The 54,458-nt window shown below is 75.2% G+C and carries 55 protein-coding genes, 1 pseudogene and 1 riboswitch (1 of these 57 running past the window's edge); of the genes and pseudogenes, 29 read left to right on the top strand and 27 right to left on the bottom strand.

Annotation, left to right across the window (positions count from 1 at the left end; all coding sequences use genetic code 11):
• Window positions 1-1,765, top strand: the 3' portion of a protein-coding gene (locus ACFQH9_RS13980) for an FdhF/YdeP family oxidoreductase (protein ID WP_379566480.1). 530 nt of this gene lie to the left of the window's left edge; only the last 1,765 of its 2,295 coding nucleotides appear in the window; the start codon falls outside the window, past its left edge; it ends in the stop codon at window positions 1,763-1,765.
• A 148-nt stretch (window positions 1,766-1,913) separates the two neighbouring features.
• On the opposite strand, the gene ACFQH9_RS13975 is transcribed toward ACFQH9_RS13980, so the two are convergent.
• Genes ACFQH9_RS13975 through ACFQH9_RS13965 form a run of 3 tightly spaced genes read right to left on the bottom strand, consistent with a single transcriptional unit; the run spans window position 1,914 to window position 5,737 of the window.
• Window positions 1,914-3,059, bottom strand: coding sequence for a pyridoxal phosphate-dependent aminotransferase (locus tag ACFQH9_RS13975; protein WP_379566479.1), 1,146 nt, complete (start codon window positions 3,057-3,059; stop codon window positions 1,914-1,916).
• Between the two features lie 2 nt (window positions 3,060-3,061).
• Entirely contained in the window at window positions 3,062-4,057 is a 996-nt protein-coding gene (locus ACFQH9_RS13970; protein WP_379566477.1) for an alanine racemase, read from the bottom strand.
• Between the two features lie 9 nt (window positions 4,058-4,066).
• Window positions 4,067-5,737, bottom strand: a complete 1,671-nt coding sequence (locus tag ACFQH9_RS13965; protein ID WP_379566475.1) for an SDR family oxidoreductase — start codon at window positions 5,735-5,737, stop codon at window positions 4,067-4,069.
• Window positions 5,738-5,912: 175 nt separating this feature from the next.
• Here ACFQH9_RS13965 and ACFQH9_RS13960 point away from each other — a divergent pair, with 175 nt between their 5' ends.
• Complete coding sequence (locus ACFQH9_RS13960) at window positions 5,913-7,217, top strand: multidrug effflux MFS transporter (RefSeq protein ID WP_379566474.1); 1,305 nt, start codon at window positions 5,913-5,915, stop codon at window positions 7,215-7,217.
• A gap of 62 nt (window positions 7,218-7,279) precedes the next feature.
• Here ACFQH9_RS13960 and ACFQH9_RS13955 read toward each other — a convergent pair whose 3' ends face one another.
• Window positions 7,280-7,813 (bottom strand): PadR family transcriptional regulator, encoded by a 534-nt coding sequence (locus ACFQH9_RS13955; RefSeq protein ID WP_379566473.1) that lies wholly within the window; start codon window positions 7,811-7,813, stop codon window positions 7,280-7,282.
• Window positions 7,814-7,885: 72 nt separating this feature from the next.
• On the opposite strand from ACFQH9_RS13955, the gene ACFQH9_RS13950 reads away from it, so the two are divergent.
• Window positions 7,886-9,265, top strand: coding sequence for a carotenoid oxygenase family protein (locus ACFQH9_RS13950; RefSeq protein ID WP_379566472.1), 1,380 nt, complete (start codon window positions 7,886-7,888; stop codon window positions 9,263-9,265).
• Between the two features lie 56 nt (window positions 9,266-9,321).
• Here ACFQH9_RS13950 and yczE read toward each other — a convergent pair whose 3' ends face one another.
• Window positions 9,322-9,984, bottom strand: a complete 663-nt coding sequence (yczE, locus tag ACFQH9_RS13945) for a membrane protein YczE (protein WP_379566471.1) — start codon at window positions 9,982-9,984, stop codon at window positions 9,322-9,324.
• 96 nt (window positions 9,985-10,080) lie between these two features.
• A riboswitch (ZMP/ZTP riboswitch) is annotated at window positions 10,081-10,169 on the top strand.
• A 14-nt stretch (window positions 10,170-10,183) separates the two neighbouring features.
• On the opposite strand from yczE, the gene ACFQH9_RS13940 reads away from it, so the two are divergent.
• Window positions 10,184-11,050, top strand: coding sequence for a bifunctional 5,10-methylenetetrahydrofolate dehydrogenase/5,10-methenyltetrahydrofolate cyclohydrolase (locus tag ACFQH9_RS13940; RefSeq protein ID WP_379566470.1), 867 nt, complete (start codon window positions 10,184-10,186; stop codon window positions 11,048-11,050).
• A gap of 58 nt (window positions 11,051-11,108) precedes the next feature.
• Window positions 11,109-12,986, top strand: a complete 1,878-nt coding sequence (locus ACFQH9_RS13935) for an ABC transporter ATP-binding protein (protein WP_379566469.1) — start codon at window positions 11,109-11,111, stop codon at window positions 12,984-12,986.
• A 161-nt stretch (window positions 12,987-13,147) separates the two neighbouring features.
• Here ACFQH9_RS13935 and ACFQH9_RS13930 read toward each other — a convergent pair whose 3' ends face one another.
• Entirely contained in the window at window positions 13,148-13,660 is a 513-nt protein-coding gene (locus tag ACFQH9_RS13930; RefSeq protein ID WP_379566467.1) for a bifunctional nuclease family protein, read from the bottom strand.
• A 96-nt stretch (window positions 13,661-13,756) separates the two neighbouring features.
• On the opposite strand from ACFQH9_RS13930, the gene ACFQH9_RS13925 reads away from it, so the two are divergent.
• The 4 genes from ACFQH9_RS13925 (at window position 13,757) to ACFQH9_RS13910 (ending at window position 17,423) form a co-directional block, all read left to right on the top strand.
• Window positions 13,757-14,881 carry a DUF2332 family protein gene (locus ACFQH9_RS13925; protein WP_379566466.1) on the top strand — a complete coding sequence of 375 codons (1,125 nt, stop codon included), beginning with the start codon at window positions 13,757-13,759 and terminating at the stop codon, window positions 14,879-14,881.
• Between the two features lie 89 nt (window positions 14,882-14,970).
• Entirely contained in the window at window positions 14,971-16,257 is a 1,287-nt protein-coding gene (locus ACFQH9_RS13920) for an MFS transporter (protein WP_379566464.1), read from the top strand.
• A gap of 313 nt (window positions 16,258-16,570) precedes the next feature.
• Window positions 16,571-16,846 carry a hypothetical protein gene (locus tag ACFQH9_RS13915; RefSeq protein WP_379566463.1) on the top strand — a complete coding sequence of 92 codons (276 nt, stop codon included), beginning with the start codon at window positions 16,571-16,573 and terminating at the stop codon, window positions 16,844-16,846.
• A gap of 76 nt (window positions 16,847-16,922) precedes the next feature.
• Window positions 16,923-17,423 carry an inorganic diphosphatase gene (locus ACFQH9_RS13910; protein WP_379566462.1) on the top strand — a complete coding sequence of 167 codons (501 nt, stop codon included), beginning with the start codon at window positions 16,923-16,925 and terminating at the stop codon, window positions 17,421-17,423.
• A 115-nt stretch (window positions 17,424-17,538) separates the two neighbouring features.
• Here ACFQH9_RS13910 and ACFQH9_RS13905 read toward each other — a convergent pair whose 3' ends face one another.
• Genes ACFQH9_RS13905 through ACFQH9_RS13895 form a run of 3 tightly spaced genes read right to left on the bottom strand, consistent with a single transcriptional unit; the run spans window position 17,539 to window position 20,513 of the window.
• Window positions 17,539-18,534: a Gfo/Idh/MocA family protein gene (locus ACFQH9_RS13905; RefSeq protein WP_379566461.1), complete on the bottom strand. Its 996-nt coding sequence runs from the start codon at window positions 18,532-18,534 to the stop codon at window positions 17,539-17,541.
• Complete coding sequence (locus tag ACFQH9_RS13900) at window positions 18,531-19,997, bottom strand: peptide MFS transporter (protein ID WP_379566460.1); 1,467 nt, start codon at window positions 19,995-19,997, stop codon at window positions 18,531-18,533. Before ACFQH9_RS13900 ends, ACFQH9_RS13905 begins: the two co-directional genes overlap by 4 nt.
• A 54-nt stretch (window positions 19,998-20,051) precedes the next feature.
• Complete coding sequence (locus ACFQH9_RS13895; RefSeq protein WP_379566459.1) at window positions 20,052-20,513, bottom strand: MarR family winged helix-turn-helix transcriptional regulator; 462 nt, start codon at window positions 20,511-20,513, stop codon at window positions 20,052-20,054.
• Window positions 20,514-20,594: 81 nt separating this feature from the next.
• On the opposite strand from ACFQH9_RS13895, the gene ACFQH9_RS13890 reads away from it, so the two are divergent.
• Window positions 20,595-21,278: a DUF4386 domain-containing protein gene (locus ACFQH9_RS13890; RefSeq protein ID WP_379566458.1), complete on the top strand. Its 684-nt coding sequence runs from the start codon at window positions 20,595-20,597 to the stop codon at window positions 21,276-21,278.
• Complete coding sequence (locus ACFQH9_RS13885; RefSeq protein WP_379566457.1) at window positions 21,275-22,093, top strand: LLM class flavin-dependent oxidoreductase; 819 nt, start codon at window positions 21,275-21,277, stop codon at window positions 22,091-22,093. The genes ACFQH9_RS13890 and ACFQH9_RS13885 overlap by 4 nt, the downstream gene beginning before the upstream one ends.
• Here the strand turns inward: ACFQH9_RS13885 and thpR are convergent.
• A complete protein-coding gene (gene thpR, locus ACFQH9_RS13880) occupies window positions 22,080-22,628 on the bottom strand; it encodes an RNA 2',3'-cyclic phosphodiesterase (protein WP_379566456.1) in 549 nt (182 codons plus the stop codon). The genes ACFQH9_RS13885 and thpR overlap by 14 nt on opposite strands.
• Before the next feature lie 140 nt (window positions 22,629-22,768).
• Between thpR and ACFQH9_RS13875 the strand changes: the two genes are divergently transcribed.
• Both ACFQH9_RS13875 and ACFQH9_RS13870 read left to right on the top strand, forming a co-directional pair.
• Complete coding sequence (locus ACFQH9_RS13875) at window positions 22,769-23,587, top strand: MOSC domain-containing protein (protein ID WP_379566455.1); 819 nt, start codon at window positions 22,769-22,771, stop codon at window positions 23,585-23,587.
• A gap of 100 nt (window positions 23,588-23,687) precedes the next feature.
• Window positions 23,688-25,355, top strand: a complete 1,668-nt coding sequence (locus ACFQH9_RS13870) for a sulfatase (protein WP_379566454.1) — start codon at window positions 23,688-23,690, stop codon at window positions 25,353-25,355.
• On the opposite strand, the gene ACFQH9_RS13865 is transcribed toward ACFQH9_RS13870, so the two are convergent.
• The gene (locus ACFQH9_RS13865) at window positions 25,348-26,136 is read right to left on the bottom strand and encodes a class I SAM-dependent methyltransferase (RefSeq protein ID WP_379566453.1); all 789 of its coding nucleotides are present in this window, start codon (window positions 26,134-26,136) and stop codon (window positions 25,348-25,350) included. The genes ACFQH9_RS13870 and ACFQH9_RS13865 overlap by 8 nt on opposite strands.
• A 68-nt stretch (window positions 26,137-26,204) precedes the next feature.
• Between ACFQH9_RS13865 and ACFQH9_RS13860 the strand changes: the two genes are divergently transcribed.
• Window positions 26,205-26,942: a CDP-alcohol phosphatidyltransferase family protein gene (locus ACFQH9_RS13860; protein ID WP_379566452.1), complete on the top strand. Its 738-nt coding sequence runs from the start codon at window positions 26,205-26,207 to the stop codon at window positions 26,940-26,942.
• Here the strand turns inward: ACFQH9_RS13860 and ACFQH9_RS13855 are convergent.
• Window positions 26,939-27,949, bottom strand: a complete 1,011-nt coding sequence (locus tag ACFQH9_RS13855; RefSeq protein WP_379566451.1) for a phosphotransferase family protein — start codon at window positions 27,947-27,949, stop codon at window positions 26,939-26,941. The genes ACFQH9_RS13860 and ACFQH9_RS13855 overlap by 4 nt on opposite strands.
• A gap of 117 nt (window positions 27,950-28,066) precedes the next feature.
• Here ACFQH9_RS13855 and ACFQH9_RS13850 point away from each other — a divergent pair, with 117 nt between their 5' ends.
• Together ACFQH9_RS13850 and ACFQH9_RS13845 are read left to right on the top strand one after the other, a co-directional pair.
• A complete protein-coding gene (locus ACFQH9_RS13850; protein ID WP_379566450.1) occupies window positions 28,067-28,633 on the top strand; it encodes a TetR/AcrR family transcriptional regulator in 567 nt (188 codons plus the stop codon).
• A gap of 329 nt (window positions 28,634-28,962) precedes the next feature.
• The gene (locus ACFQH9_RS13845) at window positions 28,963-29,667 is read left to right on the top strand and encodes a type 1 glutamine amidotransferase (protein WP_379566449.1); all 705 of its coding nucleotides are present in this window, start codon (window positions 28,963-28,965) and stop codon (window positions 29,665-29,667) included.
• 150 nt (window positions 29,668-29,817) lie between these two features.
• Here ACFQH9_RS13845 and ACFQH9_RS13840 read toward each other — a convergent pair whose 3' ends face one another.
• The 6 genes from ACFQH9_RS13840 to ACFQH9_RS13815 form a co-directional block, all read right to left on the bottom strand.
• Entirely contained in the window at window positions 29,818-31,089 is a 1,272-nt protein-coding gene (locus tag ACFQH9_RS13840) for a cytochrome P450 (RefSeq protein ID WP_379566589.1), read from the bottom strand.
• Window positions 31,090-31,391: 302 nt separating this feature from the next.
• Entirely contained in the window at window positions 31,392-32,186 is a 795-nt protein-coding gene (locus ACFQH9_RS13835; RefSeq protein ID WP_379566448.1) for a putative hydro-lyase, read from the bottom strand.
• Window positions 32,187-32,229: 43 nt separating this feature from the next.
• Window positions 32,230-33,078: a 5-oxoprolinase subunit C family protein gene (locus ACFQH9_RS13830; protein WP_379566447.1), complete on the bottom strand. Its 849-nt coding sequence runs from the start codon at window positions 33,076-33,078 to the stop codon at window positions 32,230-32,232.
• Window positions 33,075-33,689 (bottom strand): 5-oxoprolinase subunit B family protein, encoded by a 615-nt coding sequence (locus ACFQH9_RS13825; RefSeq protein WP_379566446.1) that lies wholly within the window; start codon window positions 33,687-33,689, stop codon window positions 33,075-33,077. Before ACFQH9_RS13825 ends, ACFQH9_RS13830 begins: the two co-directional genes overlap by 4 nt.
• Complete coding sequence (locus tag ACFQH9_RS13820; protein WP_379566445.1) at window positions 33,686-34,444, bottom strand: LamB/YcsF family protein; 759 nt, start codon at window positions 34,442-34,444, stop codon at window positions 33,686-33,688. Before ACFQH9_RS13820 ends, ACFQH9_RS13825 begins: the two co-directional genes overlap by 4 nt.
• Before the next feature lie 25 nt (window positions 34,445-34,469).
• Window positions 34,470-35,633 carry an NRAMP family divalent metal transporter gene (locus ACFQH9_RS13815; protein ID WP_379566588.1) on the bottom strand — a complete coding sequence of 388 codons (1,164 nt, stop codon included), beginning with the start codon at window positions 35,631-35,633 and terminating at the stop codon, window positions 34,470-34,472.
• Between the two features lie 302 nt (window positions 35,634-35,935).
• Here ACFQH9_RS13815 and ACFQH9_RS13810 point away from each other — a divergent pair, with 302 nt between their 5' ends.
• The 3 genes from ACFQH9_RS13810 (at window position 35,936) to ACFQH9_RS13800 (ending at window position 37,970) form a co-directional block, all read left to right on the top strand.
• Window positions 35,936-36,640: a GntR family transcriptional regulator gene (locus ACFQH9_RS13810; RefSeq protein ID WP_379566444.1), complete on the top strand. Its 705-nt coding sequence runs from the start codon at window positions 35,936-35,938 to the stop codon at window positions 36,638-36,640.
• Between the two features lie 153 nt (window positions 36,641-36,793).
• Window positions 36,794-37,567: a sulfite exporter TauE/SafE family protein gene (locus tag ACFQH9_RS13805; RefSeq protein ID WP_379566443.1), complete on the top strand. Its 774-nt coding sequence runs from the start codon at window positions 36,794-36,796 to the stop codon at window positions 37,565-37,567.
• Window positions 37,568-37,604: 37 nt separating this feature from the next.
• Window positions 37,605-37,970 carry a VOC family protein gene (locus ACFQH9_RS13800; protein WP_379566442.1) on the top strand — a complete coding sequence of 122 codons (366 nt, stop codon included), beginning with the start codon at window positions 37,605-37,607 and terminating at the stop codon, window positions 37,968-37,970.
• Window positions 37,971-38,018: 48 nt separating this feature from the next.
• Here ACFQH9_RS13800 and ACFQH9_RS13795 read toward each other — a convergent pair whose 3' ends face one another.
• Both ACFQH9_RS13795 and ACFQH9_RS13790 read right to left on the bottom strand, forming a co-directional pair.
• Window positions 38,019-38,882, bottom strand: coding sequence for an EamA family transporter (locus tag ACFQH9_RS13795; protein WP_379566441.1), 864 nt, complete (start codon window positions 38,880-38,882; stop codon window positions 38,019-38,021).
• A gap of 3 nt (window positions 38,883-38,885) precedes the next feature.
• On the bottom strand, window positions 38,886-39,404 hold the full coding sequence (locus ACFQH9_RS13790) for a MarR family winged helix-turn-helix transcriptional regulator (protein WP_379566440.1): 519 nt from the start codon (window positions 39,402-39,404) through the stop codon (window positions 38,886-38,888).
• An 84-nt stretch (window positions 39,405-39,488) separates the two neighbouring features.
• Between ACFQH9_RS13790 and ACFQH9_RS13785 the strand changes: the two genes are divergently transcribed.
• Together ACFQH9_RS13785 and ACFQH9_RS13780 are read left to right on the top strand one after the other, a co-directional pair.
• Window positions 39,489-40,268, top strand: a complete 780-nt coding sequence (locus ACFQH9_RS13785; protein WP_379566439.1) for an SDR family NAD(P)-dependent oxidoreductase — start codon at window positions 39,489-39,491, stop codon at window positions 40,266-40,268.
• Between the two features lie 263 nt (window positions 40,269-40,531).
• Entirely contained in the window at window positions 40,532-41,101 is a 570-nt protein-coding gene (locus ACFQH9_RS13780) for a hypothetical protein (protein ID WP_379566438.1), read from the top strand.
• Here ACFQH9_RS13780 and ACFQH9_RS13775 read toward each other — a convergent pair.
• On the bottom strand, window positions 41,091-42,152 hold the full coding sequence (locus ACFQH9_RS13775; RefSeq protein ID WP_379566437.1) for an NYN domain-containing protein: 1,062 nt from the start codon (window positions 42,150-42,152) through the stop codon (window positions 41,091-41,093). The two genes, ACFQH9_RS13780 and ACFQH9_RS13775, sit on opposite strands and share 11 nt — an antisense overlap.
• A 140-nt stretch (window positions 42,153-42,292) precedes the next feature.
• On the opposite strand from ACFQH9_RS13775, the gene ACFQH9_RS13770 reads away from it, so the two are divergent.
• Entirely contained in the window at window positions 42,293-42,877 is a 585-nt protein-coding gene (locus ACFQH9_RS13770) for a dihydrofolate reductase family protein (RefSeq protein ID WP_379566436.1), read from the top strand.
• Window positions 42,878-42,923: 46 nt separating this feature from the next.
• On the opposite strand, the gene ACFQH9_RS13765 is transcribed toward ACFQH9_RS13770, so the two are convergent.
• Window positions 42,924-43,241 (bottom strand): hypothetical protein, encoded by a 318-nt coding sequence (locus ACFQH9_RS13765; RefSeq protein WP_379566435.1) that lies wholly within the window; start codon window positions 43,239-43,241, stop codon window positions 42,924-42,926.
• A 207-nt stretch (window positions 43,242-43,448) separates the two neighbouring features.
• Window positions 43,449-45,044: an FAD-dependent monooxygenase gene (locus ACFQH9_RS13760; RefSeq protein ID WP_379566434.1), complete on the bottom strand. Its 1,596-nt coding sequence runs from the start codon at window positions 45,042-45,044 to the stop codon at window positions 43,449-43,451.
• Window positions 45,045-45,212: 168 nt separating this feature from the next.
• On the opposite strand from ACFQH9_RS13760, the gene ACFQH9_RS13755 reads away from it, so the two are divergent.
• Genes ACFQH9_RS13755 through ACFQH9_RS13745 form a run of 3 tightly spaced genes read left to right on the top strand, consistent with a single transcriptional unit; the run spans window position 45,213 to window position 48,759 of the window.
• The gene (locus tag ACFQH9_RS13755; protein WP_379566433.1) at window positions 45,213-45,881 is read left to right on the top strand and encodes an ABC transporter ATP-binding protein; all 669 of its coding nucleotides are present in this window, start codon (window positions 45,213-45,215) and stop codon (window positions 45,879-45,881) included.
• Window positions 45,878-47,098 (top strand): ABC transporter permease, encoded by a 1,221-nt coding sequence (locus tag ACFQH9_RS13750; RefSeq protein WP_379566432.1) that lies wholly within the window; start codon window positions 45,878-45,880, stop codon window positions 47,096-47,098. Before ACFQH9_RS13755 ends, ACFQH9_RS13750 begins: the two co-directional genes overlap by 4 nt.
• 29 nt (window positions 47,099-47,127) lie before the next feature.
• The gene (locus ACFQH9_RS13745; protein WP_379566431.1) at window positions 47,128-48,759 is read left to right on the top strand and encodes an HlyD family efflux transporter periplasmic adaptor subunit; all 1,632 of its coding nucleotides are present in this window, start codon (window positions 47,128-47,130) and stop codon (window positions 48,757-48,759) included.
• Window positions 48,760-48,808: 49 nt separating this feature from the next.
• On the opposite strand, the pseudogene gvpJ reads toward ACFQH9_RS13745, so the two are convergent.
• A pseudogene (gene gvpJ / locus ACFQH9_RS13740) lies at window positions 48,809-49,093 on the bottom strand (gas vesicle protein GvpJ); the annotation flags it as partial.
• A 163-nt stretch (window positions 49,094-49,256) separates the two neighbouring features.
• Here gvpJ and ACFQH9_RS13735 point away from each other — a divergent pair.
• Both ACFQH9_RS13735 and ACFQH9_RS13730 read left to right on the top strand, forming a co-directional pair.
• A complete protein-coding gene (locus ACFQH9_RS13735; protein WP_379566430.1) occupies window positions 49,257-50,063 on the top strand; it encodes an SDR family oxidoreductase in 807 nt (268 codons plus the stop codon).
• A 17-nt stretch (window positions 50,064-50,080) separates the two neighbouring features.
• Window positions 50,081-50,728, top strand: coding sequence for an alpha/beta fold hydrolase (locus tag ACFQH9_RS13730; protein ID WP_379566429.1), 648 nt, complete (start codon window positions 50,081-50,083; stop codon window positions 50,726-50,728).
• A 49-nt stretch (window positions 50,729-50,777) separates the two neighbouring features.
• Here ACFQH9_RS13730 and ACFQH9_RS13725 read toward each other — a convergent pair whose 3' ends face one another.
• Window positions 50,778-51,227: a DUF2795 domain-containing protein gene (locus tag ACFQH9_RS13725; protein WP_379566428.1), complete on the bottom strand. Its 450-nt coding sequence runs from the start codon at window positions 51,225-51,227 to the stop codon at window positions 50,778-50,780.
• Window positions 51,228-51,345: 118 nt separating this feature from the next.
• On the opposite strand from ACFQH9_RS13725, the gene ACFQH9_RS13720 reads away from it, so the two are divergent.
• Window positions 51,346-52,008, top strand: coding sequence for a mycothiol-dependent nitroreductase Rv2466c family protein (locus ACFQH9_RS13720; RefSeq protein WP_465269522.1), 663 nt, complete (start codon window positions 51,346-51,348; stop codon window positions 52,006-52,008).
• Window positions 52,009-52,011: 3 nt separating this feature from the next.
• On the opposite strand, the gene ACFQH9_RS13715 is transcribed toward ACFQH9_RS13720, so the two are convergent.
• Entirely contained in the window at window positions 52,012-52,497 is a 486-nt protein-coding gene (locus tag ACFQH9_RS13715) for a hypothetical protein (RefSeq protein ID WP_379566426.1), read from the bottom strand.
• A 146-nt stretch (window positions 52,498-52,643) separates the two neighbouring features.
• On the opposite strand from ACFQH9_RS13715, the gene ACFQH9_RS13710 reads away from it, so the two are divergent.
• Complete coding sequence (locus tag ACFQH9_RS13710) at window positions 52,644-53,483, top strand: methyltransferase domain-containing protein (RefSeq protein ID WP_379566425.1); 840 nt, start codon at window positions 52,644-52,646, stop codon at window positions 53,481-53,483.
• Window positions 53,484-53,497: 14 nt separating this feature from the next.
• Here ACFQH9_RS13710 and ACFQH9_RS13705 read toward each other — a convergent pair whose 3' ends face one another.
• The gene (locus ACFQH9_RS13705) at window positions 53,498-54,343 is read right to left on the bottom strand and encodes an SMP-30/gluconolactonase/LRE family protein (RefSeq protein WP_379566424.1); all 846 of its coding nucleotides are present in this window, start codon (window positions 54,341-54,343) and stop codon (window positions 53,498-53,500) included.
• Between the last annotated feature and the right edge of the window lie 115 nt (window positions 54,344-54,458).

The following is a 54,458-nucleotide window of genomic DNA, read 5'->3' as shown; positions in this document are numbered from 1 at the left end:
CGAGGCCGCGTTCGTCTACCAGCTCTTCGCCCGCGCCTTCGGCACCAACAACCTGCCGGACTGCTCGAACATGTGCCACGAGTCCACCTCGGTCGCCCTGGCCCGCACCATCGGCATCGGCAAGGGCTCGGTCTCGCTGCAGGACATCCACGAGGCCGACCTGATCGTGATCTCCGGGCAGAACCCGGGCACCAACCACCCGCGCATGCTCTCCGCGTTGGAGATCGCCAAGCAGCACGGCGCGAAGATCCTCGCGATCAACCCGCTGCGCGAGGCCGGCCTGCTGCGCTTCGACAACCCGCAGAAGCCCACGGGCCTGGCCGGGCGCGGCACCGGGCTGGCCGACCGCTACCTGCAGATCCGCTCGAACGGTGATCTCGCCCTCTGGCAGGCCATCGGGCACCTGCTGCTGGAGCGCGGCGCCGTCGACCGCGACTTCGTCGCCCGGCACACGGTCGGGTTCGACGCCTGGGCCGCGCACATCCGCGACCTCGACCGCGCCGCCGTGGTGGCCGCCACCGGCCTGGACTGGGCCGAGATCGAGGCCGCCGCGGAGCTGTTCGCGACCTCGCAGCGGATCGTGAACTGCTGGGCCATGGGCATCACCCAGCACCGCAACGCCGTCGCCACCATCGGCGAGTTCGTCAACGTCGCCCTGCTCCAGGGCATGATCGGCAAGCCCGGCGCCGGGTTGTGCCCGGTCCGCGGGCACTCCAACGTCCAGGGCGACCGCACCATGGGCATCTGGGAGAAGGTCCCGGACGCCTTCCTCGACGCCCTCGGCGCCGAGTTCGGTTTCGCACCCCCGCGCGAGCACGGCCACGACGCCGCCGCGGCGGTCCGCGCCCTGCGCGACGGGAAGGCCCGGGTCTTCATCGGGCTCGGCGGCAACTTCGCCGCCGCCATGTCCGACACCCACGTGACCGAGGCCGCCCTGCGCTCGGCCGCGCTGACCGTGCAGATCTCCACCAAGCTCAACCGCAGCCATCTCACCGCCGGCCACGACGCGCTCATCCTGCCCACCCTCGGGCGCACCGAGCAGGACCGCACCGGCGGGCGGGTGCAGCGGGTCACCGTCGAGGACTCCATGTCCGCGGTGCACGCCTCCCGCGGCCGCTCCGAGCCCGCCGGCCCACACCTGCGCTCCGAGGTCGACATTCTCTGCGGCATCGGGTCGGCCACCCTCGGCGACCGGTACGGCATCCCGTGGGCCGACTTCGCTGCCGACTACTCCCGAATCCGGCAGTCGATCGGCCGGGTCGTGCCCGGCTGCGAGGCCTACGACGAGAAGATCAGCCGCCGCGGCGGGTTCACCCTGCCCCACCCGCCCCGCGACACGCGCACCTTCCCCACCCCCGAGGGCAAGGCCGTGTTCACGGTCAGCCCGCTCGAGGTCGCCACGGTCCCCGAGGGGCGGCTGGTGCTGCAGACCATCCGCAGCCACGACCAGTTCAACACCACCGTCTACGGCCTCGACGACCGCTACCGCGGCATCCGGTCCGGCCGCCGCGTCGTGTTCATCAGCCCCGCGGACCTGGCCGAGCTCGGGTACCGCGACGGCGACCACGTCCACCTCGTGTCCGAATGGGACGACGGGATCGAGCGCCGCGCGGAGAACTTCCGGCTCGTCTCCTACGACACCCCGAAGGGTTGCGTCGCCGCCTACTACCCCGAGACCAACCCTCTCGTGCCCCTCGACTCCCAGGCCCTCGACTCCGGCACCCCCACCTCGAAATGGGTCGTCGTCCGCCTCGAACGGGTGTGAACGGCGCACCCGGCGGCGCGCCGACGAGGTCGCGGTCTCGACGCCGGAACGGGCAGCGGCACGGCCCGACGGCAGTGTGATCACACTGCGCTCGAGGCCGTGGTCCAGGCGCGTTGTGGAGCCATGCTGCACACTCGCTCGGCGTGCGTCATGGCGTCGTCGTGCGATGCAGGCGGGTGACCGCCTCGCGGAGCACCTCGTCGCGCTTGCAGAAGGCGAAGCGGAGCAGGGTCGGGGCGAGGTCCGGGTCGTCGCAGAACACGCTCACCGGGACCGCGGCCACACCGAGCCGCTCGGGCATGGCCCGGGCGTAGGCCGCGGCGTCGGTGACGCCGAGCGGGGCGAGGTCGGCGACTACGAAGTACGTGCCGCGCGGCTCGAACACCCGCATCCCGGCCTCGCGCAGGCCCTCCGTCAGCAGGTCCCGCTTCGGCCGCAGGTCGGCGGAGATCGCGGCGAACACCTCGTCGGGCAGGGCCAGGGCGTTCGCGACGGCGGGCTGGAAGGGAGCGCCGCCGGCGAAGGTCAGGAACTGCTTGACCGCCCGCACGGCCGCGACGAGCCCGGCCGGCCCGTGCACCCACCCGATCTTCCAGCCCGTCACCGAGAAGGTCTTGCCCGCGCTGGAGATCGTGAGGGTGCGCTCGGGCATGCCCGGCAGGGTGGCCATCGGGACGTGCTCGGCGTCGAAGGTCATGTGCTCGTAGACCTCGTCGGTGATCACGACGGCGTCGTGCTCGATCGCGAGGTCCCCGATCGCCCGGAGGGTGTCCGGGTCGAACACCGCGCCGGTCGGGTTGTGCGGGGTGTTGACCAGCACCGCCCTCGTCCGCGGCCCGAACGCCGCGCGCAGCTCGGCCGGGTCGGGCCGGAAGTCCGGGGCGCGCAGCGGGACGGTCCGGCGGGTCGCCCCGGCCATCGCGATCACGGCCGGGTACGAGTCGTAGTACGGCTCGAAGACCACCACCTCGTCGCCCGGCTCGCACAACGCGATCACGGCCGACGCGAGGGCCTCGGTGGCGCCCATGGTGACGAGCACGTCCCCGGCGTCCAGCGAGTAGAAGCGCTTCTGGTGCGCGGCGACGGCCTCGCGCAGCGCGGGCAACCCCGGCGCCGGCGGGTACTGGTTGACCCCGCCCTCGGTGATCGCGGCGGCGGCGTCGGCCAGCAGGGAGGCGGGCCCGTCCGTGTCGGGGAAGCCCTGGCCGAGGTTGATCGCCCCCGTGCGCACGGCGAGCTGGGTGATCTCGGCGAAGATCGTGGAGGTGAAGGGGCGCAGCCGCGGGACCAGCACGGCTACCACCCTCGCATGTCGACGGCCCAGCGTTCGGCGACCTGGTCGCCGTCGACCAGCCACATCGCCTCGTGCAGCGCGACGGTCGGGTCGACGTGCGCCGGCACCACGCGGATCCGGTCGCCCACCCGCAGCCGCAGGTCGCCGGGCGCGAAGGTGGTGTGCTCGTCGGAACAGAACCAGACCTGGGCGCCCGGGATGGTCGGGTTGCCGTGGTCCATGCCCAGCGCCTTGAGCCCGACGTCGACGACCGCCCACTCAGCCGACACCGAGACCACCGTGCCCAGCACGAACACGGCCTGCTCGAACGGGTGCCCGAGCTGCGTGTAGGCGCTGTCCATCAGCGCGTACGACCCGGCCTGGATCTCCGTGGCCCACTCGTTGACGTCGTAGGTGCCGGTGCCGCCGGCGCTGACGATCTCGCCGCCGACCTCCCGCGCCGCCGTCGCGAGCTTCTCCATCGCCTCGCGCACGAGCCGGCGCCGCTCCTCGGCGGGCTGGACCATCATCAGGTGGCCCTCGTAGCCCATCACGCCGCGGACCTCCAGGCCGTTGCGCCGGGCGAGATCGGCCAGGTCACCGGCCTTCTCGGGCGGGCAGCCGCAGCGGGGCAGGCCGACGTTGACGTCGATCACCACCTCGAGGACGTTGCCGCGCAACGCCGCCGCGATCGTCTCCCGGGAGTCCACGGCGAGCGTGATCCGGGCGCCGTCGCGGACGAGCGTGCCCAGCCGGGAGGCGTCGACGACCTCGTTGGCCAGCAGCAGGTCCCCGCCGAGGCCGTGCTCGGCCATGACCTCGCACTCGCGGATCGTGGCGCAGGTGAAGCCGGGATGGCCGTTGTCCCGCTGCCAGCGCGCGAGCGACGTGCACTTGTGCGCCTTGACGTGCGGGCGCAGCCGGGCCCCGGGGAGCGCCGCGCTCATGGTGTCGAGGTTGCGCCGGAGGGCGCCCCGCTCGACGAGCAGCGCAGGGGTGGTGAGGTCGTCGACGCGCACGAGCGGACGCTACAGGCCGGGGGCGGACAGGCGGGCCAGGCGGCGGAGGGCGCCGGGGGCCACCTTGGACAGCGCGTAGGCGGTGCGGCTCTCCACCGTGAGCAGCCGGATCGGCCGGTTCGCCTCCACGGCGGCGACCACGGCGTCGGCGACCTTGTCCAGCGGGTACCGGCGGCGCTTGAGCAGCCGGTCGGTGGAGCGGCGCCGCTCGGCCGCCGTCGCGTCGTCGACCCCGACGAACCGGGCCGAGCCGCCGATGTCCGTGGGCAGGAAACCGGGGCACAGCGCCGTGACGCCGATGTCGTCGTGCGCGAGCTCGGCGCGCAGGCACTCCGACAGCATCAGCACCGCCGACTTCGTGGCGCAGTAGGCCGGCAGGAAGGTCGTCGGGGTGAAGGCGGCCGCGGAGGCCACGTTGACCAGGTGCCCGCCCTCGCCGCGCTCCCGCATCCGGGCCGCGAACAGCCGGCAGCCGTGCACCACGCCCATCAGGTTGACGTCGACGATCGCCCGCCAGTCCGCGGGCCCGTGGTCGAGGAAGGGGCCGGAGACCGCGATGCCGGCGTTGTTGACCACGACGTCCGGCACGCCGACCTCCGCGCACACCCGGTCGGCGAGCGCGGCCATCGCGTCCGGGTCGGCGACGTCGACCTGGTACGCGTGCCCGCCGGTCTCGAAGGCCGTCTGCCGGGCGGTCGAGACCTCCTTGTCGGCCGCGACGACCACGGCGCCGCGCCGGGCGAAGCCGCGGGCCACCGCGCGGCCGATCCCGCTGCCCGCCCCGGTCACGAGGACGACGCGGTCGGTCCACCGGCCGGGGGTCGGCCGCGTCCGGCGTGGGGCCGCCTCCGGCCGGGCCACGGCCTCGACCAGCTCCCGCACGCAGCGGGCGACCACGTCGGGACGGCTGCGGGGCAGCCAGTGCCCGCCGGCGACCCGCCGGAAGCGGAAGTCCGCCGCGAACCGCTCGGCGCTCGCCTGCAGGGCGGGGGTGACGTACCGATCCCCGGTGGGGGCCAGGACCTGCACCGGGACCTCCGTGCGGCGCTCCCCGCCGCCCCGGCCGAGGTTCGCGCGGTAGAGCTCGAGCCCGCGCACGGCGTCCCGCGCCGCCGGCCGCGGGACGCGCTCGCGCCGGGCGACGAGCCCGCCCGCCAGCCCCGAACGCCAGAGCAGTTCGGGCAGCACCGGCAGCTGGAAGAAGCCGACGTACCAGGAGCGGCCCAGCTGCCGGAGCCGGTCGCGCAGCCGCGCGCTGCGCCCGAACGCGCCGATGTGCGCCAGGCACGGCCCGGAGATCGAGGTGAAGGAGGCGAACCGCGCCCGCAGCGCCGGGTCGGTGACCGCGTGCCAGCCCTGGATCGACCCCCAGTCGTGCGCCAGCAGGTGCACCGGTTCCGCAGGCGCGACGGCGTCGAGCACGGCGACGAGGTCGGCCGCGAGCCGCTCGATCCGGTAGCCCGCGCGCTCGGCCGGCGCCTGCGAGGCGCCCGCGCCGCGCACGTCGTAGGTCACCACCCGGAACGTGTCCGCCAACAGGGGGACCACGGCGTCCCACACGGTGTGGTCGTCCGGGTAGCCGTGCACCGCGACGACGACCGGGGCGCCCTCCGGCCCGGCGAGGTGGACGGCCAGGTCCAGGCCGTCCGGGGTGCGGACCGTGCGTGCCTCGCTGCGCATGGGCCGGAGCGTAGCTACTCGCCGGTACGTGACCCACGGCACACTCCTCCGGGGAACCGGAACAGGGCGCCGGTCATCCGACCTTGAAGCACTCGGAACACCACCGGCGGGTACGAACACGACCGAGCGACGTCGCCGGGCGATCCGGACCCGTGAGCACCAGGAAGGCCCCGCCGTGCCCACACCACTCGCGACGCCCGCGCCCACCCCGGGCCGGGCCCGCATCGCCCTGCTGCTGGGCGCGCTCATCGCGCTCGGTCCGCTCACCATCGACATGTACCTGCCCGCGCTGCCGGGCATCGTGACCGAGTTCGCGACGACCTCGTCGACCGTCCAGCTCACGCTGACCGGCACGCTGGTCGGCCTCGCACTGGGCCAGCTGTTCATCGGCCCGCTGGCCGACGCCGTGGGCCGCCGCAAGCCCCTGCTGATCGGGACCGCGCTGCACGTCGTGGCGTCGCTGCTGATCGTGGTGGCCCCGACCATCGCCGTGCTCGGCGCGCTCCGGGTCCTGCAGGGCGTCGGCTCCGCCGCGGGCGCCGTCGTCGCGATGGCCGTGGTCCGCGACCTGTTCACCGGCCGCGCCGCGGCGACCCTGCTGTCCCGGCTGATGCTCGTCATGGGCGCGGCCCCGGTGCTCGCGCCGACCGTCGGCGGCGAGCTGCTGCGGGTGGCGGACTGGCGCGGCGTGTTCGTCGCCCTGGCCGTGTACGGGCTGGTCATCCTGGGCGTGCTGTTCGTCGCCCTCCGCGAGACGCTGCCGCCGGAGCGTCGGCGCAGCGCCGCCGTGGGCCCGACACTGCGGGCCTACGGGACCCTCTTCCGGGACCGCGTCTACGTCGGCCTGATCCTGGTCGCCGGGTTCGCCATGGCCGGCATGTTCGGCTACGTCTCCGGCTCGAGCTTCGTGTTCCAGGAGGGGTTCGGGCTCGACGCCCAGGAGTTCGGCCTGCTCTTCGGCGCCGGAGCGGTCTTCCTGATCGGCGCCACGCAGGCCAACGCCGCGCTGCTGCGCCGCTTCGAGCCGCGGCAGCTGCTGCTCACCGCCAGCGTGTCCGGGACCGTCGCGGCGGCCGTGCTGGCCGTGCTCGCCGGCACGGGGACCGGCGGGCTCGTCGGGGTGCTCGTGCCGCTGTGGGCGGTGCTGGCCTCGGTCGGCCTCGCCCTGCCCAACGCCCCCGCGCTCGCCCTGTCCCGGCACGGCGAGCGGGCCGGGACCGCGGCCGCGCTGCTCGGCGCCGTCCAGTTCGGCGTCGGCGCCCTGACCTCGCCGGTCGTCGGCCTGCTCGGCAACGACGCGCTGGCCATGGGGCTGACCATCGCCGGATCGCAGGTGCTCGCGCTGGGTGTGCTGCTCGCCGTCGTCAGGCCGTGGACGCTGGGGGACATCGACGGGGAGGTCGACGAGGCCCCCGCGGTCGGGATCGCCGCGGCGGAGCGGGCCCGCGAGCTCGAGGACGAGCGCCCCGCCGTCGCCTGAACCGTCCGACTCCTCGACGGCCCCGGCCCTCCGCCGGGGCCGTCGGTGTTCTCGGGGTGCTCTCAAGCCCCCTGCTCGCGCTCCAGGCGCTCGATCGCCCAGACCGCCCAGTCCCGGACCGCCTCGTACTGGCGCAGCCCGAACTCCGCCGCGAGCTGGCCGAACCCCTCCGCGCCGGTCATCGGGGCCGCGGCGTGTTCCTCGCGGACCTTCCGCAGCTCGGTGACGCCCTGGTCGGTCGACTCGGCGATCCGGCGCAGCACGACGAGTGCGTCGGCCGGCTCGAGCGCCGACAGCAGGAACATGCGCAGCACCTGCTCGTTGCGGACCTTGGCCTGCTTCGGCGGGGTCAGCAGCCAGGTGCGCAGCTCCTCGCGGCCCGCCGGGGTGACCGCGTAGGTCCGCGCCCCGCGGGCGCCCTCGTGCGCGACCTCGACCAGGCCAGCCTCGGCCAGCCGGTTCAGCTCCGGGTAGATGCTCGTGTGGCCCGCCTGCCACGCGTACCGGCCCAGGTCCCGCTCGAAGGCCTTGGTCAGCTCGTACCCGCTCCGGGGGTGGACCGAGAGCAGACCCAGCAGTGCGTGCGGCAGCGACATGCGCCCAGCCTACCTGTCGATATCGACATGTCACTATTGACAGGTAGGCCGTGGAGGGTGCACCGTTCTTCCATGACGACGGAGACGCCGCTCTACCTGCAGGGCCACCTCGCCCCGGTGCCGGACGAGATCGAGGCCGTCGACCTGCCCGTCACGGGAACGCTCCCACCGGAGCTCACCGGCCGGTACCTCCGGAACGGGCCGAATCCGCTGCCGGGGCAGGATCCCGGGCACTGGTTCGCGGGCCAGGGGATGCTGCACGGCGTGCGGCTCCGCGAGGGCCGCGCCGAGTGGTACCGCAACCGCTGGGTGCGCACCGGGACGATGGAGGGGCGCGCCTTCCTCCGGCCGGACGGGACCTTCGACCGCACCGCCGTCGTCGCCAACACGCACGTGATCGAGCACGGCGGCCGGATCCTGGCGCTGGTCGAGAACGGCTTCCCCTACGTCGTGACGCCGGAGCTGGACACGGTCGGGCCGGACGACTTCCGCGGCCGCCTCACCACCGCGATGACCGCGCACCCGAAGAGCGACCCGGTGACCGGCGACCTGCACTTCTTCGGCTACGGCGCGCTGCCGCCGTACCTCACCTACCACCGGCTCTCCGCGGCCGGCGAGCTCGTGCGGAGCGCCGAGGTGCCGGTCGCGGGGCCGACCATGATGCACGACTTCGCGATCACGGACCGGCACGCCGTGTTCCTCGACCTGCCGATGACCTTCCGGCTGCAGAAGGGCATGCCCTACGGCTGGGACGACACCTACGGCGCCCGGCTGGGCGTGATGCCGCTCGACCGGCCCGGTGAGGCGCGGTGGTTCGAGATCGAGCCCTGCTACGTCTTCCACGTCGGCAACGCGTACGAGGACGCGGCGGGCCGGATCGTGCTCGACGCCGCCCACTACACCCGGGACGCGATCAAGGCCGCCTGGGAGACCATCGGCCCGAGTCCGTCCGGGCACACCTCGGCCGCCGCGGCCGCCGGGGTCGCCACGCTGTACCGCTGGACGATCGACCCGGCCGCCGGCACCGTCACCCAGGCGCAGCTCTCCGAGGAGGGCCTGGAGTTCCCGACCGTGGACGACGCGCGGGTCGGCCGGGCGAACCGCTACCTCTACGCCGTGTCCGACACCGAGGGGATCCTGCAGCACGACGCCGAGCGCGGGAGCGTCGCGGCGCACGGCCTCGGGCCGGACGTCGTCGCCGGGGAGGCCGTGTTCGTCCCGTCCGGGGCGCCGGACCGGGGCGAGGCGGACGGCTGGCTGCTCTCGATCACCACGACCCGGGACGGGAAGGCCTCCGAGCTGCTCGTCCTCGACGCCACGGACGTCGCCGGCGCGCCCGTCGCCCGGGTGACGCTGCCGCGCGGGGTGCCCGCCGGCTTCCACGGCTCGTGGATCCCCGACAGCGACCTTCCCGCCGAGCGCAGCGAGAATCAGGACGAGGACGATCGATGACCACGGGGCCGAGGCCTACGCGAGGGAGGCGCTGTGGATCGTGACCTTCGTCGGCCTCATGGGGTGGAACGGCTGGTACGTGCGGCGGGCGCAGAAGCGGCGGGCGCCCGGTCACCCCGCACCCGGAACAGCGGGAGGAAGGCCTGCGTGAGCGGGCCGATCGCCAGCGCGTAGAGCACCGTGCCGATCCCGACGGTGCCGCCGAGCAGCCAGCCCGACGCGAGCACCACGACCTCGATCGCCGTCCGCACCAGCCGGATCGACCGGCCGATGCGGGCGGCGATGCCCGTCATCAGGCCGTCCCGCGGGCCCGGCCCGAGCCGCGCGCCGATGTACGCGGCCGACGCCACGCCGTTGAGCACGATCCCGCCGGCCATCAGGGCCACGCGCGCGGGCCACGCGTGGGCCTCGGGGATCAGGGCCAGGGCGGCGTCGACGGACAGGGCGATCACCACCACGTTGGCCACCGTGCCGACCCCGGGCCGCTGGCGCAGCGGGATCCACAGCAGCAGGACCACGGCGCCGGTGATCGCGGTGATCAGCCCGAAGCTGAGCGGCAGCCGGGTCTCCAGGCCCTGGTGCAGCACGTCCCACGGGTTGAGCCCGAGCGCCCCGCGGACCTGCATCGCCATCGAGGTGCCGTAGAGCGCGAGTCCGGCGAGCAGCTGCGGGAGCCGGCGGAGCGGGGCGTGGGTGACGGGGAGCGGGCGGAGATCCACCCTCCCATCGTCCGTCGAGGTGGCCTGGTACGAAAGGGCCAATCCGCGCGCGGTGGTTACGAGTGGAAGGCGGTCGGAGCGCGCGTGGAAGAATCGTGCCCAACGCGCGACTGGCGGCATACCGAGGATGGCAACGACCATCGGGGAGCTGACGTCCGCGGGGGTCGACCGCCTGGGCCCCCGCGTCACGAGGGAACCCATGACCGCACGACTGCTACCCGGCAAGCCCGTCGCCGAGCGGGTCCTGGCCGACGTGACCGCCCGGGCCGACGCCCTGCGCGCCCGCGGCGTCACCCCCAGCCTGGCCACGATCCTGGTCGGCGACGACGACGCCTCCGCCGGCTACATCCGGATCAAGCAGAAGCAGGCCGCCGAGCTGGGCATCGACTCGCCGCACACGCACCTGCCGCAGGACACCACGCAGGAGCAGCTGGTCCACACGATCCGCGGCTACAACGACGACCCCGCGGTGCACGGCCTGCTCATCCAGTACCCGGTGCCCGGTCACCTCGACTACGACGCCGCGCTGGCCGAGATGGACCCGGACAAGGACGTCGACGGCATGCACCCGATGAACATGGGGCGCCTCGCCGTCGGCCTGCCCGGCCCGCTGCCCTGTACGCCCGCGGGGATCGAGGAGCTGCTGGCCTTCCACGAGATCCCGGTCGCCGGCCGCGAGGTCGTGATCCTCGGCCGCGGCGCCACGCTCGGCCGCCCGCTGGCGATGCTGCTCGCGCAGAAGCGGCCGACCGCCAACGCCGCGGTCACCGTGGTGCACACCGGCGTGCCGGACTGGGACCGGTACACCAGGCGCGCGGAGATCCTGATCGCCGCCGCCGGGGTGCCGGGGATCATCCGGCCCGAGCACGTGAAGCCCGGTGCGACGGTGATCGGCGGCGGGGTGCGGTACTCCGGGAAGAAGCTGCTCCCGGACGTCGACGAGTCCTGCGCCGAGGTCGCCGGCGCGATCACCCCGCGGGTCGGCGGGGTCGGCCCCACCACGGTCGCGATGCTCTTCCGCAACGTCGTCGCCGCCGCCGAGAAGGCGACGGCGGAGAAGGGCTGAGCGACCGGGACCCATGAGCGCTTGACCTCGAGTTCGCTTCAGGTTCTACCGTCGCCGCATGGACGTGAACACCTGGAGCGCTCTGCGCACCGCCTCCCGGGAGCGGGAGGAGACGCGGGCGCCGGTGCCCGTCACGCTGCGCCGGATCGCGGGGTTCGCCCGCCCCCACGAGCGGCGGATCACCGCGTTCGTGCTGCTCAGCGTGGCCGGGGCGGTGCTGACCGTCGTCACGCCGCTGCTGGCCGGCCGGGTCGTCGACGCGATCGACGCCCGGGCGGGGCTCGGGGTCGTCGGCGGGCTGGCCGGGCTCATCGCCGCGGTCGCGGTCGCCGAGGCCGCGCTGGGCCTGCTCACCCGCTGGTTCTCCGCGACCATCGGCGAGGGGCTGATCCTGCAGCTGCGCACCGCGGTGTTCGACCACGTGCAGCGCATGCCGGTCGCCTTCTTCACCCGCACTCGCACCGGCGCGCTGGTCAGCCGGCTGAACAACGACGTAATGGGCGCGCAGCGGGCCTTCAGCGACACCCTGTCCGGGGTGGTCGGCAATGTCGTGACGCTGGTGCTCACGCTCGTCGTGATGTTGACCATCTCGTGGCAGGTCACGCTGCTCGCGCTCGTCCTGCTGCCGGTGTTCGTGGTGCCGGCGCGGCGCATGGGGTCGCGGCTGGCGCGGCTGCAGCGCGAGGCCGCCGACCACAACGCCGCCATGAGCACCCAGATGACCGAGCGGTTCTCCGCGCCCGGCGCGACGCTCGTCAAACTGTTCGGCCGACCCGCGGAGGAGTCGGCGGAGTTCGCCGCGCGGGCCGGGCGGGTCCGCGACATCGGGGTGCGCTCGGCGATGGTGCAGTGGGTCTTCGTGACGGCGTTGACGCTGGTCTCCGCCCTGGCGCTCGCGCTGGTCTACGGCGTCGGCGGCGGCCTGGCGCTGGGCGGGATGCTCGCACCGGGTGCCGTCGTGTCCCTCGCGATGCTGCTGACCAGGCTGTACGCGCCGCTGACCGCGCTGGCCGGGGCCCGGGTGGAGGCGATGGGCGCGGTCGTCAGCTTCGAGCGGGTGTTCGAGGTGCTGGACCTGGAGCCGGCGATCCAGGACCCGGCGGAGCCGCGGGCACTGCCGGCGGGGCCGCTCGACGTGCGGTTCTCCCACGTCGACTTCGCCTACCCGGCCGCCGCGCGGGTGTCGCTGGCCTCGCTCGAGGAGGTCGCGACGCTGGACGCCCGCGGCGGCGACACCGTGCTGCACGACGTCTCGTTCACGGTCCCGGCCGGGACGCTGACCGCGCTGGTCGGCAGCTCCGGCGCCGGCAAGTCGACGATCGCGCAGCTGCTCGCCCGGCTCTACGACGTCGACGCCGGCGCGGTCTTGGTCGGCGGCGTCGACGTCCGGGACCTGCGGGCCGCGGACCTGCACGGTGACGTCGGGTTCGTGACCCAGGACGGTCACCTCTTCCACGACACGATCCGCGCGAACCTGCTGCTCGCGGCGCCCGGGGCGAGCGAGCAGGAGCTGTGGGCGGCGCTGCGCCGGGCCCGGCTCGGCGCGCTGGTCGCGGCACTGCCCGACGGGCTGGACACCGTCGTCGGCGAGCGGGGCTACCGCCTCTCCGGCGGGGAACGGCAGCGGCTCACGATCGCGCGGCTGCTGCTGGCGAAGCCGCGGATCGTGGTGCTCGACGAGGCGACCGCCAGCCTCGACTCCACCTCCGAGGCGGCGGTGCAGGCCGCGCTGGCCGAGGCGCTCGACGGGCGGACGGCGCTGGTGATCGCGCACCGGCTCTCCACGGTGCGCGACGCCGACCAGATCCTCGTCGTGGAGCAGGGCCGGATCGTGGAGCGCGGCACGCACGAGCAGCTCCTGGCCCGGTCGGGCCGCTACGCGGAGCTCTACCGCACCCAGTTCGACGAGCCCGAGCCCGCCGAGACCGCCGCCTGATCCCCTCGCGGTCCGGAAGGTCGACGCGCCGGAAGGTGCTGCTTCCCCCGCATCATGGATCCGTCACGCGCGCCGCCCGCCACTCCCCGGCGCGTCGTGGTTCCGTACTGCGCGGGGGACGGACCACGACGTGCGTCGCCCACCGTCGGTGGACGCTGCACTCAGCGCCGGAAGTCGTCCGGCGTGACGTCGTCGAGGAACTCGCGGAACTCGCGCAGCTGCTCGGCGGGCGGGGCGTCCGTGCCGTCCGGGAACACCTCCGAGGTGTCCTGCCCGACCTCGTCCAGGATGGCGTCGGCGACCCCGATCGCCAGCCCCTCGCGCACGGCGACGGCCAGCGCGTCGCTCGGCCGGACCTTCACCCGCACCTCGGCCGCGGCCTCGTCGCGCAGCACGAGATCCGCCGAGTAGACGCCCTCGACCAGGTCGGTGATCTCGGCGCCGGTGAGCCGGGCGCCGAGCGCTCCGACGAGCGGGACCAGGACGTCCTGCACGAGGGCGGTCTCGGCGGCGGCCGGGTCGCCGCCGAGACGCGGACCCACCGCGATCACCTCGGCCTGCTGCGGGCGCAGGAAGATCGGCAGGCAGCGCTTCCCGTCGATCTCACCGAGCACCAGCACCGGCTGCCGGCTCCGCGCGTGGACGACCAACCGCAGCACCTGCATCGGACGCATCCCGTCAGTGTGCTGGACCACACCCACACCTCCCGTCTCAGATCGAGACTGCGGCGCCCCGCTAACGGTGGGCCCGCGCCCGGCGAGCCCGGACGCGTGACGGATCGCGCCGCCCAGGTCGCCGCCCAGGCCAGAGCGGTCGCCGACGCCTGGTCCGCGCCCGGCGCCCCGCCGAGCTGGTGGCTCACCGCCGCCCTGCTCCGCGGGATCGCCGACGACGAGGTGCTGCGCGGGATCGCCGCCGACCTGCCGCCCGACCGCCAGCCCGCCCTGCTGCTGTCCGCCGCCGTCCGCCGCCTCGCGGCCGAGCGGGACGGCGCGCTCGCCCGCTACTTCCCGGTGCCCGGGGGCGGGCAGCCCGCCCAGGACGCCGGCTTCGCGCCCGCGCTCGCCGCCTTCGCCCGCGCCGAGCGGGCGGAGCTCGCCCGGCTGTGCGCGGGGCACCGCTACCAGATGACCGAGGTCGCGCGGTGCCTCGACGTGCTGCCGGTCCTGGCCGCGGTCGCCGCGGACGATCCCCGCCCGCTCGCGCTGGTCGACCTCGGCACCGGCGCGGGGCTGGGTCTGCGCCCCGACCGCTACGCCTACCGCTACCGGCTGCCCGACGGCCGGGAGGTGCGCTGCGGGGACGGTCCCCTCGAGCTGTCCTGCGAGGTCCGCGGGGCCACGCCGCCGGTCCCGCCGGACCCGCCGGCGATCGCCGCGCGCGTCGGCGTGGACGCCGAGCCGCACGACCTCGCCGATCCGGCCACCCGGGCCTGGCTCGCCGCCTGCGTGCCCCCCGAGGCCGGCGCGGTGGAGCGGTTCGCCGCAGCGACCGGGCTCGCGCTCGCCGAGCCGGCGCCGATCGTGCGCGGCGACGTCGTCGACGCGCTGGCCGGGGCCGTCGCGGGCCTGCCGCCGGACGCCCTCGTCTGCCTCGTGGACACCTACGTGCACGTCTTCCTCGGGCCGGAGCGGCTGGCCGCGTTCGACGCCGCGCTGGTCGCGCTCGGCCGGGACGTCGAGTGGATCTCGGTCGACCCGCTGGTCCCGCTGGGCCCCGAGGCGCACACGACCGTCCAGGGCCTCGACGTGCCGGGGCACTGGATCGCGGAGAACCGCGAGGGCGGGGTGTTCGGCGTGATCGGGCGGGTCTCGGTGCGCGACGGCGAGCGGCGCGGGACGGTGCTCGGCCGGGCCCACCCGAGCGCGGCCTGGCTGGAGTGGCTCCCGGACTGACGCCCGACCGCCGCCCCGGCCGGAACGGCTCCCGGGCCGGCCCCCGGCCGGGTTACGGTGCCGGGGTGCGGGGACGAGGGCGTCGCGCGGTGCCAGGGTGGGCCGCCCTGTGGATCGTGGTCTTCGCCGTCGCCTACGGCACCAACGTCCCCACCCCGCTGCTGCTGCACTACCGCGCGACGCTCGGGTTCTCCCCGACCGCGCTGACCGCCGCGTTCGGGGTGTACGCCGCCGGTCTCGTGCCGGCCCTGCTGCTCGCCGGGCCGCTGTCGGACGCGACCGGCCGGCGCCGGGTCGTCGTCCCCTTCGTGGCCCTCGCGCTGGTCACCACCCTGGCCTTCCTCGCCGTGCCCGCCGTGCCGTGGGTGCTGTTCGCGGGGCGCTTCCTGCAGGGCGCGGTGTCCGGCGTGGTGTTCAGCGTGGGCACCGCCTGGCTCGGTGAGCTGATGGCCACCGCCGGCGACGGCGGGGCACGGGCCGCCCGGCTGACCGCCGTGGCCCTCGGCGGCGGTTGGGCGCTCGGCCCGCTGGTGTCCGGGCTGCTCGGGCAGTGGGCGCACGCGCCCGCGGTGCTGCCCTACCTCGTGCACGCCGGCCTGATGCTGCCCGCGCTCGCACTGCTCCCGCGGGTCCCGGAGACGCTCCCCCCGGAGCGCCGACGGAGCGGCGGCCCGCTGGTGAACCTCGGCGTGCCGCGTGGGTCCGGCCGGGCGTTCGGGCTGGTGGTGACGCCCATCGCGATCGGAGTGTTCGCCTTTGCCGCGACCGCGGTCAACGTGCTGCCCCTGGAGCTGGAGCCGGTGATGCCCGGGATCGGCGTGGCCGTCACCGGGCTGGTGGCGGGGCTGACCATGGGCACCGGCGTGGTCGTCCAACCGCTCGTCCGGCACCTGGGCACGACCTGGGCCGGCGCGATCGCGCTCACGCTCGGCGCCGCCGGCACCGCACTCGGGCTGCTGGCCGACGTCAGCGGGGCGTGGCCGCTCGTCCTGCCCGTCTCGGTGCTGCTCGGCCTGGCCTACGGGATCTGTTTGGCGACCGGCCTCACGCTGGTCGCGCTGCTGGCCGACCCGGTCGCCCGCGGCGCCCTCACCGGCACCTTCTACGCCTGCTCCTACCTGGGCTTCTTCGTGCCGCTGCTGCTCGCGGCGGTGGGCGGCGGGCGGAGCTTCGTGCCGGGTCTCGCCGGGCTGGCGGTGGTGTCCGCTCCGGCCGCCGCCTGGCTCGCGAGCCCGGCCGCGCGGGCGCTCGTGAGGCCGAAGCCGGAACCGGGGCTCACCCCGTCGCCGCCCACTGCGCCGGGTCCTCCCGCGCCGCAAGGGCCCGCCGCGCCGCGCTCGGCGGCTCCTCCGCCACCCGGGCGAACGCCCGGCTGAACGCCGCCTCGGACCGGTAGCGGGTGGCGGCGTGGCCCCCTCCGTCCTCGTCGGTTTGACGACGATCGGGACCGCGCTGCCCGCTGACCGCCGCGCTCGACCGGTCCGCGGCGGACGGCGGCGCCCGGAAGCGCTGCGAGCGGCCGTGGAACCCGCGCACACCGTGCGGACGCTGCTCACGGTGGCGGCGGCCGTACTGCTCGTGGTGTGACCGAGCGGGGGATGGCCCGGGGCGGGCGGAGGGGGCAGAGTGGGTTCCCGGTCCGCTTCCCCCGGGCCCCGTCCTTGTTCGGCACGACCCTCGGGGGAACCGGTGCATCCGTACGAGCGCCGCCGCCACGCCGCCCTGCGCGCGGACCAGGAGATCATCGGCCGCGCCGCGGCCTGGCTGCGGCACGACGCCGTCCACGCCCAGTACGCCGGGCTCACGCATCCGGAGTACGCCTTCGGCCTCGCCTCGCTGCTCGACGAGATCGCCCTCCGGGCCGGCGACGACGAGCACCTGCGCACCCACGCGGTCCGGGTCTGCCGGACCATGCTCGGCGACCGGATGGACATGCCCACCACCCGCCGCACCCGCCGCCGGTGACCGCCCGGCGCAGGAGCGGCGACGAGCGCCCGTCGTGCCCGCGGGTCGCGGCGCCGGACGCGGGTACGCCGGTGCCATGACTGATCGGGTCGACGTCGTCGTCGAGATCCCGCGGGGCTCCCGCAACAAGTACGAGTTCGACGAGACCACAGGGGCCATGCGGTTCGACCGGCGCCTCCCCGGCTCGTTCGCGTTCCCCGCGGACTACGGGTTCGTGCCCGGGGCGCTGGGCTCGGACGACGAGCCGCTCGATGCGCTGGTGCTCATGGTGGAGCCGACGTTCCCCGGCGTGCGGGTGAGCTGCCGGCTCATCGGGGTGTTCTGGCTGCGGATCGGGGAGCGCCGGGAAGCGAAGCTGGTGTGCGTACCGGAGGGCGAACCGGCCTACGACGGCGTCGACGACGTGGACGAGCTGAGCCGCCACCAGCGTGAGGAGCTGGGCAACTTCTTCGACATCTACCGCAGCCTGGACCCCGACAGCGAGGCGACGAGCGAGGGCTCGGAGGGCGCCAGGACCGCAACACGAGTGCTGGCCGAGGCCCGGGAGCGCGCGGCCGGACAGCCCGCGCAGGGGTGAGGCCCACCCCTAGGCTTCCCCGCAGGCCCGATCCGCAGGTGCCATCGGGGGCGGGCGCGGGGCTCTGCACGGGCGACCGAGTTGTCCACAGGTCCGTCCACACCTGTGGATCGAACTACTGTTCGAGGTCGGCGGGTCCCTCGGCGACGGCCATCCCGAGCTGGTCGGCGACCTGGCCCATGACGTCCTGCACCGCCACCGTGTCGGTCAGCGGCATCACGGCGCTCTCCGCCCGGCCCGCCGCGACGCACTCGGTGACCTCGGCGATCTCGTGCGAGTAGCCGCCACCGGTCGGCGGGAGGTCGAGCTCCTCCGGCTCGTGGCCGTTGCGGAACACGAGCAGGCGGGAGGGGTGGTGGAAGCGCGGCGGCACCTCGATCCAGCCGCCCGTGCCGACCACCCGCGCCATGCCCGGGGACTGGCAGCGCAGCGAGGCGAACAGCGTCGCGCTGCGGCCCTCGGGGTAGCCGAGCAGGATCGCCTCCTCGACGTCGACGCCCTCCTCCACCATGTGGCCGTGCACGGTGACCGACTCGGGGTTGCCGAGCACCATCTGTGCGAACGAGATCGGGTAGACGGACAGGTCGAACAGGGCGCCACCGCCGAGTGCGGGGTTGTAGAAGCGGTCCTCGGGACTGTTGGGCTGCAGGGCGCCGAGGTCGGCCTGGACCGCCATGACGTCGCCGATCGCGCCCTCGGCGATCAGCTCCCGCATCCGCACGATCGCGGGCTGGAAGCGCGTCCACATCGCCTCCATCACGAACGCGCCCCGCTCCGCCGCGAGCGCCGCGATCTCCCGGGTGGCCTCCGGCGTCACGGTGAACGCCTTCTCGACCATGAGCGCCTTGCCCGCCCGGAGGCCGGCGAGGGCCACCGCGCGGTGCAACGGGTGCGGGGTCGCGATGTAGAGGACGTCCACCTCGGGGTCCTCGACGATGCCGCGGTAGGAGTCGTGCACCGTGCCCGCGCCGACGTCGGCGGCGAACGCCTCCGCCCGCTCCTTCGACCGCGACGCGACCGCGACGACCTCGGCGTCGGGCACGTGGACGAAGTCCGCCGCCACCTTCCGCGCGATGCGTCCCGGCCCGACGATTCCCCAGCGGACGGTCACCTGACCCCCTCCATGAGCCGCTTCAGCAGCGGCGTCGACAGCGCGACGAGCAGCCCGATCACGATCGCGACGGCCCCGAGCACCCCGAAGTACACCCGTTCGGAGTCCTCGCTGTAGAAGCCTGCCAGGGCCCCCGACAGCGCCGAGCCCAGCGCCACCGACAGGAAGAACAGCCCCACCATCTGAGCCCGGAACGCCTCCGGCGCGAGCTTCGTCGACACCGACAGCCCGACCGGCGAGATCAGCAGCTCGGCGATCGTGAACACGAACAGGATGCCGATCAGGCCGAGCAGCGGCGCGCTGTTCGGGCCGCCGCCCGCCATCGGCAGGAACAGCAGGAAGGCCACGCCCATGATCGCCGCACCCAGCCCGAACTTCACCGGGGTCGAGGGCTGGCGCGGGCCGAGCTTCGTCCACAGGGCGGCGAACGCGCCCGAGAGCACGATGATGAAGATCGGGTTGATCGACTGGACCCAGGCGACCGGGAAGTCCCAGCCGAACAGGTTCCGGTCCAGCCGCTGGTCGGAGTAGATCGTGACCACGGTGAACTGCTGCTGGTAGAGCGACCAGAAGGCCGCGCTGGCGATCCACAGCGGGATGAACGCGAGCACCCGGTGCCGCTCGACGGGGGTCACCCGCCGGCTGCCGAGCATGAGGGCGAAGTAACCGACGGCCGCCGCGGACGTCACCACGATCACGGCGAGGTCGAGCCGGTCGGCGCTCAGCACGCCGGTGAGAGCCAGCACGAGGACCACGACGGCGGCCAGGGCCGCGACCACGATCGCGCGGCGCCGCTCCCCGCCGCCCAGCGGCGACGGGACCTCGTGCGCCTTCGGCGGCAGGTTCTTGCGCCGGATCGCGTACTGGATCAGCCCCGCGGCCATGCCGACGGCGGCGAGGCCGAAGCCGAAGTGGAAGCCCGCGGTGGACTGCAGCAGCCCGGTGAGCAGCGGCCCGACCAGCGCACCGAGGTTGATGCCCAGGTAGAACAGCGAGAACCCGGCGTCGCGCCGCTCGTCGTCGGGGGCGTAGAGGGTGCCGACGAGGCTGGTGGCGTTGCCCTTCACCCCGCCGCTGCCGAGCGCGACCAGCACCAGGCCGACGCCCACGCCGGCCAGGCCCGGGATCACCGCGAGCGCGACGTGCCCGGCCATGACCACGATCGCGGCGTAGAAGAGGGTCCGCTCCGCGCCCAGCACCCGGTCGGCGAGCCAGGTGCCGACGATCGTCGACAGGTAGACCAGCCCGCCGTACGCCCCGACGATGCCGGCGGCCGTCGCCTCCGGCATCCCCAGGCCGCCCTGCTCGGCGGTGTAGTACAGGTAGATCAGCAGGATGCCCTGCATGCCGTAGAAGGAGAACCTCTCCCACATCTCCACCCCGAACAGGGCGGACAGCAGGGACGGCTGACCGAAGAAGCCGCGATCGGCGCGCTCCCGGGTCAGCTGGGGTGCATCGCTCATGCCGGACACCCTTTCACCGCAGGTCGTGGGACGTCGCGCCGGAGCGGGAACAGGTCAGAGCCTCCGGTAACCCGGGTGGACGCCGGGGGTGAGGCCGTGCGCCTCGGCCAGGCGGGCGAGCAGGGCGCGGAGCCGGGCCCGGTCGGCGTCCGGGAGCGGGCCGCAGATCGCGTCGTCGTGCGCCCGGCCGACCTCGGCGATCCGCCCCAGCAGGGCCTCCCCGGCCTCGGTGAGGTGCAGGGCGTGCAGGCGCCGGTCGTCCGGGTTGCGCCGCCGCTCCACCAGGCCGCGCTCGTCGAGCCCGTCGACCAGTGCGACGAGCCGGCTGGGCGGCGTGCCGAGCAGGCGGGCGAGGGCCTGCTGCGACCGGCCCGGCTCGGCGGCGATCGCCCGGAGCAGCCCGGTCTGCGGCGGGGTGAGCTCCAGCTCGGCGATCCGCTCGGCGAACCGCCCCGCGGCATAGGCACCCAGCTGGGCCAGCAGGAACGCGGAACCGGGGCCGCTCGGGTCGATCACGGGAGGACCGTATCCCTTGACAAACCGTATACACAAGTGAACGATTCTCTCCCGTAACGGATCACAGGGGGAACGATGACCATGACCGCCACCCGGACCGCACGCACCCGCCCCGACCGTCAGGGCGGGCCTCCACTCCTCGTGCCCGCGCTCGCCTTCGCCGGGCTCATCGTGGCCGGGGCCGTGCTCGGCTCGTCGGGCCCGCGGCCCGGCACCGGCGCGGAGGCGACGCTCGCCTGGACCGCCGCCCACGGCACCCTGCTGTCGGTCGGCGCCGCCCTGCTGCTCGGGTCGGCGTTCCCGCTGGTCGTCTACGCCGCCACGGCCGTGCGGCGGCTGCAGCGGCTCGGCGTCTCCGCGCCCGGCCCGCTCATGGGCTTCGCCGGCGCCGTGCTGGCCGCGGGCTCGCTCGGCGTCAGCGCGCTGGTCGGGTGGGTCGCCGCGCAGACCGCCGGCCTGGGGGACGCCGCGCTGGCCCGCGCCCTGGTCCGGCTCTGGTTCGCGACGGGCGGGATCGGCTTCGCGGCGCCGCTCGGCCTGCTGCTGCTCGGCCTGGGGGTGCCGGCGCTGATCCGCCGGCTCGTGCCGCGCTGGCTCGCGTGGGCCGCCCTGGTGATCGGCGGCCTCGCCGTGCTCAGCACGTTCGCGCTGGTCACGGATGCCCTCTACCCGCTCATCCCGGTCGGCCGATTCGGCGGCGTCCTCGTGCTCCTCGCGTTCGCCGTGGCCCTGCCGGCGACCCGGAACGCGGAGCCGGCCCGATGAACCGGCCGTTCCGCTTCGGGGTCGTCGCGGCGCCGCAGGGGCCGGGCGACGCGTGGACCGCCCGCGCCCGCCGGGTCGCCGACCTCGGCTACTCGACCCTGCTCGCCCCGGACAACCTGCACCTGCACGCGCCGCTGCCCGCGCTGGCCGCCGCCGCCACGGCCGTGCCCGGCCTGCGGGTCTGCCCGTTCGTGCTGGCCGGGCCGCTGCGCCCGGCCCGCGCCACGGCGTGGGAGGCGCACACCATGACCGCGCTGACCGGCGGCCGGTTCGACCTGGGCCTCGGCACCGGCCGCCCGGCCGCGCGCGCCGAGGCCGAGGCGCTCGGCATGCCCTGGGGCACCGCGGCCGAGCGGCTCGAGCAGGTCCGGGCCGCGATCGCCGCGCTGCGCGAGCTCGACGGGGACCCGCACACCCCGGTGCTGATGGCGGCGTCCGGCCCGAGGGCGCTCGGGCTGGCGGCCGAGGTGGCCGACATCGTCACGCTGGCGGCGCAGCCCACCACCCCGCGCGCCGAGGTCCGGCGCATGGCCGCGGACCTGCGGGCGCGCCCCGGCGGCCGCGAGCTCGAGATCGCGATGAACGTCTTCGTGGTGGGCGACGAGATCCCGGACTGGGCGGTCCGGTGGGCCGGCCCCGGCGCGGCGGAGGCGCTGCGCGACCCGGACACCCTGGTCGTGCTGCGCGGCACGCCGGACGAGATGGCCACCGAGCTCGAACGCCGCCGGAAGGAGCTGGGCGTGAGCTACCTCGCCGTGAGCGAGCCGTTCGCGGAGGCCCTGGCGCCGGTGGTGGAGCGGCTCACCGGCCGCTGAGGTCGCCGGCGAGCGGCCAGGTCGCCAGGTCGTCGTACTGCGGCCCCGGGCGGCTGCGGACCAGGTGCAGCGTGTCCGCCCGCCACGGCCGGCCGGTGAACCCGGCGAGCGCCCGTACCGCCTGGGCGAGCCCGCTCACGCCGCCCCGCCCGCGGGCCAGCGTGAGGTGCGCCCGGAAGGCGCGGTCCTCGAGGGCGACGCCGGCGTCGCGCACGGCCGCGGCGACCTCGCCCGCGAGCGCGCCGAGCCCGCGGGTGTCGCCCGCGAGCCCGGTCCACAGCACCCGTTCGCCGAACCGGCCGGCGCCGGAGAGCGCGAGCCCGAGGGGTGCGGCCCGCGCGGCGACGGCGGACAGGCCCGCCCGCACCCCGTCGAGGGTCGCCTCGTCGACCTCGCCGAGGAAGGCGAGGGTCAGGTGCCACTGCTCCGGACGGGTCCACCGCGCGCCCCGGTGGTCCCGGCGCACGGCCGCCACCGCGGCGGCCAGCTCCTCGACGGCCTCCGGCGGCGGGACGACGGCCACGAACGCACGCACGGCAGCGATCCTGCCCGGTGCCGGTCCCCGGCGTCGTCCGCACGGCGGGCGGTCTCGGGCGACGGGTTCCGTCCGAACGGCGCTCTCGTGCACTGCCGAGTGCCGTTCGTGGAGTGTGGCGGCCGATTAGGCTCGACCGGGTGACGCTCGTCGTGAGCCGGCTGGCCCGGTACCCCGTGAAGTCCTGCCGCGGCGCCACGGTCACCGAGGCGCGCGTGGAGCCCTGGGGGCTCGCGGGCGACCGCCGGTGGATGGTCACCGAACCCGACGGCACGTTCGTCACCGCCCGGGCGCTGCCCCGGCTCCTGCTGGTCCGCCCCGAGCCCGACGCGGACGGCCTGGTCCTGCACGGCCCGGGGGTCGCGCCGCTGCCCGTACCGGTGCCCGAGGGCGGCCCGCTGGTCGACGTCGTCGTGTGGCGGGACCGGGTGAAGGCCACCTACGCCGGCGACGCGGCGGCCGCGTGGCTCACCGAGCTCCTCGGCCGGCCGCTGCAGCTCGTGCACCTCGACGACCCGCGCCGCCGGCCCGTCGACCCGGACTTCGGCGCCGCGGGCGACACCGTGTCCTTCGCCGACGGCTTCCCGCTGCTGCTCACCACGGACGGCTCGCTCGCGGCGCTGAACGAGCTGATCGCGGCCGGGCCGAACGCGGGCGAGGCCCCGGTGCCGATGATCCGGTTCCGGCCCGGCGTCGTCGTCGCCGGATCGGCACCGTGGGCGGAGGACGGCTGGACCGCGCTGCGGATCGGCGGGGCCCGGTTCCGCGCGGTGAAGCCCAGCGGCCGCTGCGTGGTCACCACCCTCGACCCGGACACCGCCGAGAAGGGCCGCGAGCCGCTGGCCACGCTGGCCCGGCACCGGCGGATCGGCGGGAAGGCCGTGTTCGGGACGAACCTCGTGCCGGACACCCCCGGCGTCGTGATCCGCGTGGGGGACGAGGTCGAGCCGCTCGGGTGACCGGCGCCGCAGCCGGTGAACCGCGGCGGGCCCGGCGCCGTGTCTCCTCGTGCCGGTGCCCGCACGGGCACCGGTGCACCACGCCGAGGAGTTCCGCCCCATGACCACGACCACCCCGTCGGGGACCGCGCCGACGACCGCGTCCGGCGATCGCCGGCGCCGAGCCCGGCGGATCGGGTCGGTGCTGCTCACGGCGCTCGCGGCGGTGCTGGTGCTGGGCGCGCTCACCGCGCCGGCGGAGGTGGTGCAGCTCGAGCCGCTCGCCTTCCTCCGGTTGCCGGTCGAGGGCCTGGCCGGTGCCGCGCTGCTGCTCCTGCTGCGCGGGCGGGCCCGCCGGGTCGTGGCGCTCGCCGCTGGGGCGCTGCTGGGTGTGCTGCTCCTGCTGCGGATCACCGACCTGGGCTTCCGCTCCGTGCTGGTGCGGCCCTTCGATCCCGTGCTCGACGGCGCACTGCTCGGCAACGCCGTCGACTTCCTGGACGAGTCGTTCGGCCGGGCGGGCGGGATCGCGGCCCTGGTCGGCGCCGGGCTGCTCGTCGTCGCGGTGCCGGTGCTCACCGCGCTGGCGGTACGCCGGCTGGCCGGGCTCCTCGGCGAGCGCCGACGGGCGAGCGCCCGCGTCGTCGGGGTGCTCACCGCGGCCTGGGTGGTGTGCGCGGTGCTCGGGGCCACGCTCGTGCCACCCGTCCCGTTCGCCTCGCGCAGCGCCGCCTCCCTGGCCTGGGCCACGGCGAAGCAGGTCCCGGTCAGCCTCGCCGACGAGCGCGAGTTCGACCGGCAGGCCGCCGTCGACGCCTTCCGCGACACCCCGCCCGACCAGCTGCTCACCGCGCTGAAGGGCAAGGACGTCGTCGTCGCCTACGTGGAGAGCTACGGGCGCAGCACCGTCGAGGACCCGCAGTACGCGGCCGGGGTGGGGGCGACCCTGGCGCAGGGCGACCGGGACCTCGCGGCCGCCGGCTTCGGCTCGCGCAGCGGCTGGCTCACCTCGCCGATCGCGGGCGGCGGCAGCTGGCTCGCGCACGCGACCTTCCTGTCCGGGCTGTGGATCGACAACCAGCAGCGCTACCGCAGCCTCACCTCCAGCGACCGGCTCACCCTGACGAAGGCCTTCCAGCGCGCGGACTGGCGCACGGCCGACGTCATGCCCGGGACCAGCGCGGCCTGGCCGGAGGGTGCCTTCTACGGCGTCGACCAGCACTACGACGTCCACGCCCTGGGCTACCGCGGGCTGAACTACAGCTGGTCACCGATGCCGGACCAGTTCGCGCTCTCGAAGTTCCAGCAGCTCGAGTACGGCGTGCCCGGCCGCGGACCGCTGATGAGCGAGGTCACGCTGACCTCCAGTCACGTGCCGTGGACGCCGGTGCCGACGATGCGGGACTGGAACTCGCTGGGCGACGGCGGCGTGTACGACGAGGAGGTCCGCGCCGCCGACCCGCCGGACGTCGTGTGGAGCGACCCGGCCCGGGTGCGCGACAGCTACCGGCGCACGATCCAGTACTCGCTCGAGGCCCTGACCTCGTGGGTGACGCACTACGCCGACGACAACCTCGTGCTGATCGTGCTCGGCGACCACCAGGCCGCCCCGATCATCACCGGCGGCAGCCCGAACCACGACGTCCCGATCTCGGTGGTCACCAAGGACCGGGCCGTGCTCGACGAGGTCGCCGGCTGGCAGTGGCAGCCGGGGCTGAAGCCCGCGCCGGACGCCCCGGTCTGGCGGATGGACGCCTTCCGCGACCGGTTCCTCGACACGTTCAGGTAGCGGGGAGCGCCAGGAGGTCGACGTGCCCGACCTCCGCCCGCAGCGCGCCCGCCGCGAGCGCGGCGAGCCGGCGCCGCAGGTAGGGGCCCGCGTCCGCGGCGAGCCCGGGCTCCTGCTCGCACGCGGCGGCGATCCAGCCGCGCAACCACTCCTCGGTCAGCTCCGGATGCCCGGGACCCAGCCGCCACGGGCTCGGCCCGGTCGTCACCTCGGCCCCGAGCACACGGAACGCCTCGGCCGCCACCGCCCCGGCGTCGGGTCCGAGCAACCGGCGGCCCGCGACGACCCGGCGCTGGTGGGCGTCGAACGCGGCGGCGAGGTCGCCGTCGAGGGGCTCGGCCGGGTCGAGGCGGGCCCCGCCCGTCACGGACAGGGTGAACAGGGCCGCGGCGCCGGCGTCGACGCAGAGCCGGGCGAGCTGCGCCACCTCCTCCGCGGTGAGCAGGTCGAGCAGCGCCGAGCAGGTCACGAGCGAGGTGCCCGCGAGGTCGGTGAGCTCGCTCAGCTCCCCCTCGACCGGCTCGCCGGGTACGGACGCGGCGGCGAGGGCCAGCAGCCGGGGGTCGCGGTCGTGCAGGTACCAGCGTTGCGGGCGGGGCAGCCGCGGGGCGAGCCAGCGGCCCATCGAGCCGCTGCCGCACCCGAGGTCCCGGACCACGAGCGGCGGCTCCAGGCGGGCCGCGACCAGGGCGGCGAGGTCGGCGGCCCGGGCCTCGGCGTCGGCCGGCTCGCGCAACGCGAGCCAATCCGGTTCACACACCGGCGATCCCGGGGTACTCATCCTCGCGTCCCACTCCATCCGCGCCCTCCCCGGTTGAACCGCCGGCCTCACCCGTCCGTGTAGGAAGTGTGTACCTGCAGAGCCCCCTGACGACCTCCCCCGGCACGACGCTCCCGCTCGAGCGGCAGCAGGCCGCGGCGGCCGGCGCCCAGCTCGTGCTGCTCACCGCGCTCACGGTCGCGACCGGCCTGGGCCTCGCCGGGTGGCTGGCCGGCGCCGCCTACGCGTTCGGGCTGCACGGGCTGCTGGGCGGGGCGGCCCGTCGCGCCCGGGCGGAGACCCTGGGCCCCGCGGACCTGGTCACGCTCGGTCGCGCCGTGCTCATCGGCGGGGTCACGGCCCTGGTCGTGCACGGGTTCGCGGCGGGGGTGACGCCGGTGGTCCCGCTCGTCGGGCTGGCCGCGGTCGCCCTGTCCCTCGACTTCGTCGACGGGCGGGTGGCCCGGCGCACCGGCACCGCGAGCGCGCTGGGGGCACGCTTCGACATGGAGACGGACGCCTTCCTGCTCCTTGTGCTCAGCGTGCAGGTCGCCGCCGTCACCGGACCGTGGGTGCTGGCCATCGGCGGGATGCGGTACGCGTTCGTCGCCGCGGGGAAGCTGCTGCCGTGGCTGACCGGCAGCCTCCCGGCCCGGTTCTCCGCGAAGGTCGTGGCCGCGGCACAGGGGATCGTGCTCGTGGTGGCCGCGGCGGGGATCCTGCCGGTGGCCGCCGCCGTCGTGCTCGTGGCGGCGGCCCTGGCGGCGCTGCTGTGGTCCTTCGGCCGCGACACCCTGCTGCTGTACCGGCGGCGGGCCGCGCGCTAGCTGCCCAGGGCCCGCAGGCCGGCCGCGGCCAGGGGCTCGACCGCGCCGCCGACCGTCTCGAAGCCCTCGCCGAGGGTCTTGCCCGCCACGAACCGGGCGTGGATGCCCTCGGCGATCACCGCGGCCTTGAAGTAGCCGAGGGCCAGGTAGAACGGCCAGTCGCCGACGTCGCGGCCCGAGGTCTTCGCGTAGCGGCCCACCAGTTCCTCGGCCCGGGGCATCCGGGTCGAGGTGGCCGCCGCGCCGCCCGCGAGCACCGGGTCGAAGGCCGGGTCGGAGTAGGCGATGTGCAGGCCGAGGTCCGAGAGCGGGTCGCCGAGCGTGGACATCTCCCAGTCGACGAGGGCGCGCACCTCGGTGACGTCCATGGGTCCGAGGATCGCGTTGTCGATGCGGAAGTCGCCGTGCACGATCGACGCGCCGGACTCCTCCGGGGTGATCGCCGCGAGCCGCTCGTGCAGGGTCTCGACGTCGGGCAACGGGCGGGTCTGCACCCGCGTCCACTGGTCGTACCAGCGCCGGACCTGCCGGCCGAGGTAGCCCTGCGGCTTCCCGAACCGCTCCAGCCCGACCGACGCCGGGTCCACCGCGTGCAGCGCGGCCAGGGCGTCGATGAGCGCGAAGGCGCAGTCGTGCACCTCGCCGTCCGTGAGCGCGGCGAGCTCGTCGCCGGTGCGGATGACCCGCCCGTCCACGAACTCCACGACCGCGAACGGCGCCCCGATCACCGAGTCGTCCTCGCACTGCACGATCGGCCGCGCGACCGGCACGCCGTGCCCGTACAGCGCCGCGACCACGGTGTACTCGCGCTTCATGTCGTGCGCCGACGGCGTGAGCCCGCCCAGCGGCGGCCGGCGCAGCACCCAGGTCTGCGTGCCGTCGGTGAGCCGGTAGGTGAGGTTCGAGCGGCCGCCGTGCAGCAGCTCGGCGGTCAGCGGGCCGGTACCCGGGACGTGCTCGTCGACGTACGCCTGCAGCTTCGGCAGGTCGAGTCCCTGCACGGCCACGGTGCCTCCCTCGGTCGTCGGCTGCCTCGTCGGCTAACGAGTGCTAGCCCCATCGCAGCACATCACAGGGGTACTGTCACGGTCACGGCTATCACTCGTTAGCCGGGAGGGGGTGGCATGGGCACGGCGAGTGCCATCCGCGTGGCCGCGCTCGAGCTGTTCGCCGCCCGCGGCTACGAGGGCACCACGATGGCCGACATCGGCGCGGCGGTGGGCATCCGCGGGCCGAGCCTCTACAAGCACGTCGCGTCGAAGCAGGATCTGCTGGTCGAGCTGATGACCGCCACGATGGACGGGCTGCTGGAGCTGCACCGGGCCGCCGTGGCCGGGACGGACGACCCGGTCGAGCGGCTGCGCCGGGCCGTCGACGCGCACGTCCGCTTCCACGCACGGCACCGGCTCGAGGCGTTCGTCGGCGCGAGCGAGATGCGCAGCCTGGCCGAGCCGCACCGCGGGACGGTGCTCGGCAAGCGGGCCGAGTACGAGCGCTCCTTCCGCCGCCTGGTGGAGGAGGGGGTCGCGGCCGGCCGGTTCCGCGTGCCCTCCGTCCGGCTCGCCTCCTACGCGATCCTCGACCTCGGCATGGGCCTCGCCACCTGGTACCGCGAGGAGGGCGAGCTCAGCGAGAACGAGGTCGTGTGGCAACAGACGGAGTTCGCGTTGCGGTTGGTGGGGGCGGAGTAGGCCGGGCCGCGCACCCGAGCGTGCACGGGCACACCCGGCGGGGCCTGGTCCACCCGTTCCCGCGCGGACACCCCCCGGCCGGGCCTGGCGCACCCGCTCCGGTGGCGCGGCACACCGATCAGCTCGCCCCACACCCGGTCGACGGCCTGCGGGACGACTGATCGGGTGTGCGGCCGTCAGGAACGAGGGCGGTACCGGTGAAGGGCCGAGCGGGAGGCGTCGGCGGTACCCGTGAGGGGTCCGCCGGCCCTCGGAACATGCCCCGATCCACTCGATTCCCAGAACCCCGGGGTGGACGGGCACCGTGGAGGACGGGTAGCCACGGAGGCATGCCGAGAGCACTCGTCGTCGTCCACGAGACCGATCCCGGCCGGCAGCGCCGGATCCCGGGGACCGTGCTGCCGGCCCTGGCCGAGCACGGCGTCGAGACCGAGATCGCGACCTTCCTCGGCGGCGGGCAGGTCCCGGACCCGGCCGACCGCGACCTGGTCGTGGTGATGGGCTCGGCCCACGCCGCGTACGACGACTCCCTGCCCTGGCTCGCACTCGAGCTCGCCTTCCTGCGCCGGGCCGTGGAGGTCGGTACGCCGGTGCTCGGCATCTGCTTCGGCGGACAGGCACTCGCGCGGACCCTGGGCGGGACCGTGGGCCGGGCTCCCGAGCCGGAGCGCGGCTTCGTCGACCTGGACACCCTCCGCCCGGACGTGCTCCCGGCGGCGCGGTGGATGGAGTTCCACTACGACGCGTTCACCCTGCCGCCCGGGGCGGAGGAGCTGTCGCGCAACGCCGTGGCCCTGCAGGCCTTCGCCGTCGGGCCCCACCTGGGCCTGCAGTTCCACCCCGAGATCACCCCGGACGTCTTCGCCGCCTGGTTCGAGGCGCGGCCCCCCGACGTCCGCGCCGCCGTCGCCGCCGAGGTGGACCTCGACGCGGTGCGCGCCGAGCTCACCTCACGGGCGGACGAGCTGGCCGACGCCTGCCGCGCCCTCATCGCCGGCTTCCTCGCCCGGGCGGACCTCGCCGCCGCCGCGTGAGGCGGGTCGCGCGGCGGCGAGGGAGACGGCGTGCGTGACGCCGGAGAGCCCGGCCGCAGGAGGAGTGGTGCGGTGCGGCCGTCGTCGACCTCCGTCCTCGGGGCTCCCGGGGATCGCTGGCACGGCCCACCCCCGTGAGGCATCCGCGGATCAGCGCACGTGCACCGGCAGCTTCTCCAGGCCGTAGACGATCGAGGCGTCCCGGAACTCCAGCTCCTCGACGGGGACCGCGAGGCGCAGGTCGGGGAAGCGGCGGAACAGGGCCGGGTAGGCGGCGCGCAGCTCCATCCGGGCCAGCTCGGCGCCGATGCAGCGGTGGATGCCGTGCCCGAAGGCGTAGTGCGAGGTCGGGGCGCGGTGCGGGTCGAAGCTCTCCAGCAGCTCGCCGTCGCGGTCCGCGGAGAGCAGCGAGCAGATCACCGCGTCGCCCTCCTTGACCGCGACCCCGCCGATCTCGACGTCCCGCGTGGCGAACCGGGGGAAGGCCACCTGCACCACCGTCAGGTAGCGCAGCAGCTCCTCGACGATCGGGCCGGCCGCGGCGTCGTCCTCGCGCACCAGCCGGGCGGCCTCGCGGTCCTCGACCAGGGCGAGGGTGCCGAGCGCGAGCATGCTGGCCGTGGTCTCGAACCCGCCGGTCAGCACGCCGTCGGCCAGGCCGGCGAGCTCCTCGTCGTCGACCCGGTCGCCGTGCTCCCGCACGATCATGCCGAGCAGGCCGTCCGTGGGGGCGTCGCGCTGCTTCTTGACCTGCTCGCGCAGGAAGACCAGCGAGTCCGAGATCGCACCGAGCGAGGCGCTGGCCCCGCCGAGCAGGTCGAACCGCGCGGTCGCGACCTCCTGGAAGGCCTCGCGCTCGGCGTACGGCACCCCGAGCAGCTCGCAGATCACGAGCGACGGGATCGGGAGCGCGAACTCCTCGACCAGGTCGACGGGGCCCGGGGCGGCCGCCATCCGGTCGAGGCACTCCCCCACGATCTCCTCGATCCGCGGGGTGAGGCGGGCGAGCCGGCGCATCGTGAACTCCGGCGTGAGCAGCTTGCGCAGCCGGGTGTGCACGGGCGGGTCGGAGAAGCCGAGGCCGCCGGGGTTCTCGCTCTCGACCATCCCGACCTGCGCCGCGAGGTGGTTGAAGTCGCTGGAGTAGGTGTCGACGGAGCCCAGGACGGACCGGACCTCGTCCCGCCCCGTGACCAGCCAGACGTCGATCTTCAGCGGCAGGTCCAGCCGGCTGACGGGCGACAGGGCGCGGGTCTCGGCCAGGGCGGGCAGCGGGTCCAGTCCGGACCGCCGCAGCGGCATCAGCGCGTGGTCGGGCAGCAGGGACCCCAGGTCGAGGCCCTTCTTGTTCATGCGGGCCAGCTGACGGCGGACGAACCAGGTGGCCAGGCGTGCTCGGAGGTTGGGCACGAGGGCGACCATAGCGGGCACTGATGAACATCCGATGCAAGTGCCGCTACGACGCTGAGACACCCCTGAGACGGCATTCGGGGGAGCGTGGTCCCGGTCACGGGTACCGGGACCACGCCCTGCCGCCCAGCGCCCGTGCCGACCCCCCGGCGGTCGCCCGCCGGCACGGAGCGGTGCTGGTACGGCTGTACCAGAACCTACCTGGCACACCGTGGTGGACAAAGCCCTGCCGCGCCCGGGTGGTGCCCCTGCCGGGCGAGGCGGCGGACCGTGCGGGGGTGGAGCGTGACCTCCTACCTGGACCAGATCTGCCGTCAGCCCGCCCCGACGAGCGGCTCGGGGCCGACCAGGTAGTCCGCGTCCCGGGCGTCCGTGATCAGCATGTGGCCCGGGGCGTGCGCGATCGCCAGCGACGGCCGGGACTCGACGACCGCGGCCTGCGGGGTGACCCCGCAGCCCCAGAACACCGGGACCTCGCCCTCCCGGACGGTCACGGCGTCGCCGTAGTCCGGCGCGGCCAGGTCGGCGATGCCCAGCTCGGCCGGGTCGCCGACGTGCACGGGCGCGCCGTGCACGGACGGGTAGCGCGCGGTCACCGCGACGGCGGTCTCCACCAGGTGCTCGGGGACCGGGCGCATCGAGACGACCATCGGGCCGCCGAGCGCGCCGGCGCCGCGGCACCGCCGGGTCGTCCGGTACATCGGGACGTTGCGGCCCTCCTCGACGTGCCGGACCGGGACCCCGGCGGCCAGCAGTGCCCGCTCGAAGGTGAAGCTGCAGCCCACGAGGAAGGCGACGAGGTCGTCCCGCCAGAACTCGCGGGCGTCGGGCGTCTCGGCGATCTGCACGCCGTCCCGGTAGATGCGGTACAGCGGGATGTCCGTGCGGACGTCGCCGTCGAGGATCGGGCCGCCGAACTCACCGGGCTCCAGGACGTCGAGCACCGGGCAGGGCTGGGGGTTCCGCTGGGCGAACAGCAGGAAGTCCCAGGCCAGCTCCCGCGGGAGGGCGATGAGGTTGGCCTGCGTGTAGCCCGGGCACCAGCCGGCGGTGGGGGTGACGAGGCCGGCGCGGAACCGGGCGCGGGCCTCGGCGGGCGAGTCGATCATGCGTTCTCCCTGCTCGGACCTGGTGGGTGGCGAGGTCGCGCACTCACAGGCGGATGCGGACGGGTTGGCCGGGGCGGACCTGGGCGGCGCGGTCGACGTCGGCGTCGCGCAACACCGCGATCACCGGGTAGCCCCCGGTCACGGGATGGTCGGCGAGGAAGACGACGGGTTCCCCGCCCGGCGGCAGCTGGATCGCGCCGCGGGTCAGGCCCTCGCTGGGCAGCGAGCCGGCGCCCCCGGCGACCTCGAGCGTCGCGCCCTCCAGCCGCATCCCCACCCGGTCGGTGCGGCCGGAGGCGACCCAGCGCGCGGTGGCCAGCGCGTCGGGGTCGACCGCGTGCTCGGCGTGCGGGCCGCGGACCGCGCGCAGCGTGACGCGTCCCGCGGGCGGGGGTGCGACGGGCGCGACGTCGATCTCCGGCCAGGCCGCCGGTTCCGGGCCGACCGGCAGCTCGGCGCCCTTCTCCAGCGGCTCGGGCCCGATGCCGGAGAGGACGTCCGTGCTGCGCGAGCCGAGCACGGGCGGCACGGCGATGCCGCCGCGCACGCACAGGTAGGTCCGCAACCCGGCGGACGGCGGGCCGAGCCGCAGCTCCTGTCCCCGCCGGAGCCGGACGACGGCGTTGTGGCCCACCGGCCGCCCGTCGACCGTCGCGGGGGCGGGTGCGCCGGTCAGTGCGACGAGCAGGTCCCGCCCGGCCCGGGCGGCGAACCCGCCGAGCAGGATCTCGATCCCGGCGGCGCCCTCGTCGTCGTTGGCGAGGAGGCGGTTGCCGAGGCAGAGCGAGGCGCGATCGGCCGCCCCGGACCGGCCGACGCCCATCGCGGCCAGCCCCGGCCGGCCCAGGTCCTCGACCAGGGCCTGCGGGCCGACCTGCAGGACCTCGATCACGACACCTCCACGAACCGGACCTCCGCGCCCGGCTGCAGCAGCGCGGGCGGGTCGCGGTCGAGGTCCCACAGCGGCGCGTCCGTGCGGCCGATCAGCTGCCACCCGCCGGGCGACGACCGCGGGTAGACCCCGCTGAACTCTCCGGCCAGCCCGACGGACCCGGCCGGGACCTTGGTGCGGGCCTCCTCCCGGCGCGACACCTGCAGCCGCGGATCGCCGCCGGACAGGTACGCGAAGCCGGGCGCGAAGCCGCCGAACGCCACCCGCCACGGGGTCCCGGTGTGCGCCGCGACGATCCCGGCCCGGTCCAGGCCCGTCAGCCGGGCGACGTCGTCGAGGTCCGGGCCGTCGTAGACCACCGGGATCTCGACGGTCCCGGCCGGTGGGCCCGCTTCGGCAGGCCGGACCTCGAGCGCGTCCACGGCCGCGCGCAGCCGGCCGAGGTCGGCGCGCGGCTCGGCGACCAGCAGCACGGTCCGCGCCGCGGGCACGACGTCGAGCACCCCGGGCAGCCCGGCCGCGCGGCAGGCGTCGGCCAGCGCCACGACCTCGGCGATCTCCCCCTCCGGATCCAGGAGCAGCGCGGCGTCGCCGTAGGGCAGGACCCTCACACGAACCCCTTCAGCTCCACGCCGGCCTTCTCCAGCCCCGCGCGCACCGCGGTGGCCATGGCCACCGCGCCCGGGGAGTCGCCGTGCACGCAGGCGGACTCCGCGGTCACCGGCACGTCCGAGCCGTCGACCGCGCGGACCACGCCCTCGTCGAGCATCCGCAGCAGGCGCGCGGTGACCTCGTCGGGATCGTGCAGGACGGCGCCCTCCTCGCGGCGGGAGACGAGCGCGCCCTCGGGCGTGTACCCGCGGTCGACGAAGAACTCCGGCACCCCGCGCAGCCCCGCCTCGTCCGCGGCGCGCAACAGCTCGGAGCCGGGCAGGCCGAGGATCGGCAGCGCCGCGTCGTACTCGGCGACCGCGGCCACCACGGCCCGCGCCTGCTCCCGGTGGTGCACGGTGGCGTTGTAGAGCGCCCCGTGCGGTTTGACGTACCGGACGGTGGTCCCGGCCACCCGGCACATCGCCTCCAGCCCGCCGATCTGGAAGAGCACGTCCGCGGTGAGGTCCGCGGGCGGCACGTCGATGAACCGCCGGCCGAAGCCCGCGAGGTCCCGGTAGGCCACCTGCGCCCCGACGACCACCCCGTTCGCCGCGGCGCCCGCCACGGTCCGGCGCAACGTCGACGGGTCACCGGCGTGGAAGCCGCACGCCACGTTCGCGCTGGTCACCAGCCCGAGCATGGCCTCGTCGTCGCCGAGCTCCCAGCGGCCGAAGGACTCGCCGAGATCGGAGTTGAGGTCGAACACCGTCATGACGGCACCTCCGCGGGGAGAAGGGTCACGCGAACAGGCTGCCCACCGCGGCCAGCGAGGACCAGCCGAGGTAGAGCGCGATCAGCCAGGCGAGGACGCCGACGCCGAGCAGCCAGCGCGGGTAGCGGTAGCCGCCGAGCAGGTCGCGGCGCCGCCACGCCACCCACAGGACCACCGTGAAGCCGATCGGCAGGATCAGGCCGTTGAAGGCGCCGGCGAACACCAGCAGCGTGACGGGCGCGGTGCCGATCAGCAGGTAGACCACCGCGCTCAGCGCGATGAAGGCGATGGTCAGGAGGGTGCGGGTGCGCGGCGAGGTCCGGTCGGTGGTGAGGAAGGAGACGGACGTGTAGGCCGCGCCGATCACCGAGGTGATGGCGGCCGCCCAGAGGATCACGCCGAACAGCCGCAGCCCGACCTGGCCGGCCGCGGCCTGGAACGCGCTCGCCGCCGGGTTGTCCTTCGCCAGCGCGACCCCGCCCGCGACCACGCCGAGCACCGCCAGGAACAGCACCACCCGCATCACGCCGGTGACCACGATGCCGAGCACCGAACTGCGGGTGATCGGCTTGACGTTCTCCGGCCCGGTCACGCCGGACTCCAGCATCCGGTGCGCGCCCGCGTAGGTGATGTAGCCGCCGACGGTGCCGCCGATCAACGTGGTGATCGACAGGAAGTCGACGGTGTCCGGGAGCACGAAGCTGCGCAGCGCCTCGCCGAGCGGGGGCTGGGACACGATCGCGACGTACGCCGTCATGCCGATCATCAGGACGCCGAGCAGCACGACGATCCGGTCCAGCGCGACCCCGGCCCGCTTGCTCAGGAAGATCGCGATCGCGATCACGGCCGAGATCGCGCCGCCGATCTTCGCGTCCAGCCCCAGCATCGCGTTCAGGCCCAGCCCGGTGCCGCCGACGTTGCCGATGTTGAAGACGAACCCGCCGATCAGCACCAGCGCGGCCAGCACCCACCCGACGCCGGGGGCGACCCGGTTGCCCAGGTCCTGGGCCCGGCGGCCGGAGACCCCGACGACCCGCCAGACGTTCAGCTGGACGGCGACGTCGATGAGGATCGACACGAGGATCGCGAAGGCGAAGGCCGCGCCGAGCTGGACGGTGAAGGTCGTGGTCTGCGTGATGAAACCGGGACCGATGGCACTGGTGGCCATCAGGAACATCGCGCCGAGCAGCGCGCCCCGGCCGCCCTTCGCGAGGGCGGTGGCGGGACCCGAGGCCGACGCGGGGCGCCCGCCCTCGGGTCGGCCGGCCCCCGGCCCGCCGACCGGTCGGTCCGGATCGACGTCTCTCGCCGCCGGGTCGGCGCTGCGTGCCCTGCCCTGTCCCTTGCCGCCGTTCGCGCTCACGTGCCCTCCTGCCGGGCCATGACCGGGCGGACACCCGGTCGCGTCGAATGGTGAGCGTATGGATTGCTCAACAATCCAGCAAGAGGAAGCCGGGACACGGAAACACGATGGTCACGTAGGCTCCGTCCGTGACGATCGCGGATCCGGCCGGCGCGGCCCTCGCCTCGCTCGCCGGGGCGCGGGCCCTCGTCGCCCGCACGTCGACGGCCGAACGGGTGGCCGACGCCGTGCGGAACGAGGTGGTCGAGGGCCGGTTGCGCCCTGGTGGCCGGTTACCCGAGCAGGCGCTCTCCCATGCGCTCGGCGTCTCGCGGAACACGGTGCGCGAGGCGCTGTCCCAGCTGGTCGCCGAGCGGGTGCTGGTCCGCGAGCCGAACCGCGGCGTGTTCGTCGCCGTGCCCGACGCGGACGCGGTCCGGGACGTCTACCGCGCCCGGCTGCTCATCGAGCCGGCCGCCGTCCGGGAGGGCGAGCGCGCGGAGGACCCGGAGGCCGTCGGGCGGCTGCGCGCGGCCGTGCAGGAGGGCCGCGCGGCCGCTGCGCGCGACGACTGGCCCGGGGTCGCGGGCGCCAACCAGCACTTCCACCGCGCCCTCGTCGGCCTCGCCGGCAGCGAGCGCCTGGACCAGCAGATGGCGCTGCTGCTCGCGGAGATGCGGCTGGTGTTCCACCGGATGACCGGGGTGCGCGAGTTCCACGAGCCCTACCTCGACGGCAACGACGCCATCACCCGGCTCGTCGAGTCCGGGGAGCGGGAGCGGGCGGCCGCGGAGGTGGCGAGCTACCTGCGCACGGCCGAGGCGCAGATCCTGGCGGCCTTCGCCGGGCTGTGACCGCCCCCATCCCGGGCGGCGCTCACATTCCGTGGAGCGCCGGCCTGCGGCTGCCGCACGATGGTGGCGCACGGAAGGGGACCGGATGACGCGCGTGCTCTCGAGGGGCCGGACGAAGCCCTCGCCGGCGGAGACCCCGGGCACACCCGTCCCGTGAGCGCCTGGCAACTCGGCTTCCTGTTCCTCGCCGGGCTCGGCGGCGGTCTCACCGGCTCCGTTGCCGGGCTCGCCTCGCTCGTGTCGTACCCGGCGCTGCTCGCCGTCGGCCTGCCGCCGGTCGTCGCCAACGTGACCAACACCGTCGCGATGCTGGGGACGACCGCCGGCTCGGTCGCCGGATCCCGCCCGGAGCTCGTCGGGCAGGGCCGCACGCTCCTGCGGCTGTCCCTGCTCACCGGCGTCGGCGGGGCGGTGGGCGGTGCGTTGCTGCTGGTCACCCCGTCGGACACGTTCGAGGTGATCGTGCCGTGGCTGATCGCGCTGGCGTCGCTGCTGCTGGTGGTGGCGCCGCGGCTGCGGCGGTGGGCCGAGCGCCGCGCCGAGTCGTCCGGGGCGGGGCGCGGGGCCACCCCGCTCGGCCCGCTCACCCTCGCCGCCGCCTTCGCGGTCGCGCTCTACGGCGGCTACTTCGGCGCCGCCGCGGGCGTGATGATGCTGGCGCTGCTGTCGGTGGCGTGGTCGCAGAGCCTCGCCCGGTCCAACGCGGCCAAGAACGTCGCGGGCGGCGCGGCGAACGTCGTCGCGGCGGTGGTGTTCGCGTTCGTCGCGCCCGTGAACTGGGTCGCGGTGGCGGTACTCGGCGCCGGGCTGCTCGTCGGGTCGCGGACCGGGCCGGCGATCGTGCGGCGGGTGCCGGCGACGCCGCTGCGGATCGCCATCGCGCTGGCCGGGCTCGGGCTGGCGGTGAGCCTGTGGCTCCAGGCGTGAGCGATGAGTTCCGGGGCCCGCGCCGGTCCCTCCTGGCGTGACGACGATCCAGCCGATCATCCTGACCGCCGACCTGCCCCGGATGCTCGCCTTCTACCGCGGCCTGCTCGACGCCGAGGAGACCGTGCGCCAGCCGCCCGAGGGCGAGCCGTTCTACGTCGGCCTGCGCGCGGGTGGCGCCGAGTTCGGGCTGGTCAACGACGAGAAGGCGCCCGCGGCCCCCGGCCCCGTCCTGCTCAGCCTGGACGTCGACGACGTGCGCGCCCGCCTCGGGCGCGTCGCACGGCTCGGCGGCACCGTGCTCGGGCCGCCCAACGACATGCCGTGGGGCCAGCGCGTCGCGCACCTCCAGGATCCGGACGGCAACGCCGTCAACCTCACCCAGCCCGTGCCGCCCGCCTGACGCTCGCCGCGATCGGGTCGAGCCTCCCGCACACCGACGCGAGGAGGGTCAGGACACCGCGATGAGCACCGCGGCGGCGGTCGCCACGGCCAGTCCGAGCACCTGCCCGCGCGAGAGGCGCTCGCCGAGCACGGCGACGCCGACCACGGCCGGCACGAGCGGGTAGAGCGAGGACAGCACCACGGCCACGGTCACGAACTCGCTCTGCGCCGCGACCAGGTAGGCGGTCAACGCCACGGCGGCGAGCACCCCGGCGCCGCCCGCCGCGGCCGCCTCCCGGGACCCGGCCCGTCGCTCGCCCTCCGCGGACAGGGCGCGCATCAGCGTGCAGGCCAGGACCCCGACCGCGACGAGGGCGGTGACCCGGCCCGCGAGGACGGGCCACAGCCCGGACCCGGGAGCGGCCCGGGCGAGCGCGAGGTACTGGATCGCGATCCCGACGCCGGAGACCAGGCCGTCGGCGACCGAGCCGTGCGTCGCCCCGGTGTCCCTCGACGGGTCCGCCGGGCCCCGGGAGACCAGCCAGAGCGCGGGCAGGGCCAACCCGACCCCGACCCACGTCGGCCAGGCCGGCCGCTCGCCGAGCACGGTGGCCCCGACCAGGACGGGAAGGGCGACGCCGCCGACGGCGCTCACCGGCACCACCACCGACATCGCGCCCCGGCCCATGCCCCGGAAGAGGAACGCCATCGCGAGCCCGGTCCCCAGGCCGGACGCCCCTCCCCACAGGAGGTCCCGCCCGGCGGGCGCCGCCGGCGTCAGCAACGGGGCGGCCGCGGCCACCGCGAGCAGCCCGCCGAGCTGGCCGAGGAAGGCCACCCGCGCCGCCCGCATCCGCCGGGCGACGATCCCCCCGACGACGTCGGACAGCCCGTAGCTCAGCGCGGAGACCAGGGCGAGGGCGGCGCCCACGGCTCACCGCCCCCGGTCCCGCTCGGCCTGCCCGACGGGGCAGACCGCGCCCTCCGTGCACCGTGCGCGGTCGCAGAGCCGGCAGAGCACCTCCGCGCTGCCGACCTCGGCGTGGAGCCGGGTGAGCAGCCCTTCGAGGAGGTGGGTCAGGGCGCGGCGGTCGTCCTCGCCGAGGCCGGCCAGGACCTGCTCGGTTCCGGCGGCCCGGGTGGCGAGGACCTCCCCGACCGTCCGCTCCCCGGCCTCGGTCAGCGCGACCGGGACCGTCCGGCCCGCGCCGGGGCCGCGGCGGGCGAGACCCGCCGCCTCCAGCGACGTCACCATCCGTGCGGTCGCGGGCTGGGACAGCCCGACCCGCCGGCCGAGCTCCGTCACGCTCACCCCGGGCGCGTGGGCGAGCACCACCAGCGCGGCCGCGCCGCTCACGCTGACCCCGGCCGCCTCCCGCACGCGGGCCAGGATCAGGTCGGACAGCGCCAGCGCGGCAGCGCCGAGCAGGTTGCCGAGGCGCGAGTCATGCATGAGTTATGCATACCCGGCCCGTCACGGTCGAACCGTTCCTGAGCGAGCGTTCAGTTCTGGGCGGTTTCCTGGTAGTCCTGATCCATGGCCCGTCTCACGAAGCTCAGCCGGTCGGTCGCCGACCGGGTCGTCCTCGTCACCGGCGCCGCGAGCGGGATGGGGCGGGCGACCGCCCACCTGCTCGCCGACGAGGGCGCGAAGGTCGGGATCGTCGACCGCGACGCCGACGGCCTCAAGGCCGTGGCCGACGAGATCCGCGGGGTCGGGGCCGCGGTGCACCCCGTGGTCGCCGACGTGTCGGACCCCGCAGCGCCGGCCGCCGCCGTCGCCGAGGTCCGCCAGGAGCTCGGCCCGCTCGACGGCCTGGTCAACAACGCCGGCGTCAGCATCCACCTGCCCTTCGAGGACGAGGGGTTCGCCGAGGCCTGGGCCACCACGCTGGCCGTCAACCTCACCGCACAGACCCTGTTCGCCCGGGCCGCGCTGCCCGACCTGGTCCGCAACGGCGACGGCCGGATCGTCAACATCGCCTCCACCGAGGGCCTCGGCGCGACCGCCCAGATCGTCCCGTACACCAGCTCGAAGCACGGCGTGATCGGCCTGACCCGCTCGCTCGCGGTGGAGTACGGCAAGACCGGCGTGACCGTGAACTGCGTGTGCCCGGGCCCGATCCGCACGAACATGACCGCGCGGATCCCCGACGGCGACAAGGAGATCTTCGCGCGGCGCCGGACCGCGCTGCGCCGCTACGGCGACCCGGAGGAGGTCGCCCACGCCACGGTCTCGCTGCTCATGCCCGCGTCGTCGTTCATCACCGGCGCGACGATCGTCGTCGACGGCGGCCTGACGATCCGGAACGCCTGACTCCACGCGAACCGCACCACCGCCGCGGCCGGTTCCTCGACGTCGGCCTCGGTGGTGCTCGCGGCCGCTCGCCCGCTCACCGACGAACCTGAGAACGGGACCCCGCACGTCCGGCCGATCCCACTGCTCCCCCCGGAGCAACCCGTGGCCGCTCGCCTCGCCCGGAGCACGGATCGGCGGTGCGGACGCAACCTCCCCCTCAGGTCGCGCGTCCTTCCGTCGTGCCCGGCCTACCGTCTCCGCCGACACGAGAGGAGACGCCGATGGGCCGCACGCACCTGATCCTGGCCGGTCTGGCCACCGCCGGGGTCCTCACCCTCAGCGCCTGCGGCTCCGGGGCGCAGGACCAGCAGGTCGCCCCGCAGGCGCAGACCCAGACGCAGGGGCACGACATGTCGTCCATGCAGGGCCACGACATGTCGTCCATGAGCGGCGCGATGTCCGGCACGCACCACGGCGACGGCGGCGTCGAGCTGTGGGCGGTGCAGAGCGGCCCCCTCGGCACGGTCGTCACCGACGCGGCCGGGCACGTGATGCACCGCTACGACGGCGACACCGCCGCGCCCTCCACGACCACCTGCACCGAGGACTGCGCCGCCGAGTGGCCGCCGGTCCTGCTCGCCGACGGCGAGCGGCCGGCCCTGATGGGCGTCGACGAGAGCAAGGTCGGCACGGTCACCCGCGAGGACGGTACGAAGCAGGTCACGCTCGCCGGCTGGCCGCTCTACCGCTACGCCGGCGACGACGGCAGCCTCAGCACCGCCGCGGGCCAGGGCACCGGCGGCGTCTGGTTCGCGGTCGCGCCCGACGGCTCCAAGGCCGTCACCCCCTGACCGAGAGCACGTAGTCGCCCAGCTCCTCGTCGCGCTCCATCTCGACGAGCCCGCGGGCCCGGGCGGCGCGGACGAAGGTCAGGAAGCCGTTGAAGCCGTAGCGCTTCTCGCTGAAGTCCGGCCGCCGCTTCCGGAGCTGGTTCTTCAGCCCGGAGAGCTGCGGGCGGCCCAGCTCGCCCACGACCTCCACGAGCAGGCCGAACGCCTCGTCCGGCCCGGGCTCCGGGAAGGTCACCGACGGGTCGCCCTGGGCGGAGCCCTCGCCGAGCTCGACCACGCCCTCCTCCTGCAGGTGCCGCAGCAGCTCGCCGAAGCCGCGGAAGCCGTGGTCGCCCTCGTCGAAGGTGGGGTCCTTGCGCAGGATCGCCCGCTTGATCCGGGAGGCGAGGACCGGGCCGTCGGCGTGCCGCTGCAGGCCGGCGAGCGTGCTGGCCACGAGCTTGCCGACGTCCTCGTGGTCCTCCGCCTCGGCGGGCGCCGCCTCCTCGGGCTCCGGCTCGGGGGCCGGCACCGGGTCGGGCTCGACGACGACGGCGGCGCGGCTCCTGGCCCGCCGGGGCGCCGGGCGGGGTTCGACGCCGGGGAGCCGGTCGTAGAACAGGAACTCGTCGCAGGCCGGCGGCAGCAGCCGGGAGGTCGACGACTCCACGCCGATCCCGATCACCCGCTTGTCCATCTCGCGGAGCTTGTGCACCAGCGGGGTGAAGTCCGAGTCGCCGGTGCCGATCGCGAACGTGGTGATGAACCCGCGCTCGTAGGCCAGCTCGATCGCGTCGACCGCGAGCTTGATGTCCGCGGCGTTCTTGCGGGTCGCCCCGAGCCGCTGCGGGATCTCGATCAGCTCCACCTGCTGGCGGGCGAGCAGCCTGCGGTCCTCGTCGAAGGCGGACCAGTCCGCGTAGGCCCGCCGGGCCAGGACGCGGCCGCGCTCGGCCAGCGCGTCGGCCACGGGGCCCAGGTCGAAGGGCGCCACGCCCAGCCCGTCCCGCGCTCCGATCGCAAGGTTCTCGTAGTCGAGGAACAGCGCGATCCGCTCGTCGTCGTTCTCCACCGGGCGGAGCCTAACCAGGGCCGACCGGTCGGCTGAGGGCGGACGCGCCGATGAATCCCGGGGCCCGCGCGGGTCCTCCCTTCGTCGCGCGGCTCAGCGGGCGGAACCCGCCAGCCGGACGGGCGAGACGGGAGACGACGATGAGCGGTCCGATCCGGCTGTACATGTCGATGTCGCTCGACGGCTTCATCGCCGGCCCGGACGACCGGACCGGGCAGGAGCTCGGCCGCGGCGGGGGACGGCTGTTCAACTGGCTCGACGACCGCGACCGCGCGGGCCCGAACGGCCAGGTCTTCCGGGAGGCGCTGGAGACCGGCGCGGTGATCGCGGGCCGCCGGACCTTCGAGCTCGCCGGCCGTTGGCAGGGCGATCACCACGCCGGCGTGCCCGTCCTCGTCCTCACCCACCACGTCGACGACGGGGACGTCCCGCCCGGCCACACGCGGTTCGTGACCGACCTCCACGAGAGCGTGCGCGAGGCCCGCGCCGCGGCCGGCGGCAGGGCCGTCCTGGTGCACGGGGCAGGCGCAGCGCAGTCGCTGCTGCGGGCCGGGCTCCTGGACGAGATGGAGATCCACCTGGTCCAGGTGCTGCTCGGCGACGGGCGGAGGCTGTTCGACCACCTCGCTGGCCGCCGCACCGAGCTGGAGCTCGTCCGCCGGCTGGACGGCCGGGACGTCGTCCACCTCCGCTACCGGGTGCACCGCGCGAGCGACCCGGCCTGACGCCACCGCTCCGGCGGCCGGCTGCCGTCGCGCTCCCGGTGTCCGCTCAGTCGGGCGCGGTCCGCTTCCACGCCACCACGGCGGCGCCGGTGAGGGCGGCCCCCACCGCCGCCACCCCGCCCGCGATCTTCGCGACGTGCACGGCCTTCTCGGTCAGCCGGGCGCGCAGCACCTGCAGGCCGGAGTCGAGCCGGGCGAGGCTCTCGCCGAGCTCGGCGCGGGCGCGGACGACCTCCTCGTCCCGGCCGCCGTGCTCCGCCTCGAGCTGCTCCCGGACCTCCGCCCGCAGCCGCGCCGACGAGACGGCGGTGCCGTCCACGACCGGCCGCCCGTCCGTGCTCGCCGGCTCGTTCCGCCTGCCCACGGTGCCTCGCCTCCGTCGAACGGCTGGTGCCTCACCATCCATTCAACGCGACCCGGGGGGCGCCCGGCCACGGCCGAACGGAGGGGTGTGCACGAGCGCGAACGCACGCCCCGCTCAGCGCCGATGCTCGCTCCGCGAGCTCCGCTCAGCGCCGTTGCTCGCTCCGCGAGCTCCGCTCAGCGCCGTTGCTCGCTCCGCGAGCTCCACTCAGGCGAACACGCGCCCCAGGTACCCACCGACGCCGGCGACGTCGGACGCCCGGCCGCGGTGGCCGAGGTACCCGTCGGGCCGGACCACGAACGCCTCGCCGTCGCCGGCGCGCAGGTGGGCCCGGACCTCGCCGGCGCCGTCGCGCAGCACCGGCACCCCCAGCGGCGGGACCTCGGCGCCGGGGGCGAGCACGGCGACCGCACGGATCCGCCCGTGGGCGAGCTCGGCGGCGGTGGAGGCGAGCTTGTCGAAGTCCGCGGTGCCCGCGGCGGTGTCCGCGTACAGCAGCAGCGTGTGGCCGGGACCCGCGAGCTCGGGGAACAGCCGCACCGGGAACCGCACGACGTCCCGGACCAGGCCGCGGGCGTCGGGCAGCCGGTCGCCGGGCTGCGGTGCGTCGACCGGAAGGCCGGGATCGGCGGGGGAGACGGCCGGGCTGCCGCGGTAGCCGACCAGCAGCTGCGCCTCGCGGCGGACCGTCGTCCACGGGTCGTCGCGGTCGATCTGGACCCCACCGCTGGTCGCGGCCCGGACGGTCCGGCCGACGACCTCCTCGCCCACGGGCCGTCGCTCGGCGTCGTAGGTGGCGAGCAGGCCCGGCGCCGCGATCCCCTCGACGGCCAGGGCCAGCCGCCACGCCAGCGCGACCGCGTCCTGGATGCCGGTGTTCATGCCCTGCGCCCCGGTCGGCGGGTGGATGTGCGCGGCGTCGCCGGCGACGAACACCCGGCCCCGCCCGTAGGCGTCGACGATCCGGTGGCTGATCCGGAACACCGAGGACCAGCGCAGGGCCGACGCGGTGCACGGCTCGGGCGCGAGCCGGTCGAGCACGGCCTGGATGTGGTGCAGCCCCGGCTTCCGGCCCGCCTCGAAGCCGTGCGCGACCTCGCCGCTCGCGGGCGTGGCGAGGTCGGGCGGGACCAGCATGGACATCCGGTAGCGCCGGTCGCCCGGGAGCGGGATGGCGACGAGGAGGTCGTCGCCGCGGGTGGCGCGCAGGCCGTAGCCGCGCGGGAGCGACCAGTCCACCTCGACGTCGCCGAGCATGTACTCCTCGGCGAACGCGCCGCCCTCGAAGGAGAGCCCCAGGCCCTTGCGGACCGCGCTGTGCGCCCCGTCGGCCCCGACGAGGTACTTCGCCCGCACCCGCCCGCCGCCGGACAGCTCGGCCGACACGCCCTCGTCGTCCTGGGTGAAGGCGCGCAGCTCGACACCGCGCTCGACCCGGGTCCCGTACCCGGCCAGGGCCTCGGCCAGCAGGCGTTCGGTCTCGTACTGCGGCAGCGCCAGGAAGGCGAACGGCACGTCCGGCGGCACGTCGATGTCCATCCGGGCCACCTGCTCGCCGTCGCGCAGCACGATCTGGCCGCGCATCTCGAGCCCGGCGTCGAGCGCGGGCCGCAGGACGCCCGCCGCCTCCCAGAGCTCGAGGGTGCGCGGCTGGATGCCGACGGCCTTGGCGTACTGCGGGGGCTCGACGAGCGTGTCGATCACCCGGCAGTCGACGCCGCGGCGGCGCAGCTCGAGCGCGGCCGTCAGACCGACCGGGCCGGCGCCGACGACGAGCACGTCGACGGAGGTCTCTTCGGGCATGGCTCCCCCTTGTGGTGTCGCAGGCACTCGGGGGAGCGGACCTGGACGCTACCGATCAGCGGCCCGGACCGGAAGAACCCGCCGGATCCGCCCGACCGGGTGATCACCGGACGCACGTCCGGTCGTTGGGCCGAACGGGTGGTTCGGGGGGACCACGGCGGGGGGACGATGATCGAGCTGGAGCACGTGTCGAAGGTCTACCGGACCGGGGACATCGCGCTGCGGGCGCTCGACGACGTGAGCCTGCGGATCGACGACGGGGACCTCGTCGCGATCATGGGCCCCTCCGGGTCCGGCAAGTCCACGATGATGAACATCCTCGGCTGCCTCGACGTCCCCTCCTCGGGCACGTACCGCCTCGACGGCACGGACGTGGGCCGGCTCTCGGACGACCGGCTCGCCGACATCCGCAACCGCAAGATCGGCTTCGTCTTCCAGTCGTTCAACCTGCTGCCGCGGACCTCGGCGATCCGCAACGTCGAGCTGCCGATGGTCTACGCCGGCACCGGGGACCGACGCAGCCGCGCCCGCCGTGCGCTGGCGCGGGTCGGCCTCGCCGAGCGCGCGAACCACCAGCCCAACGAGCTCTCGGGCGGCCAGCAGCAGCGCGTCGCGGTGGCCCGCGCCCTGGTCACGGACCCGACGATGATCCTCGCGGACGAGCCGACCGGGAACCTCGACACCACCTCGACGGTCGACGTCATGAACCTCTTCGTGGAGCTCAACGAGGCCGGCCGGACCATCGTGCTGATCACCCACGAGCCCGAGGTCGCCGAGTTCGCCAAGCGCGTGGTCACCCTGCGCGACGGCCACGTCGTCGGGGACGAGCGCCGGTGAACCTCGCCGAGGCCGCCCGGATCGCCGCGCGCGGGCTGCGCACCAACAAGCTGCGGTCCGTGCTGACCATGCTCGGCATCATCATCGGCGTCGCCGCGGTGATCATCCTGGTGGCGTTCGGCAACGGGCTGCAGCGCTTCGTCGCCGACGCCTTCGGCCCGCTCGCCAACCAGATCCAGATCACGAAGACCCAGGGCGCGATCAGCGGCAACCGCGCCGCGCGCGACCTCACGGACGCCGACGTCGACGCCCTCTCCGACAAGGGCCGCGCGCCCGCCGTCGCCTCCGTCACCCCGTCGGTGAACGGCAGCGCGCTGCTGCAGGTGCTCGGCGACGGGCAGTACCGGTCGTCGATCCTGGGGACCCAGGCCGACTACCTCGAGGTCGCCAACCGCGAGCTCGTGGTCGGCTCCTTCTTCGACGAGCAGCAGGCCCGGAACAAGGCCAAGGTCGTGGTGCTCGGCCCCAATCCGGTGGCCACGCTGTTCGGCGGGCAGGCCGGGGAGGCGCTGGGCAAGGACGTCCGGGTGGGGCGCGCGACCTTCCGCGTGGTCGGCGTGCTGAAGGGCAACGGCCAGCAGGACGACGTCGCCGTCATGCCGCTCGGGGCCGCGCGCAGCTATCTGCTCGGCGGGGGCGACGTCGTCGACTCGATCACGCTGCGCGCGGTCTCGACGGACGCGGTGCCGCAGGCCGTGCAGGAGGCCTCGGCGATCCTCGACCAGCGGCACGCGATCCGGGACCCCGACGAGCGGGACTTCACCGTCACCGCGCTGCAGAGCCTGCTCGACCAGTCCTCGCAGGTGCTGTCCTTCGTCACGGTCTTCGTGGCGGCGGTCGCCGGGATCTCGCTGGTCGTGGGCAGCATCGGCGTCGCGAACATCATGCTGGTCACGGTCACCGAGCGGACCCGCGAGATCGGCATCCGCAAGGCCATCGGCGCCCGCCGCCGCGCGATCCTCCAGCAGTTCCTGATCGAGTCGATGATCCTCACCGGGGTCGGCGGGGTGCTCGGCATCCTGCTCGGCATCGGGCTGTCGGTGGCGGCCGGGATCGTGCTGCCCCAGCTCGTCACCGACTTCCCCGCCCCGTCCGTGTCGGTGGGCTCCGTGGTGCTCGCCTTCACCGTGAGCCTGCTCATCGGGCTCGTCGCGGGCGGCTACCCCGCCAACCGCGCCGCCCGGATGCGGCCGATCGACGCCCTCCGGCACCAATGATCCCGACGACCCGGGGAGTGATTCCCACCGTGAGCGCACGGACCGCAGCGAAGACGACCCGGGCCCGCGCGCTGCGCGCCGCCGGGCTGGCCGGACTGCTCGCCCTGGCCGCGGCGTGCACCGGGGACACCCCGACGGCGCCCACCGCCGTCGTCGACCGCGGCACGGTGTCCACCGCCGTCTCGGCCTCGGGCAGCCTCGTCTCGATCACGCAGCAGAACCTCGGGTTCGCCGACCGCGGGCAGATCGCGGAGCTGTTCGTGCAGGTGGGCGACGCGGTGCAGGCCGGCCAGCCGCTCGCCCGGCTCGACGACGCCGCCGCCCGCTCCCAGCTCGCCTCCGCCCGGGCGAAGCTGGACCAGCAGCGGGCCTCGCTCGGCAAGCTGACCGGCGGGAACTCGGTCGAGGCGGCGCAGGCCGCCCTGGACTCGGCCCGCAGGATCCTCGACGCCACCCGGGAGCAGGCCGCGGCCACGGACGCCGCCGACGCCTCCGCGGTCGAGCGGGCGAAGGTGCAGCTCGCCTTCGACGAGAAGCAGCTGGAGCTGGCGAAGACACAGCTGGCGAAGGACCAGAAGGCGTGCGCGGCGGCAAGCACCTCACCCTCGACACCCGCCGGCCCGGGGACACCCACCGATTCCGCAGCCTCCAGCCGTCCAGGGCTTCTCGGCCTCACCGCCTCAGCTGAGGAGGCCGACGCCCCCTCGACCGATCCCGCCTGCGCCGCCGTCCCCACGGACAAGCAGGCCGTGCAGACCGCCAAGGGCACCGTCGTCGCCTCCCGGACCGCCCTCGACGCCGCGGAGCACCAGCGCGACACCGACCGCGCCACCGGTCGCGTGAACATCGCCAACGCCGAGAGCGCCGTCTCCGACGCCGAGAGCCAGCTCGACAGCGCCGGCAACGACGCCCCGGCCGACATCGACGTGCAGGAGGCCGTGGTCCGCGACGCGGAGAACACCGTCGCCGACGCCCAGCGGGCCGTCGACAACGCCGTGCTGCGCGCCCCGGTCGCGGGCACCGTGTCCGCGATCAACGGCGCGGTCGGGGACTTCGTCGCCGCGGCCGGTGGCGCCACGCCGCTGGCTCCCGGCACGGACGCCCGCATCCCGGCGCCCGCCGGTTCCGGGGACGCCGTGACCGACCCGTCCGGGGACGGCGCCTTCATCACGCTGAACGACCTGCAGACCTTCCAGCTCGTCGTCCCGTTCGAGGAGAGCGACGCGGTGCAGGTCCGGCCGAACCAGCGGGTCGACGTGACCGTGGACGCGGTGCCGGACCTGACCTCGCCCGGCACGGTGGTCGCCGTCGCGCCGACCGCCGACCAGATCTCCGGCGTGGTCAGCTACTACGCGACGATCGTGCTCACCCAGGTCGACCCGCAGCTCAAGGACGGTCAGACCGCGCAGGCGGACGTGCTGACCCGGACCGTCGACGACGTCCTCCGCGTCCCGGCCGCCGCGGTGCGCCAGGAGAACGGGCGGACCGTGGTGTCGCTGCCCGGCTCGGACGGCCGGCCGGTGACCCGGGAGTTCACCGCCGGGCTGGTCGGGGACCGCTACACCGAGGTCCGCGCGGGGCTCGACGAGGGCCAGGAGGTGCTCCTGCCGCAGGCCACGGTCGAGGCGACCCCGAACGGCGGCGGCCGCCCCGGCGGCTGACGCGGCGGCGCGGCGCGGGACGGCGCGGGAGGTCTCAGCGCATCGCCTTCTCGGTGGTCTTCTGCAGGATCTCGGGCAGGTCGGTGCCGCGCTTCTCGCTGCTGTAGAGGTCGAGCCGGTTGGTGGCCTCGGCGAAGCGCAGGAAGGTGTCCACGCTGGCCACGACCACCCGCGCGTCGATCGTGAGGAGCTCGATGCCCACGATCGAGACGCGGACGAACACGTCGATCACGAGCCCCTTGTCCAGGATCAGCTCGACGACGTCGGCCAGCCCGCTGGAGCCACCCCCGCCCGAGCGCTGCACGTGGCCGCCACCCGTCGTCGCCACCGTCACCGTGTCCTCCCTCCGTCGACGAGATCAGGTACCCGATCCGGTGAGGACGGACGCGCGGCGGCGGGAAGTTGGGCCGCGCGGGTGACCGCGGGCGGCCGTCGGGGCGAGCCGACCGGGTCGCCGCGCGGGGCGTGACTCGGCGCAGGGCGGGCATCTGGACCGTATGGAGACTCCCCACGACTTCCCCCGCACCGCGATCGTCACCGGCTCCGACTCGGGCATCGGACGGGCCACCGCCGTCGCGCTCGCGAAGGCCGGCTGCGACGTGGGCATCACCTGGCACGCGGACGAGAAGGGTGCCGAGGGCACCGCGCAGGAGGTGCGCGAGCTGGGCCGCCGGGCCGAGGTCCGCCGGCTCGACCTGACCGGGCTGCCCGGCGCCGCGGACGTCGTCGACGAGCTGGCCGAGGCCCTCGGCGGAGTGGACGTGCTGGTCAACGGCTCGGGCACCGGTACCGCGACACCGCTGCTGGAGCTGGGTTTCGACCAGTGGCGCGAGGTGATCTCGACCGATCTCGACGGCGCCTTCCTCTGCCTGCAGCGCGCGGCCCGGCGGATGGTCGCGGCGGGCCGCGGCGGCCGGATCGTCAACATCACCAGCGTGCACGAACACGCGCCCCGGGTCGGCGCGGCGCCGTACTGCGCGGCGAAGGGCGGCCTCGGGCTGCTCACGAGGACGGCGGCGATCGAGCTCGCCGAGCACGGGATCACCGTGAACGCGGTCGCGCCCGGGGAGATCGCGACGCCGATGACCGGGCAGGAGGACGAGGACCCCACGCAGGCCGGCCGGCCCGGGGTGCCGCTGGGCAGGCCGGGGCACGCGTGGGAGATCGCCGACGTGATCGCGTTCCTCGCCTCGCCCGCCGCGTCCTACGTCACCGGCGCCTCCTGGGTGGTCGACGGCGGGATGCTGCAGATGGGCCCGATGGCGGGCTCCCACCTGACCTCCGACGACTGGCGGCGCGGCTGAGCCGGGACGCAGGGCGAATGCGGTCCTTCGTCCTCGTGCCCGGGCTCGGGCTGTCCGGCGCGAGCTGGGGCCCGACCCTCGGCGTGCTGGGGGCCGGGGCGGAGGTCGTCACGGTGCCCGGCTTCGGCGAGCGCGCGCCCCGCCGCACCGCACTGGATCCGGCGGCGCAGGCCTGCCGGGTCCTGGAGTCGGCGGACCTCGCCGGCCGGGTCGTGCTGGGGCACTCGGCGAGCTGCCAGATCGTGGCGGAGGCGGCGGCCCGGGCGCGGCGGCCCCCCGCGGCGCTGGTCCTCGTCGGACCGACGACCGACCCGTCCGGGCGGTCGTGGCCGCGCCTGGCGGAGCGCTGGCTGCGCACGGCCGCCCACGAGTGGCCGGCCCAGGCCCCGCTGCTCGCGCGCGACTACCTGCGCACCGGGCTCGGCGGGATGGCGCGCGCGATGGACGCGGCCCGCCGGCACCGGATCGAGCCGGCGCTGGCGGCGACGCCGTGCCCGGTGCTCGTCGTCCGGGGACGGCACGACCGGATCGCGCCCGCGGGCTGGGCCGAGCACCTCGCGCGCACGGCGCCGAGGGGGCGCGCCTTCACGCTGCCGGAGGGCGGGCACATGGTGCCGCTGACCCACCCGCAGCTGGTGGCGCCGATCCTGCGGGGCCTCGGCTGACGGCCCGGCCGGAACGACCGGGCGGCCGGTCGCCGCCCGGCACCGTGCGTCAGGCGTCGTCGGGCCGGCCGCCGAGGTGGTCCTTGATCTCCTTCATCACGGTGTTGGGCCCGTCGACCTCGCGCAGACCCTTCAGGGTCTCCACCAGGTCGTCCGGCGCGCCGTTCCCCTTCGCCAGCTCGGCGAGCTGCCCGCCGTCGGCCGGGTAGTCCGCGCCCTTGAGGTACTTCTGCACCTCGTTGACCTGGAAGGCCGGGCCCTCGACGTCCTTGTACTGCTTCTCGTCCTTCGAGTTGCCGCCCGGGGTCGGGCCGCCGAGCTCGCCCTTCAGCTCGGCCATCACCGTGTTCGGCCCGTCGACCTGGCGGAGCCCGCGGAGGGACTCCACCAGCTCCTTGTCGGCGCCGTTCTTCTCGGCGAGCTTCGCGAGCTCACCCCCGTCCATCGGGTAGTCCGCGCCCTTGAGCGCCTTCTGCACCTCGGTCACCTGGAACGCCATGCCGGAGGCGTACCCGACGCGCGCCGCGTCACGCCCCACGTTCGGCGCGGGCCGCACGTACGGTGGACCCGTGACCGATCTCCGGTTCTACTTCGACCCGGCCTGCCCGTTCGCGTGGATGACCAGCAAGTGGGTCCGCACCGTGCAGCGCCGGCGCCGGTACGAGGTCGAGTGGCGGTTCGTCTCCCTGCGCCTGCTCAACGCGCACGTCGACTACGAGGCCCACTTCCCGGCGGGCTACGAGGCGGGGCACACGGCGGGGCTGCGGCTGCTGCGGCTGGCCGCCCGGGTGCGGGAGGAGCACGGGTCCGGGGCCGTCGGGCCGCTGTACGAGGCGCTCGGCGAACGGCTCTACGAGCGGACCGAGCAGCCGGACGAGGGCGCGTCCCGGACGCGCGCGATCGCGGCGGAGGCGCTCGCGGCGGTCGGGCTGCCGGCCGGGCTCCTCACCGCGCTCGACGACGAGGAGCTCGACCAAGTGGTCCGCGCCGAGACGGACGAGGCGCTCGCCCTGACCGGCAAGGACGTCGGCACCCCGATCCTGCACTTCGCGCCGCCGGAGGGGACCGCGCTGTTCGGACCCGTGATCAGCAGGCTGCCGGCCGAGGAGGACGCGGTCCGGCTGTGGGACCACGTCGTGGCGCTCGCCGGGTTCCCGGGGTTCGCCGAGCTCAAGCGCAGCCTGCGGGAGCGGCCGCAGCTGCCCTCCTTCGGCGTGCGGCCGGGCGAGGTCGGGCTGGAGGAGGACTGGCACGCCGGGAGCCGGCGGCTCAAGCGCTGAGCCCTACTTCCGCAGCGCCTCGTACACGGCGGCCGTGACCATCCCGTACGCGAGGTGCGGGACCAGGTCGCGGAGCCACGAGCTCGCCGGCCAGGTGCGCGGGTCCGTGACGCCCAGCACCGTCATGGGTCCGGTGGTGCCGACGTTCGCCGCCAGTCCCGCGACCACGCCCCGCAGCGGCAGCGGGAGCGAGCGCAGGGCCGGGTCGGCGAACGCGTAGGCGACGCCGGTGCCCAGCCCCGCGCCGATGCCGAGGAGCGCCCCGATCCCGGAGCGCCGGTTCGCGGCGGTGTCCTGGTCCTCCCCCAGCGAGACCCCGGTGAGCCCCTCGGCCTTCTCGACCGTGTCCTCCGGCGTGGTGCTCGCCGGCCGTCCGGTGACCGTCATGTCGAGGTAGGTGACCGCGTCGAGCGCGGTGGTCCCGGCCGCGCCGGCGACCAGACCCGCGAGGAGCGGCGGGGTGCGGCGTGCCCTGCGGAGGAGTGTCATGGGAGCGGGTTCCCGGAGCGCCCGCCCTCCATGCCCCGTGGCTCCTGTCGCGCCCGGTGGTCCGGCCGATCACCGGGTAACGTGCCATCGAGCCGGAGCGAGCCCGCTCGTGCGGTCCCCTGCACCGGTCCGCCGAGGGAGCGCCCATGAGCACCGCCGACCCCGCCGACCCCGCCGACGGGGCCATCGCGCTCCACGACTTCACCGACCTCGACCACGCCGCGCTCCCGGTGACCTACGTCGCGGCGCTGGAGGCCTTCGACCGGCTGCCGCTGCTGCGCGAGCTCAAGGCCCTCGCGATCGAGCGCACCGGGACCGGGCCGGGCCGCCGGGTCCTCGACGTCGGGTGCGGGTTCGGGCTCGAGACGCTCCGGCTCGCCCGGCTCGTCCAGCCGGGCGGCGCGGTCACCGGCGTCGATCTCAGCGCGGACTTCGTCGTCGAGGGGCGGCGCCGGGCGAGCGTCGCGGGGGTGCCGGTCGAGCTGCTCCAGGCGGACGCGCAGCACCTGCCCTTCGCCGACGCGTCCTTCGACGTCACCCGGATCGAGCGCGTGCTGATCTACCTCGACGACCCGTGGCGGGCGCTGCGCGAGATGGTGCGCGTGACCCGCCCGGGTGGCGCGCTCGCGATCATCGCGCCGGACTTCGACACCAACACGGTCAACGTCCCCGACAGGGACCTCGGCCGGGCGGTGCTGACGCACGAGTGCGACACCGCCGTGGTGCACGGACTGATGGTCCGCGACCTGCGCGGCCACCTCCTCGACCTCGGCGTCCACGACGTCCGCGTCGCGAGCCGGATGGTCGTGTTCGACCCGGACCTCGCGGCCCAGTACTTCACCGGCATCGGCCGTTCGGCCGGCGCGGCGGGAGTGATCGACGAGGAGGCGACCGAGCGCTGGGTCGCGACGATCGCCGCCCTGCACCGCGCCGACCGGCTCTTCGCCGCCATCGGCTACTACCTGTTCACCGGGCGGGTCGGCTGACCGCCGGCTGGCCGTCAGCCGGCGAACTCGAGCACCGGCAGGCCGCGCACCCCGGGCGCGACGGCGAACAGCGCACCCGCCAGCGGCTCCGCCCCCGGTTCCACGCCCTCGGCCGAGGTGGTCACGTAGAGGGTCTCGAGGTCCGGGCCGCCGAAGGTGCACGCGGTGACCCGGGAGACGGGCAGCCGAACGCGGGCGTCGAGCCGGCCGTCGGGCGTGTAGCGGTGCACCGCGGAGCCCTCCCAGAGCGCGACCCACACCGCGCCCTCGGCGTCGACGGTGAGCCCGTCGGGGTGGCCGCCGGCGATCTCGACGAAGGGCCGCCGGGACGCGGGGCCCGTGTCCAGGTCGAACACGTCGGTCCGCCCGGTCGGGGTGTCGTTGTAGTAGACGCGCGTCCCGGTGGGGTCCGGGCAGAACCCGTTCGAGACGGTGACGCCGGTGAGGACCGGGCGGGCGGTGAGGTCCGGGTCGAGCCGGAAGAGCGTGCCGGCGCCGGGGCGCTCGTCGTAGGCCATGCTGCCGCACCAGAAGGCGCCGTCCGGGGTGCAGCCGCCCTCGTTGAACCGGATGCCGGGGTCGCTCCACACCGGGCCGAGGTCGCGCTCGCAGCGGAGGTCGTCGTCGAGCAGGAGCAGGTTCCGCTCGGCGGCGAGGACGACGCCGCCGCCGCGGCGGGGCCGGAAGGCGGCGGCCACGTCCGCGACGTGCGTGCGCCGGACCTCGCCGCCCGCCAGCTCGAGGATGTCACCGGCGAGCATGTCGACCCACCGGAGGCCGGGCCAGGAGGGGTGCCAGACCGGGCCCTCGCCGTGGTGGGCCACCGGCCCGGTGACCGGCTCCGCCGTCAGCTCCCGCATCACGCCCTCCTCGTCCCCGTGAGTGCCCATGGTCGCGGAGCGCCCATGGTCGCTCCACGAGGGGTCGACGAGGGGCCTGGCGGGGTCAGGCGTTGCGGACGGCGGCGGCCTGGTG

The sequence above is a fragment of the Pseudonocardia lutea genome, assembly GCF_042658055.1.
Taxonomy (GTDB): domain Bacteria; phylum Actinomycetota; class Actinomycetes; order Mycobacteriales; family Pseudonocardiaceae; genus Pseudonocardia; species Pseudonocardia lutea.
Note: the sequence above shows the minus strand (reverse complement) of the source record. Positions and strands in the feature narration are given on the sequence as shown.

Bases quoted from the DNA above. Each gene is read 5' to 3' on its own strand.
- ACFQH9_RS13965 (WP_379566475.1), bottom strand. From the start codon at position 5,737: ATGCGCAGCGAGGCACGCACGGTCCGCACCCCGGACGGCCTGGACCTG.
- ACFQH9_RS13955 (WP_379566473.1), bottom strand. From the start codon at position 7,813: ATGTCGCTGCCGCACGCACTGCTGGGTCTGCTCTCGGTCCACCCCCGG.
- ACFQH9_RS13950 (WP_379566472.1), top strand. From the start codon at position 7,886: ATGACGACGGAGACGCCGCTCTACCTGCAGGGCCACCTCGCCCCGGTG.
- ACFQH9_RS13940 (WP_379566470.1), top strand. From the start codon at position 10,184: ATGACCGCACGACTGCTACCCGGCAAGCCCGTCGCCGAGCGGGTCCTG.
- ACFQH9_RS13935 (WP_379566469.1), top strand. From the start codon at position 11,109: ATGGACGTGAACACCTGGAGCGCTCTGCGCACCGCCTCCCGGGAGCGG.
- ACFQH9_RS13930 (WP_379566467.1), bottom strand. From the start codon at position 13,660: ATGCGTCCGATGCAGGTGCTGCGGTTGGTCGTCCACGCGCGGAGCCGG.
- ACFQH9_RS13910 (WP_379566462.1), top strand. From the start codon at position 16,923: ATGACTGATCGGGTCGACGTCGTCGTCGAGATCCCGCGGGGCTCCCGC.
- ACFQH9_RS13900 (WP_379566460.1), bottom strand. From the start codon at position 19,997: ATGAGCGATGCACCCCAGCTGACCCGGGAGCGCGCCGATCGCGGCTTC.
- ACFQH9_RS13890 (WP_379566458.1), top strand. From the start codon at position 20,595: ATGACCGCCACCCGGACCGCACGCACCCGCCCCGACCGTCAGGGCGGG.
- ACFQH9_RS13885 (WP_379566457.1), top strand. From the start codon at position 21,275: ATGAACCGGCCGTTCCGCTTCGGGGTCGTCGCGGCGCCGCAGGGGCCG.
- ACFQH9_RS13870 (WP_379566454.1), top strand. From the start codon at position 23,688: ATGACCACGACCACCCCGTCGGGGACCGCGCCGACGACCGCGTCCGGC.
- ACFQH9_RS13865 (WP_379566453.1), bottom strand. From the start codon at position 26,136: ATGAGTACCCCGGGATCGCCGGTGTGTGAACCGGATTGGCTCGCGTTG.
- ACFQH9_RS13850 (WP_379566450.1), top strand. From the start codon at position 28,067: ATGGGCACGGCGAGTGCCATCCGCGTGGCCGCGCTCGAGCTGTTCGCC.
- ACFQH9_RS13845 (WP_379566449.1), top strand. From the start codon at position 28,963: ATGCCGAGAGCACTCGTCGTCGTCCACGAGACCGATCCCGGCCGGCAG.
- ACFQH9_RS13840 (WP_379566589.1), bottom strand. From the start codon at position 31,089: ATGGTCGCCCTCGTGCCCAACCTCCGAGCACGCCTGGCCACCTGGTTC.
- ACFQH9_RS13835 (WP_379566448.1), bottom strand. From the start codon at position 32,186: ATGATCGACTCGCCCGCCGAGGCCCGCGCCCGGTTCCGCGCCGGCCTC.
- ACFQH9_RS13820 (WP_379566445.1), bottom strand. From the start codon at position 34,444: ATGACGGTGTTCGACCTCAACTCCGATCTCGGCGAGTCCTTCGGCCGC.
- ACFQH9_RS13790 (WP_379566440.1), bottom strand. From the start codon at position 39,404: ATGCATGACTCGCGCCTCGGCAACCTGCTCGGCGCTGCCGCGCTGGCG.
- ACFQH9_RS13785 (WP_379566439.1), top strand. From the start codon at position 39,489: ATGGCCCGTCTCACGAAGCTCAGCCGGTCGGTCGCCGACCGGGTCGTC.
- ACFQH9_RS13780 (WP_379566438.1), top strand. From the start codon at position 40,532: ATGGGCCGCACGCACCTGATCCTGGCCGGTCTGGCCACCGCCGGGGTC.
- ACFQH9_RS13770 (WP_379566436.1), top strand. From the start codon at position 42,293: ATGAGCGGTCCGATCCGGCTGTACATGTCGATGTCGCTCGACGGCTTC.
- ACFQH9_RS13760 (WP_379566434.1), bottom strand. From the start codon at position 45,044: ATGCCCGAAGAGACCTCCGTCGACGTGCTCGTCGTCGGCGCCGGCCCG.
- ACFQH9_RS13755 (WP_379566433.1), top strand. From the start codon at position 45,213: ATGATCGAGCTGGAGCACGTGTCGAAGGTCTACCGGACCGGGGACATC.
- ACFQH9_RS13735 (WP_379566430.1), top strand. From the start codon at position 49,257: ATGGAGACTCCCCACGACTTCCCCCGCACCGCGATCGTCACCGGCTCC.
- ACFQH9_RS13730 (WP_379566429.1), top strand. From the start codon at position 50,081: ATGCGGTCCTTCGTCCTCGTGCCCGGGCTCGGGCTGTCCGGCGCGAGC.
- ACFQH9_RS13725 (WP_379566428.1), bottom strand. From the start codon at position 51,227: ATGGCGTTCCAGGTGACCGAGGTGCAGAAGGCGCTCAAGGGCGCGGAC.
- ACFQH9_RS13720 (WP_465269522.1), top strand. From the start codon at position 51,346: ATGACCAGCAAGTGGGTCCGCACCGTGCAGCGCCGGCGCCGGTACGAG.
- ACFQH9_RS13715 (WP_379566426.1), bottom strand. From the start codon at position 52,497: ATGACACTCCTCCGCAGGGCACGCCGCACCCCGCCGCTCCTCGCGGGT.
- ACFQH9_RS13710 (WP_379566425.1), top strand. From the start codon at position 52,644: ATGAGCACCGCCGACCCCGCCGACCCCGCCGACGGGGCCATCGCGCTC.
- ACFQH9_RS13705 (WP_379566424.1), bottom strand. From the start codon at position 54,343: ATGCGGGAGCTGACGGCGGAGCCGGTCACCGGGCCGGTGGCCCACCAC.